The sequence below is a fragment of the Pseudomonas fluorescens genome, from assembly GCF_902498195.1.
Taxonomy (GTDB): domain Bacteria; phylum Pseudomonadota; class Gammaproteobacteria; order Pseudomonadales; family Pseudomonadaceae; genus Aquipseudomonas; species Aquipseudomonas fluorescens_BU.
In genome coordinates this window covers 57,672-114,724 of the sequence record NZ_CABVIY010000004.1, presented here as the reverse complement: position 1 = coordinate 114,724, position 57,053 = coordinate 57,672, and the positions used below count along the sequence as shown (strand labels likewise).

52 protein-coding genes (2 of these 52 cut by a window edge) are annotated in these 57,053 nt (G+C 60.2%); 21 read left to right on the top strand and 31 right to left on the bottom strand.

Translation table 11 applies throughout. The annotated features are described in order from the left end of the window. The 4 genes from F8N66_RS15525 to F8N66_RS15510 form a co-directional block, all read right to left on the bottom strand. On the bottom strand, positions 1-422 hold the beginning of the coding sequence (locus F8N66_RS15525; protein ID WP_150771028.1) for a DUF1254 domain-containing protein. The gene continues 985 nt to the left of window position 1, outside the view; only the first 422 of its 1,407 coding nucleotides appear in the window; its start codon is at positions 420-422; its stop codon lies off the left edge, out of view. Between the two features lie 145 nt (positions 423-567). After that, positions 568-2,139 carry a GGDEF domain-containing protein gene (locus tag F8N66_RS15520; protein ID WP_150771027.1) on the bottom strand — a complete coding sequence of 524 codons (1,572 nt, stop codon included), beginning with the start codon at positions 2,137-2,139 and terminating at the stop codon, positions 568-570. A 103-nt stretch (positions 2,140-2,242) separates the two neighbouring features. Then, positions 2,243-3,025, bottom strand: a complete 783-nt coding sequence (locus F8N66_RS15515; protein WP_150771026.1) for an aldolase — start codon at positions 3,023-3,025, stop codon at positions 2,243-2,245. Between the two features lie 18 nt (positions 3,026-3,043). Beyond that, positions 3,044-3,748 carry a haloacid dehalogenase type II gene (locus F8N66_RS15510; protein WP_150771025.1) on the bottom strand — a complete coding sequence of 235 codons (705 nt, stop codon included), beginning with the start codon at positions 3,746-3,748 and terminating at the stop codon, positions 3,044-3,046. 109 nt (positions 3,749-3,857) lie between these two features. Here F8N66_RS15510 and F8N66_RS15505 point away from each other — a divergent pair, with 109 nt between their 5' ends. After that, positions 3,858-4,700 (top strand): LysR substrate-binding domain-containing protein, encoded by an 843-nt coding sequence (locus F8N66_RS15505; RefSeq protein ID WP_150771024.1) that lies wholly within the window; start codon positions 3,858-3,860, stop codon positions 4,698-4,700. A 16-nt stretch (positions 4,701-4,716) separates the two neighbouring features. Here F8N66_RS15505 and F8N66_RS15500 read toward each other — a convergent pair whose 3' ends face one another. Then, a complete protein-coding gene (locus tag F8N66_RS15500; RefSeq protein WP_150771023.1) occupies positions 4,717-5,505 on the bottom strand; it encodes a lipopolysaccharide biosynthesis protein in 789 nt (262 codons plus the stop codon). 89 nt (positions 5,506-5,594) lie between these two features. Continuing rightward, positions 5,595-7,346, bottom strand: a complete 1,752-nt coding sequence (locus tag F8N66_RS15495) for a L,D-transpeptidase family protein (protein ID WP_150771022.1) — start codon at positions 7,344-7,346, stop codon at positions 5,595-5,597. Positions 7,347-7,429: 83 nt separating this feature from the next. On the opposite strand from F8N66_RS15495, the gene F8N66_RS15490 reads away from it, so the two are divergent. The 4 genes from F8N66_RS15490 to F8N66_RS15475 all read left to right on the top strand — a co-directional run bounded on the left by F8N66_RS15490 (position 7,430) and on the right by F8N66_RS15475 (position 11,697). Then, positions 7,430-8,134, top strand: coding sequence for a murein L,D-transpeptidase catalytic domain family protein (locus F8N66_RS15490; protein ID WP_150771021.1), 705 nt, complete (start codon positions 7,430-7,432; stop codon positions 8,132-8,134). Positions 8,135-8,237: 103 nt separating this feature from the next. Continuing rightward, positions 8,238-9,935 carry a copper resistance system multicopper oxidase gene (locus F8N66_RS15485; RefSeq protein ID WP_150771020.1) on the top strand — a complete coding sequence of 566 codons (1,698 nt, stop codon included), beginning with the start codon at positions 8,238-8,240 and terminating at the stop codon, positions 9,933-9,935. Positions 9,936-9,945: 10 nt separating this feature from the next. Further along, the gene (locus F8N66_RS15480; RefSeq protein WP_150771019.1) at positions 9,946-10,833 is read left to right on the top strand and encodes a copper resistance protein B; all 888 of its coding nucleotides are present in this window, start codon (positions 9,946-9,948) and stop codon (positions 10,831-10,833) included. A 72-nt stretch (positions 10,834-10,905) separates the two neighbouring features. Then, on the top strand, positions 10,906-11,697 hold the full coding sequence (locus F8N66_RS15475) for a transporter substrate-binding domain-containing protein (protein WP_150771018.1): 792 nt from the start codon (positions 10,906-10,908) through the stop codon (positions 11,695-11,697). Positions 11,698-11,771: 74 nt separating this feature from the next. Here the strand turns inward: F8N66_RS15475 and F8N66_RS15470 are convergent, their stop codons facing one another. Continuing rightward, a complete protein-coding gene (locus F8N66_RS15470) occupies positions 11,772-11,990 on the bottom strand; it encodes a hypothetical protein (protein WP_150771017.1) in 219 nt (72 codons plus the stop codon). 162 nt (positions 11,991-12,152) lie between these two features. Next, entirely contained in the window at positions 12,153-14,288 is a 2,136-nt protein-coding gene (locus tag F8N66_RS15465) for a DUF4214 domain-containing protein (RefSeq protein WP_412070740.1), read from the bottom strand. A gap of 365 nt (positions 14,289-14,653) precedes the next feature. On the opposite strand from F8N66_RS15465, the gene F8N66_RS15460 reads away from it, so the two are divergent. After that, positions 14,654-14,911, top strand: coding sequence for a DUF6429 family protein (locus F8N66_RS15460; RefSeq protein ID WP_150771015.1), 258 nt, complete (start codon positions 14,654-14,656; stop codon positions 14,909-14,911). Positions 14,912-14,974: 63 nt separating this feature from the next. On the opposite strand, the gene F8N66_RS15455 is transcribed toward F8N66_RS15460, so the two are convergent. After that, positions 14,975-15,325, bottom strand: coding sequence for a DUF6124 family protein (locus F8N66_RS15455; RefSeq protein ID WP_150771014.1), 351 nt, complete (start codon positions 15,323-15,325; stop codon positions 14,975-14,977). A 574-nt stretch (positions 15,326-15,899) separates the two neighbouring features. Here F8N66_RS15455 and dusA point away from each other — a divergent pair. Together dusA and tal are read left to right on the top strand one after the other, a co-directional pair. Next, complete coding sequence (gene dusA / locus F8N66_RS15450; protein WP_150771013.1) at positions 15,900-16,895, top strand: tRNA dihydrouridine(20/20a) synthase DusA; 996 nt, start codon at positions 15,900-15,902, stop codon at positions 16,893-16,895. 178 nt (positions 16,896-17,073) lie between these two features. After that, positions 17,074-18,000 carry a transaldolase gene (tal, locus tag F8N66_RS15445; protein WP_150771012.1) on the top strand — a complete coding sequence of 309 codons (927 nt, stop codon included), beginning with the start codon at positions 17,074-17,076 and terminating at the stop codon, positions 17,998-18,000. A 236-nt stretch (positions 18,001-18,236) separates the two neighbouring features. On the opposite strand, the gene rssC is transcribed toward tal, so the two are convergent. Then, complete coding sequence (gene rssC / locus F8N66_RS15440) at positions 18,237-18,719, bottom strand: anti-sigma factor antagonist RssC (protein WP_096512627.1); 483 nt, start codon at positions 18,717-18,719, stop codon at positions 18,237-18,239. Continuing rightward, positions 18,719-19,900, bottom strand: a complete 1,182-nt coding sequence (gene rssB / locus F8N66_RS15435; RefSeq protein WP_150771011.1) for a two-component system response regulator RssB — start codon at positions 19,898-19,900, stop codon at positions 18,719-18,721. The genes rssC and rssB overlap by 1 nt, the downstream gene beginning before the upstream one ends. 275 nt (positions 19,901-20,175) lie before the next feature. Between rssB and F8N66_RS15430 the strand changes: the two genes are divergently transcribed. Then, positions 20,176-20,475 carry a PilZ domain-containing protein gene (locus F8N66_RS15430; RefSeq protein WP_150771010.1) on the top strand — a complete coding sequence of 100 codons (300 nt, stop codon included), beginning with the start codon at positions 20,176-20,178 and terminating at the stop codon, positions 20,473-20,475. A 56-nt stretch (positions 20,476-20,531) separates the two neighbouring features. Here the strand turns inward: F8N66_RS15430 and F8N66_RS15425 are convergent, their stop codons facing one another. Then, entirely contained in the window at positions 20,532-21,221 is a 690-nt protein-coding gene (locus F8N66_RS15425) for a VacJ family lipoprotein (RefSeq protein WP_150771009.1), read from the bottom strand. Between the two features lie 201 nt (positions 21,222-21,422). Here F8N66_RS15425 and F8N66_RS15420 point away from each other — a divergent pair, with 201 nt between their 5' ends. Both F8N66_RS15420 and F8N66_RS15415 read left to right on the top strand, forming a co-directional pair. Further along, positions 21,423-22,043, top strand: a complete 621-nt coding sequence (locus tag F8N66_RS15420) for an HAD family phosphatase (RefSeq protein ID WP_150771008.1) — start codon at positions 21,423-21,425, stop codon at positions 22,041-22,043. A 124-nt stretch (positions 22,044-22,167) separates the two neighbouring features. After that, the gene (locus F8N66_RS15415; protein ID WP_150771007.1) at positions 22,168-22,431 is read left to right on the top strand and encodes a DUF4404 family protein; all 264 of its coding nucleotides are present in this window, start codon (positions 22,168-22,170) and stop codon (positions 22,429-22,431) included. Between the two features lie 118 nt (positions 22,432-22,549). Here the strand turns inward: F8N66_RS15415 and queF are convergent, their stop codons facing one another. Both queF and F8N66_RS15405 read right to left on the bottom strand, forming a co-directional pair. Then, the gene (gene queF, locus F8N66_RS15410; RefSeq protein ID WP_150771006.1) at positions 22,550-23,380 is read right to left on the bottom strand and encodes an NADPH-dependent 7-cyano-7-deazaguanine reductase QueF; all 831 of its coding nucleotides are present in this window, start codon (positions 23,378-23,380) and stop codon (positions 22,550-22,552) included. A gap of 61 nt (positions 23,381-23,441) precedes the next feature. After that, on the bottom strand, positions 23,442-23,978 hold the full coding sequence (locus F8N66_RS15405) for a plastocyanin/azurin family copper-binding protein (protein WP_150771005.1): 537 nt from the start codon (positions 23,976-23,978) through the stop codon (positions 23,442-23,444). 158 nt (positions 23,979-24,136) lie between these two features. Here F8N66_RS15405 and F8N66_RS15400 point away from each other — a divergent pair, with 158 nt between their 5' ends. Further along, positions 24,137-24,817, top strand: coding sequence for a heavy metal response regulator transcription factor (locus F8N66_RS15400; RefSeq protein WP_150771004.1), 681 nt, complete (start codon positions 24,137-24,139; stop codon positions 24,815-24,817). Next, on the top strand, positions 24,817-26,166 hold the full coding sequence (locus F8N66_RS15395) for a heavy metal sensor histidine kinase (RefSeq protein ID WP_150771003.1): 1,350 nt from the start codon (positions 24,817-24,819) through the stop codon (positions 26,164-26,166). The genes F8N66_RS15400 and F8N66_RS15395 overlap by 1 nt, the downstream gene beginning before the upstream one ends. 109 nt (positions 26,167-26,275) lie before the next feature. Here F8N66_RS15395 and F8N66_RS15390 read toward each other — a convergent pair whose 3' ends face one another. The 3 genes from F8N66_RS15390 to F8N66_RS15380 form a co-directional block, all read right to left on the bottom strand. Further along, on the bottom strand, positions 26,276-27,520 hold the full coding sequence (locus F8N66_RS15390) for a lipoprotein-releasing ABC transporter permease subunit (protein WP_150771002.1): 1,245 nt from the start codon (positions 27,518-27,520) through the stop codon (positions 26,276-26,278). A gap of 63 nt (positions 27,521-27,583) precedes the next feature. After that, positions 27,584-28,267 (bottom strand): lipoprotein-releasing ABC transporter ATP-binding protein LolD, encoded by a 684-nt coding sequence (gene lolD / locus F8N66_RS15385; protein ID WP_191623001.1) that lies wholly within the window; start codon positions 28,265-28,267, stop codon positions 27,584-27,586. Between the two features lie 7 nt (positions 28,268-28,274). Beyond that, positions 28,275-29,525, bottom strand: a complete 1,251-nt coding sequence (locus F8N66_RS15380) for a lipoprotein-releasing ABC transporter permease subunit (RefSeq protein ID WP_150771000.1) — start codon at positions 29,523-29,525, stop codon at positions 28,275-28,277. Positions 29,526-29,619: 94 nt separating this feature from the next. On the opposite strand from F8N66_RS15380, the gene F8N66_RS15375 reads away from it, so the two are divergent. Further along, positions 29,620-30,201 carry a PilZ domain-containing protein gene (locus F8N66_RS15375; RefSeq protein ID WP_150770999.1) on the top strand — a complete coding sequence of 194 codons (582 nt, stop codon included), beginning with the start codon at positions 29,620-29,622 and terminating at the stop codon, positions 30,199-30,201. Between the two features lie 14 nt (positions 30,202-30,215). Continuing rightward, complete coding sequence (locus tag F8N66_RS15370) at positions 30,216-30,938, top strand: glycerophosphodiester phosphodiesterase (RefSeq protein WP_150770998.1); 723 nt, start codon at positions 30,216-30,218, stop codon at positions 30,936-30,938. 42 nt (positions 30,939-30,980) lie between these two features. On the opposite strand, the gene sthA is transcribed toward F8N66_RS15370, so the two are convergent. From sthA to F8N66_RS15355, 3 genes are all read right to left on the bottom strand, one after another. Then, the gene (gene sthA, locus F8N66_RS15365) at positions 30,981-32,375 is read right to left on the bottom strand and encodes a Si-specific NAD(P)(+) transhydrogenase (protein WP_053161582.1); all 1,395 of its coding nucleotides are present in this window, start codon (positions 32,373-32,375) and stop codon (positions 30,981-30,983) included. 207 nt (positions 32,376-32,582) lie between these two features. Then, complete coding sequence (locus tag F8N66_RS15360) at positions 32,583-33,611, bottom strand: FAD:protein FMN transferase (protein ID WP_150770997.1); 1,029 nt, start codon at positions 33,609-33,611, stop codon at positions 32,583-32,585. Between the two features lie 161 nt (positions 33,612-33,772). Next, on the bottom strand, positions 33,773-35,236 hold the full coding sequence (locus tag F8N66_RS15355; RefSeq protein WP_150770996.1) for a glyceraldehyde-3-phosphate dehydrogenase: 1,464 nt from the start codon (positions 35,234-35,236) through the stop codon (positions 33,773-33,775). Positions 35,237-35,598: 362 nt separating this feature from the next. Between F8N66_RS15355 and mfd the strand changes: the two genes are divergently transcribed. The 3 genes from mfd to F8N66_RS15340 are packed head-to-tail and all read left to right on the top strand — an operon-like array spanning position 35,599 to position 42,328. After that, the gene (mfd, locus tag F8N66_RS15350; RefSeq protein WP_150770995.1) at positions 35,599-39,048 is read left to right on the top strand and encodes a transcription-repair coupling factor; all 3,450 of its coding nucleotides are present in this window, start codon (positions 35,599-35,601) and stop codon (positions 39,046-39,048) included. A gap of 10 nt (positions 39,049-39,058) precedes the next feature. Continuing rightward, positions 39,059-39,625, top strand: coding sequence for a CsiV family protein (locus tag F8N66_RS15345; RefSeq protein ID WP_150770994.1), 567 nt, complete (start codon positions 39,059-39,061; stop codon positions 39,623-39,625). A gap of 9 nt (positions 39,626-39,634) precedes the next feature. Next, complete coding sequence (locus F8N66_RS15340; protein WP_150770993.1) at positions 39,635-42,328, top strand: DEAD/DEAH box helicase; 2,694 nt, start codon at positions 39,635-39,637, stop codon at positions 42,326-42,328. 132 nt (positions 42,329-42,460) lie between these two features. Here F8N66_RS15340 and F8N66_RS15335 read toward each other — a convergent pair whose 3' ends face one another. The 3 genes from F8N66_RS15335 to F8N66_RS15325 all read right to left on the bottom strand — a co-directional run bounded on the left by F8N66_RS15335 (position 42,461) and on the right by F8N66_RS15325 (position 45,087). Further along, positions 42,461-43,198 carry an S-methyl-5'-thioinosine phosphorylase gene (locus F8N66_RS15335; protein ID WP_150770992.1) on the bottom strand — a complete coding sequence of 246 codons (738 nt, stop codon included), beginning with the start codon at positions 43,196-43,198 and terminating at the stop codon, positions 42,461-42,463. A 12-nt stretch (positions 43,199-43,210) separates the two neighbouring features. After that, on the bottom strand, positions 43,211-44,209 hold the full coding sequence (gene nagZ, locus F8N66_RS15330) for a beta-N-acetylhexosaminidase (RefSeq protein WP_191623021.1): 999 nt from the start codon (positions 44,207-44,209) through the stop codon (positions 43,211-43,213). 170 nt (positions 44,210-44,379) lie between these two features. Then, on the bottom strand, positions 44,380-45,087 hold the full coding sequence (locus tag F8N66_RS15325) for a TetR/AcrR family transcriptional regulator (protein ID WP_007974041.1): 708 nt from the start codon (positions 45,085-45,087) through the stop codon (positions 44,380-44,382). Between the two features lie 229 nt (positions 45,088-45,316). Here F8N66_RS15325 and lexA point away from each other — a divergent pair, with 229 nt between their 5' ends. After that, positions 45,317-45,925, top strand: a complete 609-nt coding sequence (gene lexA, locus F8N66_RS15320) for a transcriptional repressor LexA (protein WP_150770990.1) — start codon at positions 45,317-45,319, stop codon at positions 45,923-45,925. A gap of 10 nt (positions 45,926-45,935) precedes the next feature. Then, the gene (gene sulA / locus F8N66_RS15315) at positions 45,936-46,412 is read left to right on the top strand and encodes an SOS-induced cell division inhibitor SulA (RefSeq protein ID WP_150770989.1); all 477 of its coding nucleotides are present in this window, start codon (positions 45,936-45,938) and stop codon (positions 46,410-46,412) included. A gap of 91 nt (positions 46,413-46,503) precedes the next feature. Here the strand turns inward: sulA and F8N66_RS15310 are convergent, their stop codons facing one another. The 7 genes from F8N66_RS15310 to F8N66_RS15280 form a co-directional block, all read right to left on the bottom strand. Continuing rightward, on the bottom strand, positions 46,504-46,737 hold the full coding sequence (locus F8N66_RS15310; protein WP_150771590.1) for a hypothetical protein: 234 nt from the start codon (positions 46,735-46,737) through the stop codon (positions 46,504-46,506). 153 nt (positions 46,738-46,890) lie between these two features. Beyond that, positions 46,891-47,415, bottom strand: a complete 525-nt coding sequence (locus F8N66_RS15305; RefSeq protein ID WP_150770988.1) for a DUF6586 family protein — start codon at positions 47,413-47,415, stop codon at positions 46,891-46,893. A gap of 227 nt (positions 47,416-47,642) precedes the next feature. Beyond that, a complete protein-coding gene (gene topA / locus F8N66_RS15300) occupies positions 47,643-50,276 on the bottom strand; it encodes a type I DNA topoisomerase (protein WP_150770987.1) in 2,634 nt (877 codons plus the stop codon). Positions 50,277-50,390: 114 nt separating this feature from the next. Further along, on the bottom strand, positions 50,391-50,627 hold the full coding sequence (locus tag F8N66_RS15295; protein WP_150770986.1) for a DUF1653 domain-containing protein: 237 nt from the start codon (positions 50,625-50,627) through the stop codon (positions 50,391-50,393). Positions 50,628-50,726: 99 nt separating this feature from the next. After that, positions 50,727-51,902: an acetyl-CoA C-acyltransferase FadA gene (gene fadA / locus F8N66_RS15290; protein ID WP_150770985.1), complete on the bottom strand. Its 1,176-nt coding sequence runs from the start codon at positions 51,900-51,902 to the stop codon at positions 50,727-50,729. A gap of 29 nt (positions 51,903-51,931) precedes the next feature. Beyond that, complete coding sequence (gene fadB / locus F8N66_RS15285; protein ID WP_150770984.1) at positions 51,932-54,079, bottom strand: fatty acid oxidation complex subunit alpha FadB; 2,148 nt, start codon at positions 54,077-54,079, stop codon at positions 51,932-51,934. Between the two features lie 616 nt (positions 54,080-54,695). Then, positions 54,696-55,133 carry a hypothetical protein gene (locus F8N66_RS15280; protein ID WP_150770983.1) on the bottom strand — a complete coding sequence of 146 codons (438 nt, stop codon included), beginning with the start codon at positions 55,131-55,133 and terminating at the stop codon, positions 54,696-54,698. Positions 55,134-55,236: 103 nt separating this feature from the next. Here F8N66_RS15280 and F8N66_RS15275 point away from each other — a divergent pair, with 103 nt between their 5' ends. Then, complete coding sequence (locus tag F8N66_RS15275) at positions 55,237-55,677, top strand: universal stress protein (RefSeq protein WP_128607126.1); 441 nt, start codon at positions 55,237-55,239, stop codon at positions 55,675-55,677. Between the two features lie 192 nt (positions 55,678-55,869). Here F8N66_RS15275 and F8N66_RS15270 read toward each other — a convergent pair whose 3' ends face one another. After that, positions 55,870-57,053, bottom strand: the 3' portion of a protein-coding gene (locus tag F8N66_RS15270) for an ATP-binding cassette domain-containing protein (protein ID WP_150770982.1). Its footprint extends 736 nt past the window's final position; 1,184 of the gene's 1,920 nt are visible here — the last part of the coding sequence; its start codon lies off the right edge, out of view — the gene reads right to left on this strand; it ends in the stop codon at positions 55,870-55,872.

The window sequence follows — 57,053 nt, the reverse complement described above, 5'->3', positions numbered from 1 at the left end:
CGCCAGCCCGGCGAGGCGAACACGTCGCTCCACATGTCGAGCATCGGCAGCAGGTAGAAGCGCCCGGCGGTGTCCGGCGCCGCGATCACCAGCGGTTCCTTGGTCAAATCAAGCCAGGCGATGGAGTACAAGGTGTCGAAATTGGAACGCACCACCCCTTTGAAACTGGCGGGCGGATACTGCGGCACACTGACAAACATGTTCATCGGACCCTTGCCGAATTCCTTGCCCGGCTCGATGTTGGTGAACTGCTTGCGGGTGATGTCCATGGTCAACAGCGGGTAGAAATAAACGTAGGCGTCAACGCCAATGGCGTGGGCTTCTTCGGCGGTGACTTTCGATTGTGCGTGGCTGGCCAGAGGACACACAGCGCAGACAGCAACGGTAAGAGCAAAGGCTGACAATGCTTGGGTTATCAACATGTTGGCGATCGTCCGTACGTTGGGGAGATCTGTCGGATTCGACAGAGCTACCGCAACTCTAGACGATCATTGGATCCCGTCATGACAGGCGGACAGTCGGCGGATCGGGGGTGTTGCGCGGGTGAAACAACTCCCGGCCATGGCGTCAACGATCCGAGCGCATCAGGGCCTCGACACCGCCCTCCATCGACAACACGGCCGAGCGATTGCGCCCCGAATGCTTGGCCTGATACAGCGCCGCGTCGGCGCGCTGGATGAACACTTCCATGCTGTCGCGCCCCGTCGGCACAAACGAATAACAGCCCAGGCTCACGGTCACGAACCCCGTGGGCGATCCGCCGTGGCTGATGTTTTTGTCCATGACGCTGCGACGGATCTGTTCGGCAATGGTCATGGCGCCATGCAGGTCGGTGTCGGGCAGCAATACCGCAAACTCTTCACCGCCGTAGCGCACCGCCAGATCGGCCTTGCGATGACAGCAACCTCTCACCGCCCGCGCCACTTCGGCCAGGCAGTGATCGCCCACCACATGCCCATAGGTATCGTTGTAGCGCTTGAAGTAATCGATATCGAGCATGATCAGGCTCAGCGGACTGTGCTGGCGTGCGCCGCGCCCGAACTCGATGTCCAGCGCCCGTTCGAACAATCGCCGGTTGGCCAGGCCGGTCAGGCTGTCGTGGGTGGCGATCAGCTCCAGCGCCTGCTGGGCCTGGCGCAAGTCCGCCTCGACCCGCTCGCCGACGCGCACCTGGCGGATGAACACCCAACCAAACAGGGCAACGCCGAGCATGACCAGCGCGACGATGAGACTGGAACGAAATGCGGTGGCGTACCATCCCGCCAGAATCGAATCCCTGGACGAGGCCGCCGACACCACCAGCGGGTAGGCGTCCAGCTGCCGGTAGCCATACAGGCGGACAACGCCATCCATCACCGAGGTGAACATCGCGTTGCCCGAGGGCGCCTGGGGCAGCAGCTTCTGGAAGATTTCTCCCTCGGCCAATGACGTGCCGATCTGCGCCTCCACGAATGGCCGGCGCGCCAACAGCGTGCCATCGGTCAATCCGAGGAACATCGAGCCGTTGTCATCGATACTGAAGCTTTTGAAGAACTGGTCGAAGTACGACATCTTGATCCCGGCCAGCAACACGCCCTGGAAGAGTCCGTTCCGGTCGTTCACCCGCTTGGAAACCGGAATGATCCACTCGCCGTTTTCCCGACTGCGAATGGCCGGGCCGATGTGCGCCACGGACGAGACATTCTGCTGGTGAAACTTGAAGTATTCGCGATCCGCCACGCCGGGGCCCCGGGGCAGGTTCTCGAAGGAGGTCACGACCCACTGGCCTTTGCGGTCGAACAACAGGATGCCATGCAACTCGTCCAGGGCCTGCACGCGCTGGGCGAAGGTTCTCTGCAGTCGGGGCCTCAGGGGCGGGCCAAAACCGTCGACCTGAATCCAGTCCACCAGGCTGCTCAGTACCAAGTCGGCCTTCATGAAGGTGTCTTCAGCCTGCTGCGCCATCGCTCGCGTCAGGTTCGACGAAGCGACCTGGGCCTGGCTCAGGTCTTGACGACGCGATTGTTCCAGTTGCAGATAAAGCAGCGCGCACAGGCACAGGCACACCGTGGCAATAAACAGCACCGCGGCCTTGCGCAGCGGTATGCGTTTCAATGCGACGCCGGGGGTGAGATGCAGATCTTGAAAGCGAGTGGGCAAAAAAGCTCGTCCTTTAAGGGCAACGCATGGGCACCGACCCAAAAGCCCTTAGTTTTTGTGCGCGTAGTCTACGGGGTTCTCGGCGATAAATGGGAATCCCCTATCAAGTGGTTTTAACTGAACGCTGCAAACGCCGCATCGCGTTGTGCAGATGCGCCCGCGCACTCTCTGCATCACCCAGGCGCATCTGCTCATAGGCACGCTGGGCGACTTCATGGGGCACCGGCAGGAGTTCTCGCTGAGTCGCCATCGCCATCAACTGCACCTGGGCAGCCCGCTCCAGGTAATACAGATCGTCCCAGGCTTCGGCGATGCTGGGCCCGGCGACGATCACCCCGTGATTTTTCAGGAACAGGATGTCGGCGTTGCCCAACACGCTAGCAATGCGGTCGCCTTCGGACGCGTCCAGGGCCAGGCCGTTGTAGTGTTCGTCCACCGCCGTGCGCCCATAGAATTTCAGGGCCGTCTGGCCCAGCCACAACAGTGGCGGGCCTTGCAGCAGGCACAACGCGGTGGCGTGGGGCATGTGCGTGTGAAACGCGACTTTCACCCGTGGCAATTGCTTGTGCAGCCGCGCATGGATATAGAACGCCGTCGCCTCCGGCTGCCCTTGGCCGGCCACCACCTGGCCGTGGAAATCGCAGACCAGCAGGTTGTCAGAGGTGACTTCTTCGAAGGCGTAGCCGTAGGGGTTGACCAAAAACAGATCATCACGCCCCGGCACCATGGCCGAGAAATGATTGCAGATGCCCTCCTCCAGACCATGCCGGGCCGCCAGTTGAAAGCACGCCGCCAACTCGCTGCGAGCGGTGACGACGTCCGGGGCATCGAGGTCGAGGCCGGTGTACATCGAGGGACGGGAACTGCCTGCAAGGGTGTGTGCCATGGCGCTGACTCCGTGGATTTACCAGCCAAGGGATGTGAACAAGGGCACGACCTGATCCAGCGTGTTCAGGATCGCATCGGGTCGATAGTCGGGCAGCAATGGCCGGCCGGTACCACGGTCGATCCACACGCAACGAAAATGCATGTCACGGGCGGCGGTGTGGTCCAGCGTCGGGCTGGCGCAGATATGCACCACCTGCTCGCGGGTGACGCCGAGCTGTTCGTGAGCGTAGTCGAACAACCGTGGATCAGGCTTGTAGGCACCGGCCTGCTGGGCCGTGATGACCCGGTCAATGTGACCGCCCAGCTGCGCGACGTTGCCGGCGATGATGTCATCGTCGGTGTTGGACACGATGCACAGCTTGAACCCCATCGCTTTGAGTCGCGCCAGCGTCGCGATGACCTCGGGGAACGGCGGCATCCGTGGGATCGCCGCGGCCAGGCGCTGACTGTCTTGCGGCATGCTCGCCAGCCCCAGCTCCTCCAGGGCCAGGTGCAGGCCGAGCGTGCTCAATTGGCGGAACGAGCGATGCGGCGGGATCTGTTCCAGGCGATGTTCATGTCGGTCATACACTTCGATCAGGCGCTTGACGTCGACGGCGTGGTCACCCTTGTCGCGCAAAATGTCGATCACCACGGCGTTCAAACCTTCATCCCATTGAATCAGGGTGCCGTAGCAATCGAAGGTCAGCCATTCAGGGCGCGGTGTGTTTTGGAGTGTCATGGCAGCTTCCTCTGAGGGGTGGTCTTCAGATTAAGCGCCGGGCGTGATAGTGTGAAATTAAATCAATACGCCACAGTCAGTCGAAAAACAAATATCAAGGGCGCTCGCCATGCTGGATCTCGAACTGCTCAAAACCTTCATCTGCGTAGTGGACGAAGGCAGCTTCACCCGTGCCGCCGAGCGTGTGCACCGCACGCAATCCACCGTCAGCCAACAGGTGCGCAAGCTCGAAGAACTGGTCGGCCACACCCTGCTGCTGCGTGATCGCACCGGGCAAAACATCAGCCTCACCGAACACGGCGAACTGTTGATTCACTATGCGCGGCGCCTGTTGGCGCTGTCTTCGCAGGCGATCGAGGCGCTGGCCAGCGACGTCGACCTGGAGATCCTGCGGATCGGCGTGCCGGAAGACTTCGACGCGCGGCGCATGGCGCTGATCCTGGCCGGGTTCAACCGGCAACAACCCCAGGCACGCCTGGAAACCGTCAGCGGCATGAGCACCGACCTCAAGCAAAAACTCGCCAGCGGTGACATCGACATTGCGCTGGTCAAGCGCGAGCCGGACAGCGGCCCGTGCTGGGCTGCCTGGCCGGAAGCGCTGGTGTGGGTCAAAGGTGCGCAGGCCGATACGGCCAACGGCGTATTGCCGCTGGCACTGTTTCCCCAGGGCTGCCTCTATCGCCAACGGGCCATCCGCCTGCTGGACGTGGCGCAACGGCCCTGGCGGGTCGCGTTCGGCAGTCATAGCCTGACCGGGATTCAAGCCGCCGTGGCCTGCGGGCTGGGCATTTCGGTACTGCCCGCCTCGGCGGTGCTGCCCGAGCACAGCGTCTGCACCGACCTGCCGCCATTGCCGCCGACCGAGCTGGCACTGATCAGCCGCGACGGTGCGTTGAGCGGATTGCAACGAAAGTTGGTGGAGTTTTTACGGGTGGAATTGAGCCCGGCGTGATCGAGGCTGGCCGTCATCAGATCAGCCTGTCGAGTTCATCCAGCGTCACCCGCGGCACCAGCCTTGCAGGAATCTTTGAAATGGCGGAAAGGTTGTAGACCTGAAAATCCGGGTTCATGACGTGCTTTGCCAGGATCTCGAACGACGGCAGGATTCGCGTATTGAAATGCTCATCCAGCACACAGGGCGATACCCGAGAGCCTTGCTCTTCATAGAAGCGACTGACCGATTGGTCCAGGTCGACTCCCACCAGGAATACCTGGGTGAATCCCAAATGATAAGCCAGCTGCAACGCCACGTAGGCAACCGTGCGCGCCTCGAAGAAACCGCGCTTGAGGTTCTTGCTAAAGCCCATGGTTTTATTGCGGCCACTGCCGAGCTTGCGGTTTCTGACCAGCTCTTTGTCCGGCCACAACAGATCGCGCCAGGACAACTTGGGTGCCCGCGCCAGCAGATACAGTTCGCCTTCGGGCGGGACCGTCGTATGCCAGACGTGATGTTCCCAGAGTGCCACGCGCTCGCTCAGCAGCATGGCCTGTGTGAAAAGCTCGGGTTGCAGCTCGGAGAAGCCCTGGTCGGTACAGACATAAAAGAACGGTTTGACACCGGTCCCGATAAATTTCGAGATGGCACCGTTCATGGTAATCATCGGGATGCCTGCGTATTGGCGCAGGGGAAAATCCCGGGTCGAGGCACCCGAGGCAATGATGAACACCGGGCCTTTTTGCGTGTTGCGGCACTGATCAAGGTCGTGCACATGAAGCCGACCCGGGGTGAGTGATGATTGTGTGTCCGCAACATCCATCTTCAAATTCCCTGTCCATGTAGATCGATCATTTATGACCGATGGCTACTGCGATAGGTTTCACCTGAAAACTGCTTCGGCGCGCTCGACTACGGCTGGCTTTGCCCCGTCACCACCATCGTGTTTTCCGCCTGCGGCAGTTCCAGGGCAGGCAATTTCGAAGGCAAGTTCAACTGCTTCAGTACCGGCGTGTCGTAACCATAGACGTCGGGCTTGAACGTCACCCGTCCCTCTTTGCTCAAGTCGACCGTCCAGTACGCCAGCAACACCGGCACCCGGACCGGCAGCTTGATGTTTTCGGTCTTGCCATTGGCCAGCTGTTTTTGAATGCCCTCGCTGTTCCAGCGCGTGGGGTCGTTGAACAGCAACTCGACCAGTTGCAGCGGGTTTTCCACCCGGATGCACCCGGAACTGGTGGCACGCATGGACTTGGCAAACAGCTCGCGATGCGGCGTGTCGTGCAGGTAAATCGCGTAGTCGTTGGGGAAGCGAATCACCACCTGCCCCAGCGAGTTAGTCGGGCCGGCGTCCTGGCGCAGCGTGATGCCGCGCGCGTTGTACCAGTCGACGGTCGATGGATCGAGCACATTGCCCTCCCGGTCCAGGGCCCGTATCCGGTTGGCCGCCAGGTAATCCGGGTTCTGCTGAATCTTGGGCAGCATATCCTTGACCAGAATCGTCGGCGGCACGGTCCAGGTGGGGTTGAAGGTGACGTAGGTAATCTCTGACTGAAACACCGGCGTGCTGCGGAACGGCTTGCCGACCTGCACCCGGGAACGCCAGATCGGCTGACCGTCGCGGTACAGCGCCACTTTATAGCCGGCGATGTCGACGACGACGAAAGTGCCCTGAAGCTTGTACAGCAACCACCGTGCGCGCTCCATGTTTACCCGGACCTGATCGATCCGGGCCTCGACAGGCACATTCAACGCCGCCAGGGTCGCCGCCCCGGCCACGCCGTCTGAGCCCAGATACTGCTCGACCTGATACTTTTTCACCGCCGCGATGACTTTGTCGTCGTAGTCGTTTCGCTTGCCCTTTTGCGGTTCCAGGTAACCACCGGCGACCAGGCGCGCCCGCAACTGTGCGACCGCCACCCCGTCCATCCCCGGCTTGAGCGACTGCCCCTCGGCGATTTTTGGCCAACCGCCAGCGTCGCGAACCTGACGCAGCTGAGCCAGGGCGTCACGCATGTTGCGATACACCGCCTCTTGCGGCGGTGCCTGAGCGAAAGCGCGGGCCACGTCGTGATTATCAAGGGCGGCAAAGAAGCTGTTCACATCCTCCCGGGGATCAATCCCGACCGGGTCGAAGTTCCAGTGGAAATCCAGCCGCGACGGATCGACCTTGCCACGCCGCAATTGCAGCAGCGCGGTGATGTAGGTACGGGTCAGCGTGATATCAAACGCCGCCGCTTGGGCCGGCGTCGGCGCGGAGGCCTGCATTAACAGTTGCGCCTCGGCCAGTTCATCGCCGCGGAAGTCCGCAGGGGTCAAGCCATCGATGTCAGTCTCATTCAGGCTCTTGAGCAACTGGGTGACATCGCGTCCATTGGTCCAGGCCGCGCGGTAGTGGCGATGGGAATAGAAATCCAGGACCACCCGATTGATGTCCGCACGCTGATGCTTGCGTGACGTGAGCAGCGGCGGGAACGCCGATTGCAGGGGTTCGAGCACGGCCTGGATCCCTTGCCCGACCTCATCGCCGGGCGCCGCAGACGTCACGCTCGTTTCCGGAGATACCGGCACGATCGGCGACGTTTCACCCAACGCAGTGCCGCTGATCAGAAAGACCATAAAAAAAGCACGGCTTATGACGAATAACCTTGTTAATTGCACCATGGATAATCCTTAATCTCCCGCAAATCAAAAAGCTAGCGTTCCACTCGCTGCTAGACTCGACCTATTCCTGATGAGATTTACATATGGCGCTACATCGCTTTGGCTTTCTACTCACAGCGCTGCTGTTGACGTCGGCCTTCATCCCCACAGCCTACGCCGATTCGCTTGAAGTCGCGCTGGCCAAAGCCGCTCCCAATGCCAATGCCAAGGTCATCGCCCTGGCCGTACGTGCCACTCAATGCACCCGTGCCCAAGGCGCAGCCCCGGCACAGAGACTAGCAGTGATCGATTACTCCCTGCCTTCGACCGAACAACGGTTGTGGGTGTTCGATCTGAAAAAGCGCAAATTGCTGTTCCACGAGCTTGTCGCCCATGGCCGCAACAGTGGCGAAAACATGGCCACCCAATTCTCCAACCAGAACGAAAGCTTTGCCACCAGCCTGGGCCTGTTCCGCACCCAGGAAAGCTATCGCGGACAGAACGGCTACTCATTGCGCATGGAAGGCCTGGAACCGGGCTTCAACGATAACGCCTTTGATCGTGCAATCGTCATTCACGGCGCGCCGTACGTCAGTCCGGTGCTGGCTCGCGCCAATGGCCGCATTGGCAGAAGCCTGGGTTGCCCGGCGGTTCGGCCGGCAATTGCCCATCGGCTGATCGACTCGATGAAGGATGGACAGCTACTGTTTTCCTACTACCCGGATCAACGCTGGTTGAAGTCCTCTTCCTACATCAATTGTGGGAGCGGCACCGTGGCGTCGTCGGACAAGAGCACCAAGCGCCAGTAACCGCTGCCCCACCTGTCAACACTGTAATCCCCGCCTCAGCCTGTTGAAAGGCACAGCCCGTTAGCCTCGTCGACACGCACACCAGGCTGACGGGAAAAACGGCATGCACTCCAACACTTCAAGACGCACCTTCGTCAAAGGGCTGGCCGCGAGCGGTCTGCTGGGCGGCCTCGGGTTATGGCGCACGCCGGTCTGGGCGATCACCAGCCCCGGCGAACCGCAGGTGCTGGCCGGCAGCGATTTCGAGCTGTTCATCGGCGAAACCCCGGTCAATTTCACCGGCACCCCACGCACCGCCATGACCGTCAACGGTAGCCTGCCCGGCCCGCTCCTGCGCTGGCGTGAAGGCGACACGGTGACATTGCGGGTGAACAACCGACTCAAGGACAGCACCTCCATTCACTGGCACGGCATCCTGCTGCCCGCCGACATGGACGGCGTGCCGGGGCTGAGCTTCAAAGGCATCGATCCGGGCGGCACTTACGTCTATCAATTCAAGGTCCGGCAAAACGGCACCTACTGGTATCACAGCCATTCGGGCCTCCAGGAGCAATCCGGCGTCTACGGGCCGCTGGTGATCGACGCCAGGGAACCGGAACCTTTCGAGTACGACCGCGATTACGTGGTGATGCTGACCGACTGGACTGACGAAGACCCGGCCAGCCTGATGAAGACCCTGAAAAAACAGTCCGGTTACTACAACGACAACCAGCGCACCGTCGGTGATTTCATTGACGACGTCAGCGAAACAGGCTGGGGCGCGACAGTCGCCGATCGCAGGATGTGGGCCGGGATGAAGATGAGCCCCACGGACATCGCCGACGTCAGCGGCACCACCTACACCTTCCTGTTGAACGGCCAGGCGCCGCACGCCAACTGGACCGGCGTGTTCCGCCCCGGCGAAAAGCTGCGCCTGCGCTTCATCAACGGTTCGGCGATGACCTACTTCGACGTGCGAATTCCCGGCTTGAAAATGACCGTGGTCGCCGCGGATGGGCTGCACGTCAAACCGGTGAGCGTCGACGAATTCCGCATCGCGGTGGCGGAGACCTTCGATGTGATCGTCGAGCCGACACGCGAGGCCTACACCCTGTTCGCCCAATCGATGGACCGCACCGGCCATGCCCGTGGGACGCTGGCGGTGAGAGCCGGTTTGTCGGCACCGGTGCCAACCCTGGACCCGCGCCCCCTGGTCAGCATGGCCGACATGGGCATGGGCGCGATGGACCACGACAACATGGCCGGCATGGACCACGGCGCCATGGCCATGCCCGGCATGCAGTCCCATCCCGCGTCGGAAAACGACAATCCATTAGTGGACATGCAGGCCATGTCCACCTCACCCAAACTCGACGACCCCGGTCTTGGCCTGAGGCATAACGGGCGTCGGGTCCTGACCTACGCCGACCTGCGCAGCACCTTCGACGACCCCGATGGCCGCGAGCCCGGCCGCACCCTTGAACTGCACCTCACCGGGCACATGGAGAAGTTCGCCTGGTCGTTCAACGGGGTGAAATTCTCCGACGCCGAACCGCTGCGCCTCAAATACGGCGAGCGCGTCCGGGTGGTGCTGGTCAACGACACGATGATGACCCACCCCATCCACCTGCACGGCCTGTGGAGCGACCTCGAAGACGAGAACGGCGATTTCATGGTGCGCAAACACACCATCGACATGCCGCCCGGCTCGCGGCGCAGCTATCGGGTCACCGCCGATGCGCTCGGGCGCTGGGCCTATCACTGTCATCTCCTGTACCACATGGAAATGGGCATGTTCCGTGAAGTTCGCGTGGAAGAATGAGGCGCCTACCATGATCAGACTGACCCGCTACTTTGTGACCTTCCTCTGCCTCGGCCTGACGCCGCCCTCGGCGAACGCCGCCACCGATGGCATGCCGGGCATGGACCACAGCCAGATGACCGGCATGGACCACGGCGCCATGCACCCCATGAACCACGGCCAGATGCAGACCGCCGCACCGACCGAAAGCCGCACCCCCATCGTGCCGCTGACCGCTGCCGACCGCGCCGCCGTCTACACCAGTGCCGACGGCCATACCCTGCATGACAGCGCGCTCAACAGCTTCTTCCTCGCCGACAAGCTGGAATGGCAGGACGCCGATGACGTCAACACCCTGGCCTGGGATCTGTCGGGCTGGATCGGCGGCGACATCGATCGCCTGTGGCTGCGCTCCGAAGGCGAACGCAGCAACGGCAAGACGCACGACGCGGAAATCCAGGCGCTCTGGGGCCACGCACTTTCGCCCTGGTGGGACGTCGTCAGCGGCGTGCGCCAGGACTTCAAGCCCGGCGCCCCGCAAACCTGGGCCGCCCTCGGCGTGCAAGGTATGGCGCTGTACAACTTCGAAGTCGAGGCCACGGCGTTCATTGGCGAGGGCGGCCAGAGCGCCGCGCGGCTGGAGGGCGACTACGACATCCTGCTGACCAACCGGCTGATCTTGCAGCCGACCGCCGAGCTCAACTTCTATGGCAAAAACGATCCCGGACGCGGCATAGGTTCCGGCCTCTCCAACAGCGAAGCCGGCCTGCGCCTGCGTTATGAAATACGCCGGGAGTTCGCGCCGTACATAGGCGTTACCTGGAACCGCACTTACGGCAACACCGCCGACTTCGCCCGCGACGAAGGTGAAGACCGCAGCGAAACCCGTCTGGTGCTAGGCGTGCGGATGTGGTTCTGAACCTTTTTCAAACCCCTGGAGGTTTCACTACACTCCCCGTTCAAACCACCACACGACACAAGCCCGACAACAATGAAAAACAGCAAAAGCACAATGATGCTCAGCGGCCTGCTCGCCCTCTCCATCAGCGCCCAGGCAGAGCAAGCTCCTTCGCACCTGGACAGCGTCATTCAACAAGGCCAACTGCGCGTCTGCACCACGGGCGACTACAAGCCCTACACCTTCAAAGCCGAAGACGCCGAGTACTCCGGCATCGACATCGCCATGGCCCGTTCCCTGGCCGACAGCCTCGGCGTCAAGGTCGCATGGGTACCCACCACCTGGAAAACCCTGATGCCCGACATGCTCGCCGGCAAATGCGATATCGGCATGGGCGGCATCTCCGTCACCCTGGAACGCCAGAAAAAAGCCTTCTTCAGCACCACCCTCGACGTCGACGGCAAAATCCCCCTGGTGCGCTGCGAAGACCAGGCGAAATACCAGACCCTCGAGCAGATCAACCAGGCCACGGTGCGCCTGGTCGAGCCGGCCGGCGGCACCAACGAAGCCTTCGTCCACGCCTTCCTGCCCAAGGCGCAATTGAAGCTGCACGACAACGTCACCATCTTCCAGGAGCTGCTGGATAAGAACGCAGACGTGATGATCACCGATACTTCGGAAGCGCTGTACCAGCAGAAACTCAAACCGGGGCTGTGCGCGGTGAACCCGACGCAGTACATGCAATACGGGGAAAAGGCCTACCTGCTGCCGCGTGACGACATGACGTGGAAGTTGTACGTGGATCAGTGGCTACATCTGGCGAAGGTAACGGGGAATTATCAGAAGGTGCTGGGGCAGTGGATTGCGGTGCCTGAGGGCAAGTGATGGAGCATTGCTGCGAACACTAAAAAGGGGTGCCCACTTCAGGGGCGCCCCTTTTTCGTTGTTGTCGTTACTAATCAATCGTCGTGCAGCAGGCCGGAGCTGTATTCACCGAAGCTGTTGCCGAGCGCGCTGCCGTGGAAGTTCATCTTGCCGGAATTGCCGGTGGGCCCCGGGCCAAAACCGGCGGGCACTACGTTGTCTTCCGCGTAGCGGTTTGGAGTGCTCACCGAAGAACAGGCGCTCAACAGCACAGCACCGGCGATGAGGGCGACTTTGATGAGGTTTGAGGCCATATTTGTTGTCCTGTGGAGGCGCGGTGGGCGTATGCCTTCATCCTAGGCGGCTGGTCGGGCGGGGATTGTGAAACTTTGAGGGGGGACAGCGTTTGTTCAGGTTCGGCCGCATAAAAAAAGGGCGGCTGAATCAGCCGCCCCTTCACAACACCTGCTATGGAATCAAGCGAGATCCCAGATAACGTCCCAGATCTGGTTCGCCTTGACCCCCACCAGTTTCACCACGGCATCGGTATCGTTGACACCCGCGATACCGTCACCCTTGACCACGAAGGTGTCATTGCCATTGACGAAAGCAACCACCTGCTGCGATGTGCCGAGCGACGCTAGGATGTGCTCGACCGTGAGCGCGCCGGTGTTAGCGGTCGCGATGCCATTGGTGACAGTGAAGTCGCCAAAGGTGCCGGTCCCTTTGGTACCGACAAACGAGCTGAACTCCAGGCGATCAGTCCCCAACTGGAACCCCGTGATCACGTCGAACGCCGCTGCAGTGGAATCCGAGGCGCCACCGGCCACGAGGCTGGACTGCGCTGCAGCCAGTGACAGCAGTGCGTCGACCTTGATTACGTTGCTGTTGAGTTCCGTCGTTGTGCCATGAGCAGCAATATCGGCATTCAACGCGATCAAGGAGTCGTTCACGATTGTCATTTGGGCGTTGATGGCCAAAGCCGCAATTTCGGAACCATGGTCGCTGATTTGCTGGGTGGTCTCATAGCCCGACTGTGCCGTGGTTTTGAACGACGGGTGCAGCGCCGCTAGCGCTTCATACGCCGCAAACTGCGCGAGGGCCAGGTCGTTATCAGCCTTGTCGGCGTTCCATGCATTGTTCGCATTGGAGAACGCGATGAATGCAGCTTGCAACGCAAGAGCTTTATTTGGGGCCCCATCGTAATTGGCCTGCAATACAGAGCGATGTTCAATCAACTCTACCAACTGGCCCTTGCTGGCCTGCAAATCAGCCATCTGATCCAGAGCAGATTTGGATAGATCTGGCAGCACAGCGCCCGCCATATCAGCGTCACTCTGCTCTTTGCGGACATCGGCATACAGACCACTGTCCGGCAGGCCGATCTTGATCACATCGGTAACCTGGTGAGCCACGCCAAGATTGATCACGTCAGCCCCGGCACCCGCCTCGATGATGTTGCCCTTCGGCAGGCTGAACAGGAAATTGTTTTCCACGATTCCGCTGAATACGTTCAACGTCTGAACGCCGGCCGAACCGGTGATGTTGACAAACCCGTCCCCGGAAATGACATGGTTGGAGGCGTTGGCAGCCGACTGCGTGACGTTCGTGCCCGCGGCCAGAATCAACTCGGCGCCGGTTGGCAACTTCACATCGGTGACACTCGTACCCGCCAGCAAGGTGGCCTTCACCCCGCCACGCTCAGCCACGACATCAAGGCCATCGACGCTGAGCTTGATGCTGCCCGTCGCGGTCCCTGCAAACTCCAGTGCGCCATCCAGGCCTTGGCTGACAGTGAAGGTCGCAGCCGGACCACCCGTGCCTGGCGTTGCAACGACCACTGCCGTACCACCCAACGACTCCGGGTTATTCAGCGCGGAAGCGTCAGCCAGCGCTTTGGTGGAAATGTCGCTGATGCTGTTGAACAGGCTGGACAGACTGGAATTGGTGCCAAACGTATTGGCAATGGTCGCCAGGTAGGCCGCCAGCTTCTGTGCAGTTTCCGGCGTGGCGCTCTTGCTCAGCTCAGCCACCTTGTCCAGGGTCGACGAGAATTGATCGAGCAATTCCTGGGTCTGCCCGGAAGCGTTTTTAGGCACCAGCTTGAGCAGCGACATCGTCGAATTCAGGGTGTTGCTGTCGGCAGTGACCGGGGCCAGCACCTTGGCTGCGAGCGCCGTGTCGTTCAGACCGGTTTCGGCAAATGCCAAACCTGCCTGGGCCTTGTTCTGCACCAGCGCGGCATCCAGCAAACCCTGAGCAGACGTGTTGCCTTTGGCGCCATTGAGAATCGCCAACAGGAACTCATCGCGAGTCAGGGTGCCATCCTGCAACTCAGCCCCCCAGTACGCCAGACCGCCGGCATCGGCAGCACGCGCCAGCACGTTGTTGTAAATAGCGTTGATAAAATCGCCGTCCGACAATGTATCCGGATACTTGGAAGCAGTTTCAGACTGACTGTTGACCCAGTTGCGCGCGATGTCCAGCAACGAGCTCTTGCCGGACGCCAGCTCACCTTCCCAGTACGCCAGACCGGAAGCATCCGGGGCACGATTGAAAAGCGCGGTATACAACTCGGCAAGATTCGATTGGTTGCTCATGTCCCTCTCCATTTCCTTTTCTGTCTGGCTCAATGCGCTACCCAGCTCACTACCTGGATCTTCGCAGGCGCTTTCTCTAGCGCACGGGGCGGAAGAGTCTGCAATTTTCACGATTTTGCCAAGACAAATATTGCAAAATGCCATCATTGGGCTAGACGGGTGGAAAAGGGGGATGGTGGATGGTGGAAAGAGGACTGTGGATATTGGGAAGCTTCGTGACGCTGACGAAGAAGACGATGCGTGGCCAGGGCCATCAGGGACAGACTAATGAGCACGACAGAAGAGGTCGCAAACTGCACGGATATCTGGCTGGAAACGTTCAGCTTTCGGCTGGTGGGATATTATTGAGATAAGAGAATACGAGCGGAGCAACGATCATGGAGTACGAGGATAAACTGATTGAAGAAGCCGTTCTTGCCCTGCTGGCAACCTTCAGTTTTGATGATGGTCATGCATGGAAAGGGTTCGATTTCGAGACCATGAACCAATTGCATGAACATGGTTTCATCAGCAATCCTGTCAACAAAAACAAATCGATTTGGTTGACCGCTGAAGGGCTGGAGCATGGCCGGCAGATAGCCGACCGATTGTTTGGGGTTAGAACTCAAACGGGGCATGTACCCGACCAGGACTGAGGGGGACAGATTTATCTCTCCAGTAGTCCTTAGGTAGAAATAAATCCGTCCCCTCAAGAGCTCTCAGGCACTGACAGGCGGATCGATATTATCCAATGCCCGATTGACCAACAGCTCCCCAACGACCGCCAATTGCTGAATCGACAACGCCAGGCTGCGCGGCGAACCTTCAAGCTTGCAAGCCAAGTCAGTGGTGAGGACATTGAGCGACGCCAGGGTTTCGCAGGCGTGGCAAAGCAGCGTTTCAGTGTCGACATTGGGAACGATGGTAAAAACGTGACAGATGGGATCGGCGTGATTCGGATTACGTAGGCGTTTGCTGACAGCGCGATGACTCGCTTTGGAGAGTTCGTCGAGATCGACAGGATCAGCGGTGATTGGCATTTCAGGAGGGTCGGGAGTGATCTTCTTCATTGTCTTCGTTCCTAGAATTACTAAAGGAACTGCCAGCATCACTTCCACATGATGGGTGGCAGCTGTGCGCAGGTGTGGAAGACCGGGGATCTAGGAACCCGGCGCACCCGAAAGTGCCCCGCGCACAGCCGCCATAATTTAACAGCAGACATCAAAAAAGCGCCTGCTTAAATTCAGGTGGCGCCTGTGCGCCTAGATCTAGTGAAGGGCTTCCACACCCTTGTCGCTGTATTGCAGCGACGGGGGGAGGCTATCTAAGTAGGTAATGGTGTACAAGATGGGAGATTTCGACAGAAATAGCGGGAAACGTCCTACAACTGGATATCTCCGTAAACGAGGGGATGTTTGCACCTTCAAATGGTGGGTTGAAATGGTTTTCTCTAATTCCCATCCTGATAACTACAGGGAAAATGCGGGAAATGGAGATGAATCTAATTTCTCGCCATTTTCTGTCAATCCCCGCAATGCCCAAGATCAACTGCTCCAACAGCCGGCACTAGACTCCCTTCAGCCCCACAGACCCCATTCCTGTTAAACTCCCCCACCTCCCAGCCACACCAATCCCAGACCCCCAATGCCCGCACCCATCGCCACACCCGCCCCGCTCTCCCGCCGCTTTTCCGTCGCACCGATGATGGATTGGACTGACCGCCACTGCCGGTTCTTCCTACGCCTGCTATCCAAAAACGCCCTGCTCTACACCGAAATGGTCACCACCGGCGCCCTTCTCAATGGCGATCACGAACGTTTCCTGCGCCATAACGAAGCCGAGCACCCGCTCGCGTTGCAGTTGGGTGGCAGTGTTCCGCTGGATCTGGCGGCCTGCGCGCGTATGGCACAGGACCATGGTTACGACGAGGTGAACCTCAACGTCGGCTGCCCGAGTGATCGGGTGCAGAACAATATGATCGGTGCGTGCCTGATGGGGCATCCGCAGTTGGTGGCCGATTGTGTGAAGGCGATGCGTGATGCGGTGTCGATTCCGGTGACGGTGAAGCATCGTATCGGGATCAACGGGCGTGACAGTTATGAGCAGTTGTGCGATTTCGTCGGGACGGTTCGCGAGGCCGGGTGTACGAGTTTTACCGTGCATGCACGGATTGCGATTCTGGAGGGGTTGTCGCCGAAGGAGAACCGTGACATCCCGCCCCTGCGCTATGACGTGGCGGCGCGGTTGAAGGCGGATTTTCCGGAGCTGGAGATTATTCTCAATGGCGGTATCAAGTCGCTGGAGGCGTGCCACGAGCATTTGCAGACGTTCAACGGGGTGATGCTGGGCCGTGAGGCTTATCACAACCCTTATGTAATGGCGGAAGTGGATCAGCAGTTGTTCGGTAGCACGGCGCCGGTAATTACGCGGGCCGAGGCGCTGGCGCAGTTGCGGCCCTATATTGCCGCACACCTGGATGCGGGTGGCTCGATGCATCACATCACTCGGCATGTGCTGGGGCTGGGCACCGGGTTTCCGGGGGCGCGCAAGTTTCGGCAGTTGTTGTCGGTGGATATCCACAAGGCCAAGGAACCGTTGGCGTTACTGGATCAGGCGGCGGCGTTGCTCGAAGGGCGTTGATCGTCAGTCGTGTTGAACCTGTGGTCGGTTTTGACATCGTATTTATCGATACTGCGCCCTGCCTTTCAAACAGCCGTTTTCAGGTTGTTGCCGCGGGGACCGTCGATACACGAACGCACCCTTGAGTGGCTGTCAGCGCTCGGGTAATGTCATCAGACCCATAGGACAGAGCACGCCCATGACTTCCAAGCTGGAACAACTCAAACAAATGACCACCGTGGTTGCCGATACCGGCGACTTCGAAGCGATCGCTCGCGTGAAACCGGTGGACGCTACCACCAACCCTTCCCTGCTGTTGAAAGCGGCGGCCATTCCCGGTTATGCCGATTTGCTGAACGCTTGCGTCAGTGACTGCAAGGGCGATGTCGGCCTGGCCAGCGACCGTTTTGGCGTTGCGGTGGGGCAGGAAATCCTGAAGGTGATTCCCGGGCGTATCTCCACTGAAGTGGATGCGCGTTTGTCGTTCGATACCGACGCCGTTTTGAAGCGTGCGCATCGTCTGATCGAGCTGTACGAAAAGTCCGGGATTGGCCGTGACCGCGTGCTGATCAAGATCGCCTCCACCTGGGAAGGCATTCGCGCCGCCGAGATCCTGGAAAAGGAAGGCATCCAGACTAACCTGACCCTGCTGTTCTCCTTCGCCCAGGCAGCTGCCTGTGCCGACGCCGGGGTGTTCCTGATTTCGCCGTTCGTGGGCCGTATCTATGACTGGTACAAGAAAGCCACCGGCAACGAGTACACCGGCGCGGACGATCCGGGCGTGCAATCGGTGACGCGTATCTACAACTACTACAAGGCCAACGATTACAAAACCGTGGTGATGGGTGCCAGTTTCCGTAACCTGAGCCAGATCGAGCATCTGGCCGGTTGCGACCGCCTGACCATCAGTCCGGATTTGATCGACAAGCTGGCGGCGGACACCGGCAAGCTGGAACGCAAGCTGGCGCCGGGGCATGCCGGTGAAGCGCGGCTGAACCTCAATGAAGCGCAGTTCCGCTGGTTGTCCAACGAAGACGCCATGGCGACCGAGAAGCTGGCCGAGGGGATTCGTCAGTTTGCCCGGGACCAGGAGAAGCTTGAGGCGCTGTTGCAGGCCAAGCTGTGATCTGAAGGGTTGGTGTGCAAAAAGGGCGAACCCTGCTGGGTTCGCCCTTTTTTGTGTGCGATTGATAGCGGGTTGGTTTTGCGCTGATTTGTGTGGTGCCTGGAAGGACGCCTTCGCGGGCAAGCCCGCTCCCACAAAGGGCTTGCGATGCAGTCACATAGATAGAGAAAGCGGAGGACTTGTGGGAGCGAGCCTGCTCGCGAAGGGGCCAGTGCGGCCCACATCACATCAAGGAATCAATGCCGCTCCAGCGCATTCACCAGGTCATGAAACGCTTCCCGGTTGGAATCGTTCAGGCCCATGAGGATCTTGTGCGCTTCAAGCACCTTGATCCGCACCACTTCCTCGGACTGATCCTGGTCCGGCAAGTCGTCCAGGCATTCCGGGCACGCCACAGGCTGGTCAACGATGTTGAACACTTGTTCGAAGCCCATGGACTGCAACAGGCGGGTAATGTCTTCGTGGGTGGTGACGACAGTCGGCAGCAGGCCGACTTTTTGCCGCGACAGGATCGACAGCTTGGCCAGCAAGCCAAGGGTCGTGCTGTCGATGCTGCGGGTTTCGGTCAAATCGATCACGATCGCGTTGAAATTCATCGCGGTGAAGATTTTCTCAATAGTCGCATCCAACGCCGAACACAGGGTCAGGCGAACTTCACCGACGAACTTGAGGACGAACGTGCCGTCCTGCTCGGCGAACTGGATTCTACCGGTACTCATTAAAGATTCCTGCTCAACACCAACAGGGCGATATCATCCGGCATCTCCCCTAGCGTGGCCAATCCAAAAACCTGCCGCAGACCATCCAGGCTGCCGCCCGCTGCCTTGACCCGTTGGGGCAACGCAGCCTCTTTTTCTTTGAGTGTGGGTTCTGGCAAAAGGTCCAGAATGCCATCAGACATCAGCGTCAGGCTGAACGTCGGCGGCAGCTCCAGCACGTGGTCTTCGTAGGTGGCTTCGTTGAAGAGGCCCACCGGCAAGCCACGCCCTTCCAGATAACGAACACTGTCGGGTGTGTACAACACTGGCAACGGCAAATGACCGCCGATGCTATAGGTCAACAAACCTGTCTCCTCGTCGATGACTCCACCGACCATTGTGACGTGTTTACCCAGCTTACAACTGATCAGGCCCCGGTTGATATGACCAAGCACCTCTGAAGGCTTGAATTCTGGCAATGTGCCGCTGCGCTTGGACTCGAACAGCAACCGCGTGGTCATGAACTTCAGCAGTACGGTGACGAAGGCTGAAGAGGCGCCATGACCGGAAACGTCCGCCAGGTAGAACGCCACGCGGCGCTCGTCGACCCGGAAATAGTCGACGAAATCACCCGACAGGTACAGCGACGGGATGATCTGGTGGGCAAACTTGAATTCGTCGATGGTCCAGGGGCTGACCGGCAGCATGTTCATCTGCACCTGGCGACCGGCATTCTGGTCTTCCTGGAGCAGGTTCAGGCTGGCGGCCAGCTCGCGGTTGGCTTTTTCCAGCTTCTCGCGGTAACGCTGGTTTTCCAGCAGCAGGCGCGCACGATCCAGGGCCCGACGCACAGAGTGCTCGAGCACCGCCAGATCTTCGAGGGGCTTGATCAGGTAGTCCGCCGCGCCCAGGCGCAGCGCCTCGACCGCGTCGTTCATCACGCCGGCACCCGACACCACGATCACCGGTGTCTGCGGCGACAGCTGGGTAACCTGGCGAATGAGTTCGAGTCCACCCATCTGCGGCATGCGCAGATCGCAGATGACCAAGTCGGGCTTGTCTTGCTCGAATACCTGTAGACCCTGCTGGCCATTGCTGGCCTGCAAGACGCTGAAACCACTGTCTTCCAAATAGGCGGCGAGGCTCGCGCGCACTACTTCGTCATCATCGATAATCAGCAGCGTGGCACTGGTTTTTGGCATGTGGGCAAACGGCGCCAGAATTAGGTTGGCGTAGCGGCTCGGGTTTTGGCCCGGCTCACGCTACTGGATTCGCTTTCTAGCCTCTCTGTTGCACTGTTTTCGAGCGCTTGCCCTACACAGATGTCCATCAGAGGTGCCCTTCTAAGGCGCAGACGGTACTCCCATCCGCGAGGCGTTTCAAGCTCACGCCGATGGTCGCTTGACGTCTACACTGTTCAAATCACCGGGAGTTATAAGAACAGTCAAAACCGTAACCCAATGGAAGGATAAAGCCCATGAGCCAAACCCGTCGGGACTACAGCGAAAAGCGCGATTTCATCCGCATGCGGGTCGATGCCGATGTGTCGCTGATTCACGAAGGCGATGAGGTGCCAGCCGTCTGCATCGACCTTTCCAGCAGCGGCATGCAAGTGCAGGCGCCGCGTTTGTTCAAGGTGGGTGATCGGCTCAACGTACGCATCGAGTCCGATCACGCCGCGCTCAAGGGGCTCGAAGCCGACACCGAAGTGGTGTGGGTGAAGGAGCAGCACGACGGCGCTCAGAAACTTGGCCTTACAATCATGAAGATGAAGTAACCCGATCCAGACAAAAAAGGCAGCCCGAAGGCTGCCTTTTTCGTAACGGTCAGGATTCAAAAATCGTCTTCGACCTGGCCGTCCTTGACCTTGAATTCGCGGTTCTGCAGGTAGGCGTTACGAATGAAGGTGTATTTGTCGCCGGTGATCAACTTCTCGGATGACAGCAAATTCGCCCGGGTATCGACAATGTTCAGGCCGAAGATCGAATTGCGCACCGGCACGTCGTTGATGTAGCGGTATGGGCCGGTATAACTGTCGACGTACTTCGATGGCGCATCACGCAAGGTGCTTGGACCGAGCAGCGGCAGCATCACGTACGGACCGCTGCCCACGCCCCAGTAACCCAGGGTCTGGCCGAAGTCTTCGTCGTTGCGTTGCAGGCCCATCTGGGTGCCGACATCGAAGAAGCCCAAAAGGCCGAAGGTGGTGTTGAAGATGAGCCGTGCGGTGTCGACACCGGCTGCCGCGGGCTTGGCCTGCAGGATATTGTTGGCCAGGTTGGTCACGTCACCGACGTTGCGGAACATGTTGTGGATGCCGTCTTCGAGGAACTGCGGCGTGACGAACTGATAGCCCTGGGCCAGAGGCTTCAGCGCATAGGTGTCGACCACGTCGTTGAAATTGTAGATCGGACGGTTGATGCTTTCCCAAGGGTCGTCTTCCGATGCTGCCTGGGCAACAAACGGGACCAGCAACACGCTGGCACACACACAAAGCTGAGCGAGATGATTGCTCAAGCGCATAGAAAAACTCCTTGGACTTGTACCGTCGTCGAGCGCTGGGCTCGACGCAAAGACCGCTAGTATAAGACGCAAATGCCATTTTAGGCAGCATTGCACCCGAAGGCCGGCGCGTGATTGCTGCCAATTGTGAGGGATTCACATCCATGTCACGCAACTGTCACCGACGTTCCCTAGCCTTGAGGCTATTTCAGGGACGTTGACATGCCGCTCGCCGAAACCTCGCCTCAAACCGCGCCCAAACTGACCGCCGTGCTGTTCGGGCTCAGTGGTTGCCTGGTGGACTTCGGTGCGCGCACGCGCCTGTCTGGGGGCCATTCGGCCGAACACGCCGAAGCCACGCTTGGCGCGCTCGACAGTCTGCACAGCTTGCAGCGCCAGCAAATTCCCTGCGCCTGGCTCGATGAATTGCCCCCCGCCCTGAGCCACCCCCTTTCCCGTGCGCTGCCAGAATGGATCCAGCCATCGCAACAACTTGCAACAATCCAGCCATGGCCGGCACCGAATGCATGCTGGCACGCGTTGATGGCGCTGAACGTCGAACAACTCGACGGTTGCGTGTTGGTCAGTGGCGAACCGCGCTTGTTGCAATCGGGGCTCAATGCCGGCCTGTGGACGATCGGGCTGGCGTCCTGCGGCTCACTCTGCGGCCTCTCGCCCGTTCAATGGCACGCCTTGTCGCCACAGGAGCAGGACATCAAGCGCGGCAAGGCAACGGTGCAACTGTTTGGCCTGGGCGTGCATTCGGTGATCGATCACCTCGGCGAGCTCGACACCTGCCTGGCGGATATCAGCTTGCGCCGACTCAAGGGCGAAAAGCCCTGATCGCCGCCGCACACCTATGAAGCATGCAGGTTACGTGGGAGTGGATTAATCTAAAGGAAAGCCATAGATCTTTGGCGCTTCGCTGCGGTCTATGCCAGTGCCAATCGAGAAAAGGAAGAACGCCATGCCTGCCCGCGAACTGCAAGAACAGCTCAATGCCCTGCGCGAGCAATTGGAGCAGAATCCTCCGCTGTCCGAAGCCGAGCGCACAGACCTGCACGCGCTGATGCAACAGATCGAACTTGAGCTTGAGCTCGAAACCAAAACCAAGGACGTCAACCTGGCCGATAACGTCAACCTGGCCGTCGAACGCTTCGAACTCGAACACCCGACCCTCGCTGGCACCTTGCGCCAGATCGGCCAGGCGCTGCACAGCATGGGTATCTGAGCCTCTCCACCCTGTGTAGGAGCTGTCGAAGACTGCGATCTTTTGATCTTCCTTTAAAAAATCAAAAGATCGCAGCCTCGTTGCACTCGACAGCTCCTACAGCTCCTTCAGCAGGTCTTTATTGACGGACCAGGCGATGGTTCGGCAGCCGCACTTCTTCTGTACTGCGATACGGATTGATATCCAGCCCGCCACGGCGCACATAGCGTGCATACACCGTCAATTTCTCCGGCTTCAGCAAGCGCTGCAGATCGAGGAAGATGCGTTCCACGCACTGTTCATGGAAGTCCGAGTGCTGGCGGAAGCTGACGATGTATTCCAGCAGGCTGGCGTGATCCAGTGCCGCACCGCGATATTCCACCACCACGCTGCCCCAGTCCGGCTGGCTGGTCACCGGGCAATTGGATTTGAGCAAATGGCTGTGCACGCTCTCTTCGACAATGCGCGATTCGTCGCAACGCAACAGTTCCGGACGCGGATGCTCGTAGTTGCTGACGCGGATATCCAGTTCATCGATGCACGCACCCGGCAACGCCACGACGCCTTCGGCTTCTACCTCTTTCAGGCTGCGGACGCGCACGCCCACCGGCTTGCCGGCGGCGGCCGACAAGTCCTTGACCAGCGTCGTTTCAAGGCTCGCGGTGTCGGCAAACGGCGTCTGGTTCAAGGAGTTGAGGTACAGCTTGAACGACTTCGATTCGATGATGTTCGGCGAGTCCGCCGGGATGCTGAACTCGCCGATCGCTACCACGGGCTTGCCCGATGGCAACAGCCACGACAGTTCGAAGCAGTTCCAGAAGTCCACGCCCTTGTACGGCAGGGTTTCGGCCGTCAGGCCCAACTCGGCCCACTTGGCGGTACGCGGGATCGGGAACAGCAAGGACGGCGTGTAAGTGGCGATATATTCGCTGGATTTGCCCAGCGGCGAGTGTTCGGCTGCGGGATGCATGGCGGAAACCTGACTGAATAATCAGCGGATTCTATCAGCCTTTGCTCCCGCCTTTGAGTGCTTACTGACTGACTGTCAATTTGCCGACCATGCCGGCCTGGTAATGACCGGGAATATTGCAGGCAAACTCCAGGCTGGTGGCCTTGGTGAACGTCCAGGTCAATTCCGCGGTTTTGCCCGGCTCCACCAGCACGCTGTTGGGGTCATCGTGCTTCATACCATGCCCCATCGCGCCATGATCCATGCCGGCCATGGCACTGTGGTCCATCGCCTTCACGCCTGTAGGCGTAAGCATGCCGCTTTGCTGCATCCGCAGCATTTCCTGCTGGTGCCGGGCATGCATCGCCGCGTCACCTAGGTTGAATTCGTGCAGCAACTGGCCTTTGTTCACCAGCACGAAGCGCACGGTTTCCCCGGCCTTGATGTCGATGGCCTTGGGGGTGAACGACATGTCGCCCATCACCACCTCGACACTGCGGCTCGCCTTGTTCGCGGGCGCCGGTTGACCGAATTCATACGTCGGCGCCGGTGACGCCCACACGGGCGAACTCAAAGCCAGGACACAGGCAGCCAAGGCCACGGATTTGCGCAAAAACATCGTCGTACTCCAACAAAATAAGGTTCAGCCTGTGGAAAACTCTAAACTGCCACCGCTGCCCGCAACCTGACAGCCAGATTACAACTTTGTCAGGTTGGCCTGCACCGCCGCCGCCCACGGTATAAAGCTGTCGTTCCATCAAAAAGCCCGAGTCGCCCATGAAACTGCTGATCGTCGAAGACCAACCGAAAACCGGCCACTACCTGCGCCAGGGCCTCGCCGAAGCCGGTTTCAATACCGAGCTGGTGGCTGATGGCATCAGCGGCCAGCAATTGGCGCTGAGTGGCGAATACGCGCTATTGATCCTCGATGTGATGCTGCCCGGTCGCGATGGCTGGCAGATTCTGCAAGCGGTACGCAGCGCGGGCCTGGACACGCCGGTGCTGTTCCTGACCGCACGGGATGCCGTGGAAGATCGGGTTCACGGCCTCGAACTCGGTGCCGACGATTACCTGGTCAAGCCTTTCGCCTTTTCCGAACTGCTGGCCCGGGTGCGCAGCCTGTTGCGCCGTGGCAGTGTCGCGCCCCAGGAAACCTGCCTGCAACTGGCGGACCTGCGCCTTGACCTGATCCGCCGTCGAGTGGAGCGCAGCGGCCAGCGCATCGACCTCACGGCCAAGGAATTCGCCCTGCTGGAAATGCTCCTGCGCCGCCAGGGCGAGGTGCTGCCCAAGTCACTGATCGCATCGCAGGTCTGGGACATGAATTTCGACAGCGATACCAATGTCATCGAAGTCGCGATCCGCCGATTGCGACTGAAGATCGACGATGATTTCGCCAATAAACTGATCCACACCGTGCGCGGCATGGGTTATGTGCTTGAAGAGCGCCGCGCCTGATGCAGCGACTCTCCTTGGGCACTCGCCTGGCCTTGCTGTTTGCAGCGTGTACGGCGGTGGTGTCGTTGTTCGCCGGGGTACTGTTCAGTCGCGCCAGTGAAACGCACTTCATTGAACTCGATCAGCAGCTGCTGGATGCCAAGCTGATTGGCATGCGGCGGGCGCTGCACGATATTCAAGCGAGCGACAGCCAGGTCAGGCTGGCCGATGAACTGAGCCGGCAAGCCGATCTGTCCCTGCGCATCACCGGCAGCGATGGCCAGCGCTGGTATGACAGCGCAACGAACCTGCCGGACAAACTTCCGCAAGCACCCGGGCTGTCAACGATCAGCAACGACGGCACCGATTACCGCGTCCTCAATGCCCCCCTGTTGCCCGACACGCCTGGCTCACCGCAATTGACCCTGCTGCTGGACATCACGCATCACCAGCATTTTCTGCAACGCATGCAGCACTTGATCTGGCTGACGGTCGGCCTGTCCGCCCTGGCCACCGCGCTATTGGGCGCCTGGGCAGCCCGCAGCGGCTTGCGGCCGTTGCGACGCATCAGCGCTGTCGCCAAGGGTGTTTCGGCGCAATCGCTCAACGCACGCCTGCCCGAAGAAAACATGCCGCCGGAGCTGGCGGAAATGGCCCATCACTTCAACGCCATGCTCGGGCGCCTCGACGACTCCTTTCAACGGTTGTCGGCCTTCTCCGCCGACATTGCCCACGAACTGCGCACTCCGCTGTCCAACCTGCTGACCCACACCCAGGTCACCCTGACCCGCCCGCGCGCCCTCGAGGAGTATCGCGAAGCCCTGCACAGCAACCTCGAAGAGCTGCAATGGATGGCGCAACTGGTCAACGACATGCTTTACCTGGCGAAAGCCGGGCACGGTCTGTTGATGCCCAGGCGTGAACCGCTGGCGCTGGGGGAGGAAGCGGATGTGCTCCTGGAGTTTTTTGCACCGTTGGCCGAGGACGCGCGAGTGACGCTAAGTCGCGATGGGAATGCGCACATCGAAGGCGACCGCAGCATGCTGCGGCGGGCGCTTTCGAACTTGCTGGACAATGCGTTGCGATTCACCCCGGTCGATGGCGCGATTCTGATAAGGATCATTGATCAGGCCAAAGGGTTGACCCTGACGGTTGAAAACAGCGGCGACGGGATTGCCGAAGAGCTGCTGCCACGCCTGTTCGACCGCTTTTACCGGGCAGACCCGGCGCGTCATGAAGGCAGTAGCGAGCATGCGGGGCTGGGATTGGCGATTACACAGTCGATCATTCACGCCCATGGTGGGCAGATTCGTTGTGAATCGGAGAATGGGTGGACGCGGTTTGTGATCGAGTTGCCGAAGGGAGATTGAAGCCGGCAGGGCCGGCCTTTTCGCGAGCAAGCCCGCTCCCACACTGGATGTGTATTAACCGCAAATCCAGTGTGGGAGCGGGCTTGCTCGCGAAAGCGGTGTAACGTTTTTACGAATACCGCAACGCGTGCGCGGGCTCGATCTTCGCCGCACGCCAAGCCGGGTAGACGGTAGCCAGGAAGCTCAGCACAAACCCCGCCGAACAAATCAAGGCAACATCGCCACCCTGCAACTCGGACGGCAGGTTACTGACGAAATACACGTCGGAACTGAAGATGTGCTGGCCACTGACTCGCTCGATCCAACCCACCAACTCACTCACGTTCAGCGCCGCGATCACGCCCAGCACGCCACCAATCAAGGTGCCGACGATCCCGATCACCGTGCCCTGGACCATGAAGATCGCCATGATCTGCCGCGGTGTGGCGCCGATGGTGCGCAGGATCGCGATGTCGGCGCCCTTGTCGTTCACCACCATGATCAACGTCGCGATGATGTTGAACGCCGCAACGGCAACGATCATCAGCAACAGCAAGCCGATCATGGTTTTTTCCATCTTCATCGCGCTGAACAGGCTGCCCTGGGTGTGGGTCCAGTCGTCAGCCCGATAGGCCGTGCCCAGCCCGCTGGCGATGGTGCTCGACACCTGCGGCGCGGCGTACAGGTCCTTGACTGCCAGGCGCACGCTCTGCACCTGATTCGGTTCCCAGTGCTGCATCTGCGCGGCATCCGCGACGTGGATCAACGCCATCGAGCCGTCCAGTTCGGCGCCGACCTTGAACACGCCAACCACATTCAAGCGCTGCATGCGCGGCGTGATGCCGCCCGGCGCGTTGCTGACTTCAGGAACGATCAGGGTGATCTTGTCGCCGACATTCAGGCGAAAACGCCGCGCGGTGATTTCACCGATCACCACGCCAAACTCGCCCGGCTTCAAGGCATCCATCCGACCCTGGACGATGTGTTTGGCGACGATCGACACCTGGCCTTCCAGCGCCGGATCAACGCCGCTGACCTGGATCGGCTGCATCGTGCCCTTGTAGGACAGCATGCCTTCCATCTCGGTAAACGGCACCGCGGCCGTGACTTCCGGGTTTTTCATGGCGGCCGCCGCCACCGGCTGCCAGTCATCGATGGGATTGACGCCCACGATGGTCGCGTGCGGGACCATGCCGAGGATGCGCGAGCTCATTTCGCGCTGGAAGCCGTTCATCACGGACAACACCACGATCATCGCCAGCACGCCCAGGGCGAGACCGATCATCGAGGTCATCGAGATGAAGGAAACAAAGCGATTGCGGCGCTTGGCGCGGGTATAGCGCGTGCCGATAAAGATCGATAACGGTCTGAACATTCGCGGGGGCACCGTATAAAAATAAAAGACCCGACGCCTTTTCAGGCATCGGGTTTCGACCCGTCAGATGGGCGTCAGGCAACCTTCTTGAAGGTGCAGGACGCGGTCCATCTGGCGGGCCAGGTTCATGTCGTGGGTTACGACCAGGAACGCCGTGCGCATCGAAGTGCTGAGCTCCAGCATCAAGTCCTGGATACCTTCGGCGGTGTGGGAGTCGAGGTTGCCCGTGGGCTCGTCGAGCATCACCAGGCCCGGATTGTTCACCAGGGCACGGGCAATGGCCACGCGCTGGCGCTCACCACCGGACAACTCGGATGGCTTGTGCTCAAGGCGATGACCCAGCCCTACCCGTTCCAGCAATGCGGTGGCACGCTTGCGCGCTTCCGGGATCGCGGTCTTGCCGATCAGCAGCGGCATGCAGACGTTTTCCAGTGCGGTGAACTCGGGCAGCAAGTGGTGGAACTGATACACAAAGCCCAGGGCACGGTTACGCAGCAGGCCGCGATTCTTCTCGCTCAGCGCCGACAGCTCCTCGCCGTCGAGCCAGACGCTGCCCTTGGTCGGCGTATCGAGGCCGCCAAGCAGATTGAGCAAGGTACTTTTGCCCGAACCCGACTTGCCGATGATCGCCACGCGCTCACCCGGGTGCAGCTCCAGCTGTAAACCGGCCAGGACCTCCACCGACTCCGGGCCTTCCTCGTAGGATTTGCCCAGGTTGCGGCAGCTCAAGATTGCTTTTTCACTCATGCCCGACTCACTCATAACGTAGCGCCTCCGCAGGCTGGGTGCGCGCGGCACGCCAGGCTGGATACAAGGTGGCGAGGAAACTCAGGACCAACGCCGCGGAGCAGACCATCACCACGTCCTGGCTCTGCACCTGCGACGGCAGGTAATCGATGAAGTACACGTCGGCGTTGAGGAACTTGTGCCCGATCAGGCCTTCAAGCGCCGAGATCGCGGCACTGACGTTCAGCGCGGCGAAGATCCCGACCACCGCGCCGATGGCCGTTCCAACCACGCCGATGACCGTGCCCTGCACCATGAACGTGCGCATGATCGTGCCCGGCGTGGCGCCGAGGGTACGCAGGATCGCGATGTCGCTCTTCTTGTCGTTCACCACCATCACTAGCGTGGAAATGATGTTGAAGGCGGCGACGGCGACGATCAGCAGCAACAGCAGGCCGATCATGGCTTTTTCCATGCGGATCGCCTGGTACAGGTTGCCGTGGGTGCGGGTCCAGTCGCGGGCGTAGTAATGGTCTTCGCCAAGCTCGCGGGCGATGCTCCACGCGGTGCGCGGGGCCTGGAACAGGTCATCGAACTTCAGGCGGATGCCCTGGACCTGATCCGGTTTCCAGCGATGCAGCCGCGCCAGGTCCTGGAGATTGGTGATGCCCAGGTAACCGTCGATCTCGCCGGCGCCGACATGGAAGATGCCGACCACGGTGAAGCGCTTCATGCGCGGGAACATCCCGGCCGGGGTCACGGTGACTTCCGGCGCCACGAATGTCAGCTTGTCGCCGATCGCCGCGCCGAGCTTGGCTGCCGCCTTGTCGCCAATGACGATGCCGAACTCGCCGGGCTTGAGGTCATCGAGTTTGCCCTGCTGCATGAAGTTGTCGATGATCGAGACCTGGCGCTCCAGCGCCGGGTCGATGGCGTTGAGCAGGACCTTGGAGACCTTGCCGTTGTTGGTCAGCAACCCCTGCATCTGGGTGAACGGCGCCACGGCCGTGACCTGCGGGTTCTGCTTGACCTTGGTGGCCAGGCCTTGCCAATCGCTGATCGGCTCACCGGCCTCGATGGTCGCGTGGGGCACCATGCCCAGCACGCGGGTGCGCATCTCATGATCGAAGCCGTTCATCACCGACAGGACCACGATCATCACGACCACGCCAAGGGCGAGCCCGATCATCGACGTCAGGGAAATGAAAGACACAAAATGATTGCGACGCTTTGCACGGGTATAACGCGTGCCGATAAATACGAAGAGAGGTCTGAACATGTCGGGGCTTGTTCGGAGGGAAAAGGAACGTCCTTGTGGCGGGGGTTGATAACCAGCTTTACACTCAGACCACCGCCGCTACCATGGGTTCGCCATGTCGACATTAGATGAAGAAGATCGCCGCGAATACTACCGTATCGAGGACACGATCGCACTGGAAATTCGGCCCCTGTCCGCTCTCGAAGCCGCAGGCCAGGAAGTGTTGCAGGATGCTTCTCCACTCTTCAACCTGCTCAGTGAATTGCACCTGAGCGAATTCGAGTCGCAGCACCTGTTGCGCCAGATCAGCGAGCGAGACCGCAACCTCGCGGCGTTCCTCAAATCCCAGAACAAACGCATCGATCTGCTGAGCCAGGTGATCGCCATCACCGTGCTCGGGCAGATTGGCGAGCCGCAGCCAGTGATCATTTCCGAGGGTGGCATCGACTTCCAGCACCCGACCCCGATTGCCCCCGAGTCACGCCTGTCGATCAAGCTGGTGCTGATGCCGCAAGCCCTGGGCCTGCTGCTGCGTGCCCGCGTCACCCATTGCGACCGCAAGGGCGATGGCTATGACGTCGGCACCGAGTTCGAACACCCGACCGATGCCCAGCGCCAACTGCTGGCCCGCTACATCTTGCAAAAGCAGGCCCAGGAACGACGTCTGGCCCGCGAACTACTTGAATCCGGCAATTAATTTAAGGAAGAACCGTGACCCTCATCTACGGCCATCGCGGCGCCAAGGGCGAAGCACCGGAAAACACCCTGACCAGTTTTCAGGAATGTCTCAAGCACGGCGTGCGCCGTTGCGAACTGGACCTGCACCTGTCCAGGGATGGCGAGCTGATGGTCATCCACGACCCGACGCTCAAGCGCACCACCGACCGACGCGGCAAGGTGGTCGAGCACACCGCGGCGGATCTGGTGACCTACGATGCGCGCAAAGGTGGACCGGGCTGGATCAAGCCGTGCCCGATCCCGACGCTTGAAACCTTGTTCGAACAATGCGATTTCGAGCACTGGCAACTGGAAGTCAAAAGCGCTTCACGCACTCGCGCCGCGACCACCGTACTGGCCATCCGAGAAATGGCGCAACGCCATGGCCTGCTGGACAAGGTGACGATCACCTCCAGCTCGCGGGAAGTCTTGAAAGCCGCGCTGGACCTGGTGCCTGACGTCTCCCGCGGACTGGTGGCCGAATACGCCTGGCTCGACCCGTTGAAGGTCGCGGCCAGCTACGGCTGCGAGATTCTGGCGCTGAACTGGACCCTGTGTACGCCGGAACGCCTGCAGAAGGCGCAGCGCCAGGGGCTGCATGTGTCGGTGTGGACCGTCAACGAACCTGCGCTGATGCGCAGGCTCGCCGACTTCGGCGTTGACAGCCTGATTACAGACTTTCCCGGTTTGGCCACTGCCACGCTCGAGAATTGCTGAAATCGGTCTCCCCGGCCGGCTCAGGCCACCGGCCGGAGCCACTCAAAAAAGCCGGTTGAGGCCGTCGTAAGCGGCTACCCGATAGGCTTCGGCCATGGTCGGGTAGTTGAACGTGGTGTTGACGAAGTACTTCAGGGTGTTGAGTTCGCCCGGCTGGTTCATGATCGCCTGGCCGATGTGCACGATCTCCGACGCCTGGTAACCGAAGCAGTGAACGCCCAGCACTTCCAGGGTTTCGCGGTGGAACAGGATCTTCAGCATGCCTTGCGGCTCGCCGGCGATCTGCGCACGCGCCATGCTCTTGAAGAACGCCTTGCCCACTTCGTACGGCACCTTGGCCTGGGTCAGCTCCTGCTCGTTCTTGCCGATCGAGCTGATCTCGGGAATGGTGTAGATGCCGGTCGGTACGTCATTGACGAAACGCCAGCTGCCGTTGTCGACGATGCTGCCAGCGGCCGAACGGCCCTGGTCGTGGGCGGCACTGGCCAGGCTCGGCCAGCCGATCACGTCACCGGCACCGTAGATGTTCTGAATGCCGGTGCGGTAGTTCTCGTCGACTTCGATCTGGCCACGGCCGTTGACCTTCACGCCGATGTTTTCCAGGCCCAGCTGATCGGTGTTACCGGTCCGGCCGTTGCACCAGAGCAAGGCGTCGGCCTTGATCTTCTTGCCGGACTTGAGGTGCAGGATCACGCCGTTGTCCACGCCTTCGACGCGGTCATAGTCTTCGTTGTGGCGAACCGTGATGTTGTTGTTGCTGAAGTGGTAGCTCAGCGCCTGGGAAATTTCCGAGTCGAGGAAGCTCAGCAACTGGCCGCGGTTGTCCACCAGTTCGACGAGAACCCCCAGGCCGCTGAAGATCGAGGCGTATTCGCAACCGATCACGCCGGCGCCGTAAACGATGAGTTTACGCGGGGTGTGGCCGAGACTGAGGATGGTGTCGCTATCGTAGATACGCGGGTGATGGAAATCGATGTCGGCCGGACGATACGGACGCGAACCGGTGGCGATGATGATGTGCTTGGCCACCAGCTTCTCGACCACGCCGTTGGCGCATACCACTTCGATGGTTTGCTCGTCGGCGAAGCTGCCGGTGCCGAAGAACACGTCGACGCGATTGCGGGCGTAGTAGCCGGTACGCGAAGCGACTTGCTTGGAGATGACTTTCTCGGCGCTTTTCAACACGTCCGGGAACGAGAACCAGCGCGGCTCACCAATGGCCCGGAACATCGGGTTGGTGTTGAACTGCATGATCTGCCGGACCGAGTGACGCAGTGCCTTGGACGGGATGGTGCCCAGGTGGGTGCAGTTGCCGCCGACCTGGCGACGGCTGTCGACCATCGCCACCTTGCGCCCTGCTTTGGCGGCGTTCATTGCCGCGCCTTCTCCCGCCGGGCCGGAACCCAACACCACCACGTCGTAGTTGTAGACAGCCATGCGTACTCCTCAGAACAGGCCGTGGCGCCATCGGCACCTGCGGCTAAATCACGCCCATCTGTGGCGTGAAGGAACAATTTGGGGCCAGTGCAGAACCCGGACACAGTCTATAGAAGCGTCAACGCCGCGCACATTAACCCTTGGTCGCGTCGTAGGCTACTTTTGCCTGCGCTACAACGCCAGTTTTCAATGTTTGAATCGCCCAGATCACTCGGTTTTCCCGCCGCCGAGGCGTTCAAAAGCGTGACTGGTGCGTGTGACGAAACCTGTATCGGCACGAATCACAAAAAATGCGCCGATATCGTGCTTTTCTGCGAATTCCAAACCGCGGTCCGGTCCCAGGATCAGCAACAGGGTCGATAAGCCATCGGCCATCAACGCCGAAGGATGAATCACCGTGACGGAGGCCAGGGTGTGTGAGACCGGTACACCGGTTCGGGCATCGAAGGTGTGGGAATAGCGTCGCCCATCCTGCTCGAAGTAATTGCGGTAGTCGCCGGAGGTGGACAAGCCGTAACCGTCGACGATGACGATGCGCTCAGCCACTTGCTGGTCATCACGCGGTTCTTCCAGGGCAATGCGCCAGGATGAGCCGTCGGGTTTCTTCCCGGCCGCCTTGAGCTCCCCGGTGGCCTCGGCGAGGTAATCATGAATGCCCAGCGCTTCGAGCCTGGCGGCGATCTGATCGACCGCATAGCCGGCGGCGATGCTGTTGAAGTCGACTTCGACGGCGGCTTCCTTGCACAGCTGATCGCCCTTTATGTGCAGTTGACGATGCCCCACCCGCTGCCGCACCTCGGCCAGCGCTTGCGCGGTCGGGACTTTTTCTTCGCGGGCCTGCGGGCCGAAGCCCCAGAGATTGAGCAGCGGCTCCACCGTCAGGTCGTAGGAACCGTCACTTTGCACTGACAGCTGCTCGCCGACGCGAACCAATTGGAGGATCGACGCGGGCATTGCCTGACAACGGTTGGCGGGCAACTGGTTGAAGCGCTCGATATCGGAATCGCTGCGGTAGGTCGACATTTGCCGGTCGATGTCGGCCAGGATCTTTTCGGCTTCTACCTGGACGACTGCCGGCGCGGGAAGACCGGCGTGGCGGACGTACTTAACCGACCAGGTGCTGCCCATGGTCGGGCCGCCGAGGGTTTCCAGAGAGTCGCCGTTACCGCAGCCAGAGAGGATGCCAGCCAACACTACGATCCCGAACAGCCGCCAATTCAACGAATCCCCTCCCATGGAAAATATCTGACACAACGCCAAGTCCGGCCATTATGCGATAGAAATGTGGGAGCGGGCTTGCCCGCGAAGAGGGCGGGCCAGACAACACACCTGTGATTTCATCGCACAAACAAAAACGCCCCGACCAGGGTCGGGGCGTTTTCACAAGCAGCTAAGGCTTAGCGCGGGAACGCTGGCGGGTTTACACCGGCCATGTCTTCCATTACGCGTACCACCTGGCAGCTGTAACCGAATTCGTTGTCGTACCAGACGTACAGAACAACGCGGTTATCCTGGGTGATGGTTGCTTCAGCATCCACGACGCCAGCGTGACGCGAGCCAACGAAGTCGGTGGAAACCACTTCCTGGGAGCTCACATAGTCGATCTGCTTGTGCAGATCTGAGTGCATGGCCATCTGGCGCAGGTACTCGTTGATCTCTTCGCGAGTGGTGGCCTTTTCCAGGTTCAGGTTCAGGATGGCCATCGACACGTTCGGCGTAGGCACGCGAATCGCGTTACCGGTCAGCTTGCCCTTGAGCACTGGCAGTGCCTTGGCGGCTGCGGTGGCGGCACCGGTCTCGGTGATGACCATGTTCAGCGGCGCGGCGCGGCCACGACGGCTGCCCTTGTGGAAGTTGTCGATCAGGTTCTGGTCGTTGGTGAACGAGTGAACGGTTTCGACGTGGCCATTGACGATGCCGTACTTGTCGTTGACTGCCTTGAGCACCGGCACGATGGCGTTGGTGGTGCAGGAAGCCGCCGAGATGATCTTGTCGTCAGGGGTGATGTCGCCGTGGTTGATGCCGTGAACGATGTTCTTCAGCGCGCCCTTGCCAGGTGCGGTGAGGATCACGCGGGCAGCGCCCGGGCAGGCCAGGTGCTGGCCCAGGCCGTCGGCGTCACGCCACACACCGGTGTTGTCGACGATCAGCGCGTTTTCGATGCCGTACTGGGTGTAGTCGACTTCGGCCGGGCTCTTGGCGTAGATCACCTGGATCAGGTTGCCGTTGGCGGTGATGGTGTTGTTGGCTTCATCAATGGTGATGGTGCCATCGAACGGACCATGAACCGAGTCACGACGCAGCAGGCTGGCACGCTTGACCAGGTCGTTCTCGGCGCCCTTGCGCACGACGATGGCGCGCAGACGCAGGCCGTCGCCACCACCGGTTTTCTCGATCAGGATGCGCGCCAGCAGACGGCCGATACGACCGAAGCCGTACAGGACAACGTCGGTGCCTTTGCGGGCTGAAGCGTTCTGCTGGCCAACCACGTCGGCCATTTCTTCACGGACGAACTGCTCGGCAGTACGGCCATTGCCTTCGGCCTTGAACTTGGCCGCCAGCTTGCCCAGGTCTACCGAAGCGGCGCCCAGCTTGAGCTCGCTCATCGCCTTGAGCAGCGGGAATGTTTCGTGGACGGACAGCTCGCTTTCGTCGGACTGACGGTGACGAGCAAAGCGGTGAGCTTTGAGAATCGCAATGACTGAACGATTGATCAGGCTGCGGCCATAGATCGAGCTCACCACGTTGTTATTGCGGTAGAGCTGACCGATAAGCGGAATCATCGCTTCTGCGAGTGCTTCACGGTCGATCCATTCACCAAGACACTGGTCGGGCTTCTGAGTCACGGGAACCTTCCACATGTAGGGGCAGAAAAAAGGGGCTACATTATGCCGCCGAGTGCACCGTGTAGCAATGCGCGCTTGTCGCACCGTCCGTAACAATTTTCCGTTCAAAAAAATTACGCTCGGCTGAAGCCCAGTAAAACCGGGGCTTCCAGCCTCGTCAATTTTTTGGGGACAGCGCTGCCTTATCCGTAACCATCCGTAACACTGCTCCGTTTTACCACTACATATTCAGCGATTTTCGCTTAAAAACGGCCCGATTTTGTCTTTACCACTACATTTCGCCCCGCCCGCGTAATAGACACATCTGCAACTGACAGCCGGCACCCGAGACCGCTACAATTACCGACTTTGTCGCAACGCTTGGAGCTCAACCTTCCGTGCCCGTTCTGCGTCTACCGCATCTCCCTGCCGCGGCAGGTAAACAGCATTGGGGCAATCTGCCCGGTGCCGCCCTGAGCCTGGCCATCGCCGAGGCCGCCAGCGCTGCCAAGCGCTTTACCCTGCTGCTGACCGCCGACAGCCAAAGCGCCGAACGGCTGGAACAGGAGCTGGGTTTCTTCGCCCCGGATTTGCCCGTGCTGCATTTCCCCGACTGGGAAACCCTGCCCTACGATCTGTTCTCGCCGCACCAGGACATCATTTCCCAGCGCATCTCGGCTCTTTATAGATTGCCGGAACTGAGTCACGGCGTGCTGGTGGTGCCGATCACCACCGCCCTGCACCGCCTGGCGCCCACCAAATTCCTGCTCGGCAGCAGCCTGGTGCTGGACGTCGGCCAGAAGCTCGACGTCGAGCAGATGCGCACCCGGCTGGAAGCCACCGGCTATCGTTATGTCGATACCGTGTACGAGCATGGCGAATTCACCGTGCGCGGCTCGCTGATCGATCTGTTCCCGATGGGCAGCAAGTTGCCCTATCGCATCGACCTGTTCGACGACGAAATTGAAACCCTGCGCACCTTCGATCCGGAGAATCAGCGCTCCATCGACAAGGTCGACTCGGTCAAGCTGCTGCCGGCCAAGGAATTCCCGCTGGAGAAGGAAGCCGTGACCCGCTTCAAGGCGCGGTTTCGCGAGCGCTTCGATGTCGACTTCCGTCGCTGCCCGATCTTCCAGGATTTGAACAGCGGAATTACCCCCGCCGGCATCGAGTACTACCTGCCGCTGTTTTTCGAGGATACTTCGACGCTCTTCGATTACCTGCCCCAGGACACACAAGTGTTTTCCCTGCCAGGTATCGAGCAGGCTGCGGAAAACTTCTGGAACGATGTGCGCAATCGCTATGAAGAGCGTCGCGTCGATCCCTCCCGTCCTTTATTGCCGCCCGCCGAGTTGTTCCTGCCGGTGGAAGACTGCTTCGCGCGCCTGAAAAACTGGCCACGGGTGGTGGCGAGCCAGCAGGACGTGGAGACCGGAGCCGGCCGTGAACGCTTCCCGGCTCGGGAACTGCCGAACCTGGCCATCGAAGCCAAGGCCACCCAGCCGTTGGCGGCGCTGGCGGACTTCCTCGACCAGTTCCCCGGACGCGTGCTGTTTACCGCTGAGTCCGCGGGCCGTCGCGAAGTGCTGCTGGAACTGCTGGAACGCTTGAAGCTGCGACCGAAGACCGTCGACAGCTGGCCGGATTTCGTGGCCGGCAAGGAACGCCTGGCGATCACTATTGCGCCGCTGGATGAAGGCTTGCTGCTGGACGATCCGGCCCTGGCCCTGGTGGCCGAAAGCCCTTTGTTCGGTCAGCGCGTGATGCAACGCAGGCGCCGCGAGAAACGCGCCGATGCCAACAACGATGCGGTCATCAAGAACCTCACCGAGCTGCGCGAAGGCGCACCGGTGGTGCACATCGACCACGGGGTCGGTCGCTACCTGGGCCTGGCGACGCTGGAAATCGACAGCCAGGCCGCCGAATTCCTCGCCCTGGAGTACGCCGAGGGCGCCAAGCTCTACGTGCCGGTGGCCAACCTGCACTTGATCGCCCGCTACACCGGCAGCGACGATGCACTGGCCCCGCTGCACCGCCTCGGCTCCGAGACCTGGCAGAAAGCCAAGCGCAAGGCCGCCGAACAAGTGCGCGACGTGGCTGCGGAACTGCTCGACATCTATGCGCGCCGTGCCGCCCGCGAGGGCTATGCCTTTGCCGATCCGAAGGCCGATTACGCCACCTTCAGCGCCGGCTTCCCGTTCGAAGAAACTCCCGACCAGCAAACCACCATCGAAGCCGTGCGCGAAGACATGCTCGCGCCGAAGCCGATGGACCGCCTGGTGTGCGGCGATGTCGGCTTCGGCAAGACCGAAGTGGCGATGCGCGCGGCGTTCATTGCCGTGCATGGCGGTCGCCAGGTAGCGATCCTGGTGCCAACCACCCTGCTCGCCCAGCAACACTACAACAGCTTCCGCGACCGCTTCGCCGACTGGCCGGTGACCGTGGAAGTGATGAGCCGCTTCAAGTCGGCCAAGGAAGTGAACGCCGCGGTGGCCGACCTGGCGGAGGGCAAGATCGACATCGTCATCGGCACCCACAAACTGCTGCAGGACGATGTGAAAATCAAAAACCTCGGCCTGGTGATCATCGACGAAGAACACCGTTTCGGAGTCCGCCAGAAAGAACAGCTCAAGGCCCTGCGCAGCGAAGTCGACATCCTCACCCTGACCGCCACGCCCATCCCGCGCACGCTGAATATGGCGGTGTCAGGCATGCGCGACCTGTCGATCATCGCCACGCCGCCGGCCCGTCGCCTGTCCGTGCGGACTTTTGTCATGGAACAGAACAAGAGCACGGTCAAGGAAGCCCTGCTCCGCGAGCTGCTGCGCGGCGGTCAGGTCTACTACCTGCACAACGATGTGAAGACCATCGAGAAATGCGCCGCCGACCTCGCCGAGCTGGTCCCGGAAGCGCGGATCGGCATCGGCCACGGGCAGATGCGCGAACGCGAACTCGAACAGGTGATGAGCGATTTCTACCACAAGCGCTTCAACGTGCTGATCGCCTCGACCATCATCGAGACCGGCATTGACGTGCCGAGCGCCAACACCATCATCATCGAGCGTGCCGACAAGTTCGGCCTGGCGCAGCTGCACCAGTTGCGTGGCCGGGTCGGGCGCAGTCACCACCAGGCCTACGCGTACCTGCTGACGCCGCCGCGCCAGCAAATCACCCCGGATGCGGAAAAGCGCCTGGAAGCGATCGCCAATACCCAGGACCTCGGTGCAGGCTTCGTGCTCGCCACCAACGACCTGGAAATCCGTGGCGCCGGCGAACTGCTCGGCGACGGGCAAAGCGGGCAGATCCAGGCCGTCGGTTTCACGCTGTACATGGAAATGCTCGAGCGCGCGGTGAAGTCGATCCGCAAGGGCGAACAGCCGAACCTCGATCAACCGCTGGGCGGCGGTCCGGAAGTCAACCTGCGCGTACCGGCGCTGATTCCCGAAGACTATCTGCCGGACGTCCATGCTCGCCTGATCCTCTACAAGCGCATCGCTTCGGCCACCGACGAGGACGGCCTCAAGGATCTGCAAGTGGAGATGATCGACCGTTTCGGCCTGTTGCCGGAGCCGACCAAGAACCTGATGCGCATCACCGCCCTGAAATTGCAGGCCGAGCTGCTGGGCATCAAGAAAGTCGACGGCGGCCCGCAGGGCGGACGCATCGAGTTCGCGGCGCAAACCCCGGTCGACCCGCTGACCCTGATCAAACTGATCCAGAGCCAGCCCAAACGCTACAAATTCGAAGGTGCCACGATGTTCAAGTTCTTGGTCCCGATGGAGCGCCCGGAAGAGCGCTTTAATACTGTAGAGGCGCTGTTTGAGCGCCTCATCCCGAAAACTGCTTGAAGGACGCCGCATGCGCCTGTTTCGCTCACTGACCCTGTTGCTTACGCTGGTCGCCCCTTCGGTGTTTGCCGATGATCTGTATCAGATTGAAATGATTCTGGTGCGGCAAAATGCCGTGCCGGCGATCGTCAGCCGTGCCGCACCGGAAGACTGGGATGCCGGTGCCCAACGCATCAACCCCGACAGCCTGCGCACGCCGAGCCTCAATGGCGAAGTGGAAAAACTCACGGCCAGCAATGAATACGAGGTATTGCTCCACAAAGCCTGGCAACAGAACCTGGGCGAGGAAGCCACCAAAATCGCGATCAGTGACGGCAAGGAACAGTTCGGCCAGTTCCCGATCGAGGGCACCCTGAGCATGAAACTGGGGCGTTTCACCGACGTCGACGCCGACTTCTGGGTCAACCAGATCAACGCCGATGGCCTGGTCACCGCCAGTGAACGCCTGAAGACAGAAAGCCATACCAAGAACGGCCAACTGAACTTCCTCGACGCCGGCCACCTCGGCCTGCTGATCAAGATCACCTCCCTGACCGCCCCCGCACCCCGGCCAGTCCCCGAAGAAATTCCGGACTGATTGATCCTTATGTCCGCGACCCTGAGCAAACCCCTGGCACCTTCCTGGGTCAGCCGATTCAAGGAACAGAGCCTGGAGCGTGGCCGCCGCTACGCGCTGGAGAACCGCGTCAGGATCGTCGAAGCGGGTGACGCCACGATCGTCGCGGCTTGCGAAGGCTCTGGCGGCAACGTTTACCGTCAGACCATTCGCTTGCGGGAGTCAGCCAAAGGCACGCTGCTGATGATCGACGCCACGTGCTCCTGCCCGGTCCACAGCAACTGCAAACATTGCGCGGCCGTCTTGCTGCAGGTGCAGGAAACCCTCGACTACCCCGCTGCGGCCAAAGACGCCGAGCTTCTGGAAAAACTCCAGGCCGTGCTGGAAAACCGCAACCCGAAGGCGCCGCCGCAAGTGCTGGTGGACAACGTGCAACCGGTTCCACGCCTGTGGTTGGCGAGTATCGAATTCAGCGCCTTCGAACCGCGCAATGGCCGGATGCAGCGCTACATCCAGCATCGCGCGGCGCTGTCCTTCAGTTACCTGGACGAATACGTATCCGGACAGAAAAACAGCGACATCCTGATTCGCCAGGAAACCCAGACCCTGCGGATAAAACGCCACCCGGAAGTGGAACAGTCCTACCGGGAACAGCTGCGCATCCTCGGCTTCAAAATCGCCACCCGGCAAAGCAAGGCCTTGCCGGAAAGCGCCGGCGAACTGTTCGAGATGGTCAATGACAGCGCCTGGCTGACCTTCACCCTCAATGAACTGCCGAAGCTGCGCACCCAGGGCTGGGAGTTGCAAATCAACGAGGACTTCGGCTTCGACCTGACAGCAGTGGACGACTGGTACGCCACGGTCGAACAGGCACCGGAACGTGATTGGTTCGATCTGGAACTGGGGATCATCGTCAACGGCGAGCGCCTCAGCCTGCTGCCGATCCTGTTGAACCTGATGCGCTCGCACACCGAAATCCTCAACCCGGAGCGCCTGGCCCGACGTCGCGACGACGAGCTGATCCTGGTGAACATCCCCAACCGGCCGAATTCCGAATACGGCCCGTTGCAAGTCGCCCTGCCCTTCGGCCGCTTGAAGCCAGTGCTGGCGACCCTCGGCGAGTTCTACCTGCAAGAACCCGGCGAAACCACGCTGCGCTTGAGCAAGGCCGACGCCACGCGCCTGAACCCGCTGGAAGACCTGCCGTTGCTCTGGGAAGGCGGCGAACAGATCCGCACCTTTGCCCAACGCCTGCGCGACATCAAGGACTACACCGCCAGCGCGCCTGAAGGCTTGAACGCGATCTTGCGCCCCTATCAGCTCGAAGGCCTGAGCTGGATGCAGTCGCTGCGGCAACTGGAGGTGGGCGGAATTCTCGCGGACGACATGGGCCTGGGCAAAACCCTGCAGACCCTGGCGCATGTCCTGTGCGAAAAGAACGCCGGACGCCTGGATCGTCCGTGCATGGTGGTGATGCCCACCAGCTTGATCCCCAACTGGCTCGACGAGGCGGCGCACTTCACGCCGCAGCTCAAAGTCCTGGCCCTGTACGGCGCCAGCCGCAAAAAGCACTTCGAGCACATGGCCGATTACGACCTGATCCTGACCACCTACGCGTTGCTGCCCAAGGACGTCGAACGCCTGGCGGCGCAGCCCCTGCACGTGCTGGTACTGGATGAAGCGCAGTACATCAAGAACCCCAACAGCAAGGCCGCGCAGGCCGCTCGTGAGCTGAACGCCCGCCAGCGCCTGTGCCTGAGCGGCACGCCGCTGGAAAATCACCTGGGCGAGCTGTGGTCACTGTTTCACTTCCTGCTGCCGGGCTGGCTCGGTGATGTGAAAAGCTTCAACCGCGATTACCGCGTGCCGATTGAAAAGCGCACCAGCGAAGTCAGACTCCAGCACCTCAACGGTCGGATCAAACCCTTCCTGTTGCGCCGGACCAAGGAACAGGTGGCGACCGAGCTGCCACCGAAAACCGAAATCATTCATTGGGTCGAGCTTAACGAAGCCCAGCGCGATGTGTACGAAACCATGCGCCTGGCCATGGACAAGAAAGTCCGCGACGAAATCACCCGGAAGGGCGTCGCCCGCAGCCAGATCATCATCCTCGAGGCGCTGCTGAAACTGCGCCAGGTGTGCTGCGATTTGCGCCTGGTCAACGATGCCGCCCTGCCGGCGCGCGGCAGCACATCGGGCAAGCTCGACAGCCTGATGGAGATGCTTGAAGAGCTGTTTGAGGAAGGCCGGCGAATCCTGCTGTTCTCGCAGTTCACGTCGATGCTGTCGCTGATCGAGGACGAACTGAACAAACGCGGCGTGGCCTATGCATTACTGACCGGACAGACCCGCGACCGACGCACGCCAGTGAAGGACTTCCAGAGCGGCAAGCGCCAGATCTTTCTGATCAGCCTGAAGGCAGGTGGGGTCGGCCTGAACCTGACGGAAGCGGACACCGTGATTCATTACGACCCATGGTGGAACCCGGCCACGGAAAACCAGGCAACCGACCGCGCGTATCGCATCGGCCAGGAAAAACCGGTGTTCGTCTACAAGCTGATCGCGCGCGGGACGGTGGAAGAGAAGATTCAGCATCTGCAGAAAGAGAAGTCCGACCTCGCTGCCGGCGTACTGGATGGACGCCAGGCCGGAGACTGGAAGCTGCAGAGCGATGATATCGAGGCGCTGTTTGCGCCTTTGCCGGACAAGCTGGAGAAGCGTTGAGTACAGCGGCGCCTGACGGTCCCCTTTCGCGAGCAAGCCCGCTCCCACATTAGACCGTGTCCGTGCGGACAACCCGGTCAACTGTGGGAGCGGGCTTGCTCGCGAATGGGTCAACTCGGCCTGAAGCCTGGATCAGGCCTTCAGCACGCGCGCCAACGTCGACTTCACCTTGCCCATCCCGTCATGCAGCGCCTGCTCGATCTCGGCCATGGTAATCACCGCCGTCGACTTGCCCGCCGCCGGATTCACCACCAGCGCCAGGCAGGCGTAATCCAGTTCCAGCTCACGGGCCAGCGCCGCCTCCGGCATCCCGGTCATGCCGACGATGTCGCAGCCGTCACGTTCCAGGCGCGCGATTTCAGCAACGGTTTCCAGCCTCGGGCCTTGAGTACAGGCGTACACGCCATGACTGCTGTAGCCAACGCTTTCAGCCGCCAGTGCCGCGATCAGTTGCTGACGCAGCGCCTCGCTGTACGGGTAGCTGAAATCGATGTGCGTAACCTGCTCCAGGTCATCGGCAAAGTAGGTGTGCTGGCGACCGCTGGTGTAGTCGATCAGCTGATGCGGCACGCAAAAATGCCCGGTGCCCATCGCGGCGTGAATCCCACCCACGGCGTTGACCGCGAGAATCGCCTCGGCCCCGGCCTGCTTCAGCGCCCAGAGGTTGGCGCGGTAGTTCACCTGATGCGGCGGGAAGCGGTGCGGATGGCCGTGACGGGCGAGGAACAGCACTTCCTTGCCGGCATACTCGCCGATCTGCACGTCGGCCGAAGGCGCGCCGTAAGGGGTGTCGACCGCCAATGACTGACGAATGCTCAGGCCTTCGAGTTGAGTCAGGCCGGTACCACCGATAATCGCGTAAACCGTCATAGCGAACAGTCCTTAATCAATCAATTGAGCTTCTTTGAGCGCGCCGACGGCTGCCAGCCAGCGCGGATCCTGACGGTATTCAGTATTGGCGAACGACTGACCGCGCATCCGTGCGATCCGCGCCGACGGCTTGACCTTCAGGCGCTGGGCAGCGCTGAGGGCCAGTTCGGCCGCGGCGCGATCGTTACAGACCAGGCCCATGTCGCATCCGGCGCTCAGCGCGGCTTCGATGCGGCTGGCGGCATCGCCCACCACGTGAGCGCCTGCCATGGACAGGTCGTCACTGAAAATCACCCCGTCGAATTGCAACTCACCCCGCAGGATGTCCTGCAACCAGCGACGGGAGAAGCCGGCGGGCTGTGAATCCACTTGTGGATAGATCACGTGAGCCGGCATGACGGCCGCCAGTTGCTTGCTCAACCGGGCGAACGGCACCAGGTCGTTGGCGCGGATTTCGTCGAGGCTACGCTCGTCGTTCGGGATCGCCACATGGGAATCCGCCTCGGCCCAGCCGTGGCCGGGGAAATGCTTGCCGGTGGCCGCCATGCCGGCGTTGTTCATGCCGCGGATGAATGCGCCGGCCAACAGCGCGGCACGGGCAGGATCGCCTTCGAAAGAACGGGTGCCGACCACGGCACTGCGCTGGTAATCGAGGTCCAGCACCGGGGCGAAACTCAGGTCCAGGCCGACGGCCAGCACTTCGGTGGCCATGATCCAGCCACACTGCTCGGCCAGGTATTCGGCATTCGGGTTGTCGGCAATCGCACGCATGGCCGGCAATCGCACAAAACCCTGGCGCAAGCGTTGAACCCGGCCGCCTTCCTGATCCACCGCCAACAGCAGGTCGGGACGGATGGCACGGATGGCCGCACTCAACTCGCGGACCTGACGCGGGTGCTCGATGTTGCGGGCAAAAATGATCAGGCCACCCACTTCGGGCTGACGCAACAATTGGCGATCTTCAGCCGTCAGCCAGGTACCGGCGACGTCCACCATCAACGAGCCTTGCAGGCCAGCAGTCATAGAGATTCCTTGATAACGATGAATCCGGCCCGCACGGATTCGCCGCCGTGGGCTGTGCCCGGCAGGTCGGCGATATCAACGGGAAAAGGATTCAGAACGAGAGTCGGCATGGGCGGCTAGCTTAACGGATGTCAGCTGCCGCGCCCACCCGTGCGCGGTCAAACCTTGGCGGCAACCGGTGTCGATTTGCTACGCGGACGCAGCTGTGCGGTGGCCATGGCCGTGTCGGTGACGCCGGATTCGGCACGCATGCCGGCCGCGAGGAACGGCACCATCAGCCGCATGACTTGTTCGATGGAGGTATTCACCCCGAAATCGGTTTCGGCGATCGCACGCAGCGCCTTGATACCGGACATGCTGAACGCCGCCGCACCCAGCATGAAATGCACCCGCCAGAACAGTTCGATCGGCGGAATGCGCGGCGCCGCTTCGTTGACCAGCATCATGTAGCGGCGGAACACCTTGCCGTACATATCTTCCAGATACCGACGCAAATGTCCTTGGCTCTGACTGAAAGCCAGGCCGAGTAATCGCATGAAGATGGAAAGGTCGTTGCCGCTGCGCGGTTGTACCACCAGGGCCTGCTCGACCAGGATTTCCAGCAGTTCTTCCAGCGTGGGCTTGATTTCAGGCTTGGCCTGGCGCCGCTCAAGCTCTTTATCCAGGCTGATGCAGAAAGGCCCGAGAAAACGTGAGAAGACCGCCTGGATCAGCGCCTTTTTCGAGCCGAAGTGATAATTCACAGCCGCCAGGTTGACACCGGCCTTGCTGGTGATCAGACGCAACGAGGTTTCGGCGAAACCTTTTTCCGCGAACAATTGCTCGGCAGCATCGAGAATGCGTTCAACGGTTTCCGACTGGGCCATGGCTACTCCGCCTGACAAACACTTGTTTGAAACATACGTTTCAGCCTGTGCCTTGTCAAGTCTGGCAGTTCGTTTTGGGAATGGTCGGTCAGACATTTAACCATACAACCGCAAAGCTTCAATCAGGAGGCTTGTCGACCGTCCAGCGGCGGACAAAAAAACGGGCATTGCCAAGACCGTTTCACTGTATATAATCCCAGTCACTGTATAAAAAGACAGAGCGATCAATATGCTAAAGCTGACGCCACGCCAAGCCGAGATTCTGGCCTTCATCAAACGCTGCCTTGAAGACAACGGCTACCCGCCGACCCGCGCGGAAATCGCTCAGGAACTGGGTTTCAAATCGCCGAACGCGGCGGAAGAGCACCTCAAGGCGCTGGCCCGCAAGGGCGCGATCGAGATGACCCCGGGTGCGTCACGCGGTATCCGCATCCCTGGGTTCGAAGCCAAGGCCGACGATTCGACCCTGCCTATCATTGGCCGGGTAGCGGCCGGCGCGCCCATCCTTGCCCAGCAACACGTTGAAGAATCCTGCAACATCAATCCTTCGTTTTTCCATCCGCGCGCCGACTATCTGCTGCGTGTGCATGGCATGAGCATGAAAGACGTGGGTATTTTCGACGGCGACCTGCTGGCCGTCCACACCACCCGAGAAGCCCGTAATGGCCAGATCGTGGTGGCAAGGATCGGCGATGAAGTGACCGTCAAGCGCTTCAAGCGCGACGGCAGCAAGGTTTGGCTGCTAGCCGAAAACCCTGAATTCGCACCTATTGAAGTGAACCTTAAAGATCAGGATCTGGTGATCGAAGGCTTGAGTGTCGGCGTCATTCGCCGCTAAAGGAGGCTTTATGCAGTTCCCACACACATCACAGCAAGCCCAATTGCCATTGCTGTTCGAGGCATTCCTGGCGCAGCCGCTGGCGCCGGTCCTGAATGAAGTGGTCGAGTCGCCCTGGAGCGCCGAACCCGAAGTGTTCAGTGAGTTGTCTCTGCGTGGTGCAGCCGGGAACTGCCTGAACCTGCTGGCACCGATTCTCAGGGAGCTGAGCGAGGACCAGGATGCACGCTGGCTCACATTGATCGCCCCGCCCGCCAGCCTGACGCAGGTCTGGTTGAGAGATGCCGGCCTCAATCGCGAGCGCATCCTGCTGCTGCAACCACGCGGCGCCCAGAGCGCCCAGCAACTGACCTGCGAAGCCCTTCGCCTCGGCCGCAGCCACACCGTCGTCAGCTGGCTCAACCCGCTGAGCACAACCTCGCGCAAACAGCTGATCAGCGCCGCCCGCACCGGGGACGCACAAAGTCTGAATATTCGACTGGGTTAACGGCAGATACGGCGCAGGCTGCGCCGGCGCAAGGCTTCTCCAGGGATGAGAAGCCAATCTATGGAGGCATAAAAAAACAGACGGACGGGTATCAGTGAAGTACCCGAGCACCCTCATCCTTCTCGAATTCGCCCTCAACCATGCGTCCGGCCATCTGAACGCCGACGCTCAACATCGCTTTGGCGACTTCAACATGCTGGCCTTGCAGGAACGCCTTGGCGTCTTCGGAGAAATCCAAAGTCACCAGAGAACCCTCGTCCTCAGCCCTGCGCAGTTCGATTCGGCCGTCTGGTAACTCGACAATTTCTAAAAAAGACGTAGGCATAAAGGTTTGTTCTCCACGAAAGGCGGGGATTATATAGGCATCAACCAGGCTTCGCTCGGGATCTTGACCAGATGCCATTACGAAGCGAACTATCCGACAACTCTCTTCCCTGAACGGACAGCCTTGCAGGCTGCCCGCCATACGCTCAGTCCATTAGCACTCGTTCAAGCCTTCGCGAAAGCGAATCGCCAGGCTCTTGAGGTTCTGACGCCAGCTCTCCAGTTCCTCACGACTCAATTCCTGAGGCGCCTCTTCTTCATCCAGATTGACCGCCAGGATCAGCGGCTGCGTCACGTCGCCCTTGGGTTTATGCGGCGCCCGTGGCGGCTGAAACAGCGCAGCATGGGCCGCCAGCAACCTGGCCAGCCACGTTTCCGGGTTGTTGGCCAGCTCGACCATTTCGGCCATTTCAGGAATGGCAATGCTTTCCAGCACTTCGCGGGTCAGCAGCGATTCCGCCCGAGGGGCATTGGCCTGGGGCAAGCGATAGAAACCGGCGATTTCATGGCACAGTCCCAGCAAGGCACCGTACAGGTGGAACAAGGCGGATTCGCGGCCTGCCTGAATCAGCGCCAGGGAATTCATCGCCCGCGCCTCTTCAGCCCTGGCGAGCGCTTCCAGCGACAGGCCGGCGAAATAAATCTTCTGGTTGGTACGGGTATAGAGTTCGTGGGCCATGACGGCAGCCTCCACAACGAATGATGCTTCACGCAGGTCAGACAGTGTCGTGGATCAGCCAAGTCGACCGCAAGCCCAAAACAAAAAGGCCGCATGAAAACCCGGGGGTTTCCATGCGGCCTTTGTAGGAGCGAGCTTGCTCGCGATGGTCGCCAACGATAACGCGGGAATTCTGACACCCCGCGTTGTTCTCGGGTTCATCGCGAGCAAGCTCGCGCCTACAGTTTTTAAGCCTTGGCAGTCTTCGCCGGACGCTTGTCTTCAACAGTCCACTTGCCACCGTCGTAATACGCTTTCCACCCGGTCGGCTTGCCGTCGACTTCAGTCTGCACGTATTGCTCCTTGGTCTTGCGGCTGTAACGGATCACGGCAGGCAGGCCGTCCGGATCTTTCTTCGGTGCTTCACAAAGGAAGTGGTACTTCGGATCGATCTCATCCTTGTGCGGGATGATCTCCATCACCAGCGGGGCGCGGGTCTCACGGTTTTTCGGGAACTGGCTGGCCGCCAGGAACAGGCCGGAAGCACCGTCGCGCAGGATGTAGGTGTCGTTGACCTTTTCGCATTTCAGCTCAGGCATCTTCACCGGGTCCATCTTCGGCGGCGCCGCGTCACCACTCTTCAGCAGTTTGCGGGTGTTCTTGCAGGTCGCATTGGTGCAACCAAAGAACTTGCCGAACCGACCGGTCTTGAGTTGCATCTCGCTGCCACACTTGTCGCATTCCAGGCTCGGACCTTCATAGCCCTTTATGCGATAAACACCCTCTTCGATTTCATAGCCGTCGCAATCCGGGTTGTTACCGCAGATGTGCAGCTTGCGCTTCTCGTCGAGCAGGTAGGCGTCCATCGCCGTGCTGCAGATCGGGCAGCGATGCTTGCCACGCAGCACCAGCGACTCCGACTCACCCTCGTCGTCCGCGGCGATCTCGTCACCCGGCACCAGGTTGACCGTGGCCTTGCAGCGCTCTTTCGGCGGCAGGCTGTAGCCCGAGCAACCGAGGAATACGCCAGTCGATGCGGTACGAATCTGCATCGGACGGCCACAGGTCTGGCACGGGATATTGGTCATGACCGGCTGGTTGGCACGCATGCCGTTGTCCGGACTTTCGGCCACTTCGAGTTTCTTCTTGAAGTCGCCGTAGAACTCGTCGAGCACGTTTTTCCAGTCGCGTTCACCTTGGGCCACGTCATCGAGATGTTCTTCCATGCCGGCGGTGAAGCCGTAGTCCATGAGGTTGGAGAAACTCTCGGACAGGCGCTCGGTGACGATGTCTCCCATCTTTTCCGAGTAGAAACGACGGTTGTGCAGCGCCACGTAGCCGCGGTCCTGGATGGTCGAAATGATCGCCGCATAGGTCGAAGGACGACCGATGCCGCGCTTTTCCATTTCCTTGACCAGGCTGGCTTCCGAGTAGCGCGCCGGCGGCTTGGTGAAATGCTGGGTCGGATCAAGCTTGATCAGCTTCATCGCGTCGCCCTGGGCCATGTCCGGCAGGACATCGTCATCGCCCGGCTTGGCGATTTGCGGCATGACGCGGGTGTAACCGTCGAACTTGAGAATGCGACCCTTGGCACGCAGCTCGAAGTCGCCAGCACCCACGGTCACCGTGGTCGACAGGTATTGCGCCGGCAGCATCTGGCAAGCGAGGAATTGACGCCAGATCAGCTCGTAGAGACGCTCTGCGTCGCGCTCCATGCCCGACAGCTTGCTCGGCTCGGTGTTGGCGTCGGACGGACGAATCGCTTCGTGAGCCTCTTGTGCGCCTTCCTTGCTGCTGTAGACGTTCGGGGTTTCCGGCAGGTATTTCTTGCCGAACTCGCCTTCAATATAAGTACGCGCCATCGCCACGGCATCGGCCGAGAGGTTGGTGGAGTCGGTACGCATATAAGTGATGTAGCCGGCTTCGTACAAGCGCTGGGCCATCATCATGGTTTTCTTCACACCGAAGCCCAGGCGGTTGCTCGCGGCCTGCTGCAGGGTGGAGGTGATGAACGGTGCCGACGGCTTGCTGCTGGTCGGTTTGTCTTCACGCTTGACGATGCTGTAGCTGGAAGCCTTGAGCTTTTCCAGCGCGGCCATGGCCTGGGTTTCGTTCAGCGGCTTGAAGGCTTCGCCCTTCTCGCGAGCGACGTCGAAACGCACGGTGGCGCCCTTGGCGGTGCCAAGGTCGGCGTGAACTTCCCAGTACTCTTCCGGAATGAACGCGCGAATTTCACGCTCGCGCTCGACCACCAGCTTCACCGCAACGGACTGCACGCGACCGGCGGACAAGCCACGGGCGATCTTCGCCCACAGCAGCGGCGAAACCATGTAACCCACCACGCGGTCGAGGAACCGACGCGCCTGCTGGGCGTTGACACGGTCGATGTCCAGCTCGCCTGGCTTGGAGAAGGCTTCCTGGATCGCTTTCTTGGTGATTTCGTTGAACACCACGCGCTTGTAGCGGCTGTCATCACCACCGATGGCTTCGCGCAGGTGCCAGGCAATGGCTTCCCCCTCGCGATCCAAGTCGGTTGCGAGATAGATGGTGTCAGCATCCTTGGCGAGCCGGCGCAGCTCTTCGATGACTTTTTCCTTGCCTGGAAGGATCTCGTACTTGGCTTTCCAGCCATGATCGGGATCGACCCCCATGCGAGCGACCAGCTGCTTGCGCGCCTTTTCCTTCGGCGACAAGGCCGGCGCTTCGCCCGCAGCGGCCTTGCCGCGCTTGGCGGCTGGCTCTTTGCTGGCGCTAGCCGAACCGCTGGTGGGCAGGTCTCGGATATGGCCGATACTCGACTTCACCACGTATTGGTTACCCAGATACTTGTTGATGGTCTTGGCCTTAGCCGGGGATTCCACAATGACCAGCGATTTGCCCATGGATCAGAAAATTCCTGAATTCTAGAAGTGAAAGGCGGTTGGCGCCTGACGCGGCACCGCTATATATAGTGGCTACAAGGTGAGGTCAAGCGCAGGGTTTTGCGCGCACTCAGCTTATGGCTGGGTAAAAAGGCTTTCTTCGGCTTGCACCAAAGCAAAGCGTGGTACCTGTTCGCCGTCAACTTCGACCGACTCCAGGAACATGCTCAAGGGACGCACCCAAAAGCCGTAATCGCCATACAGGGCTTGGTAGAAGACCACTTCTTCCTCGGTTTCCGAATGCCGCGCGACACTGAATACGCGGTACTGCGGACCTTTGTAATGTTGGTAGAGCCCAGGAGGTATCGGCATGCTTTGGCCCTCACTCAAATTTTTTCTAAATAAAAACAAAAATAAATCCGGAAAAACAAAAACCGGGGCACTTGGCCCCGGCTTCCGTCGACGAAACGCTTAAACGCGTTCGAAGACGGTGGAGATGCCTTGGCCGAGACCAATGCACATGGTGGCCACCCCGAAGGTGCCGCCATTTTGCTTCATCACGTTCAGCAAAGTGCCGGAAATCCGTGCACCGGAGCAACCGAACGGGTGACCCAGGGCGATCGCGCCACCGTGCAGGTTAACCTTCTCGTTCATCTTGTCGAGCACTTTCAAATCTTTCAGCACCGGCAAGGCCTGTGCGGCGAAGGCTTCGTTGAGCTCGAAGAAGTCGATATCGTTGATGCCAAGGCCCGCGCGCTTCAGTGCTTTTTGTGTCGCCGGTACTGGACCATAGCCCATGATCGCCGGGTCCACACCTGCCACTGCCATCGAGCGAATCACCGCCAGGGGCTGGATGCCCAGGTCCTGTGCACGCTGCGCCGACATCACGATCATGCACGAAGCACCGTCGGTGATCTGCGACGAAGTACCCGCTGTCACGGTACCGCCCTTCGGGTTAAACGCTGGCTTCAACGCCGCCAGGCTTTCCAGGGTAGTTTCCGGACGAATGGTTTCGTCGTAGTCGAACAGTTTCAGGAAACCGTTCTCGTCATAGCCCTGCATCGGGATGATTTCGTCCTTGAACTTGCCTTCCACGGTCGCCTTGTGGGCGAGCTGGTGGGAACGCACGCCGAACGCGTCCTGCTGCTCGCGAGTGATGCTGTGCATCTTGCCCAACATTTCAGCGGTCAGGCCCATCATGCCCGAGGCTTTCGCCGCGTACAGGGACATGTGCGGGTTCGGATCGACACCGTGCATCATGCTCACGTGACCCATATGCTCGACGCCGCCAACGACGAATACGTCACCGTTGCCGGTCATGATCGCTTGCGCAGCCGTGTGCAGCGCGCTCATGGACGAGCCACACAGGCGGCTGACGGTCTGGCCGGCCGAGGTGTGCGGGATCTGGGTCATCAGCGACGCCATGCGGGCGATGTTCCAGCCCTGCTCCAGGGTCTGGTTCACACAGCCCCAGATCACGTCCTCGACTTCGCTCGGGTCGACCTTGACGTTGCGTTCCAGCAGTTTGCTGATCAGGTGTGCCGACATGTCTTCGGCGCGGGTGTTGCGGTGCATGCCGCCCTTGGAGCGGCCCATCGGCGTACGACCGAAGTCGACAATCACGACGTCTCTAGGATTCAAGCTCATACGTTCACTCTCACTCTAGTTGGGGGCGCTTAACCGAAGAAGCTCTGGCCGTTCTTGGCCATTTCGCGCAGCTTCGCGGTCGGGTGGTACAGCGCGCCCAAATCAGCGTACTGGTCAGCCAGGGCAACGAACTCTGCCACACCGATCGAGTCGATGTAACGCAGCGCGCCGCCACGGAATGGAGGGAAACCAATACCGTAGACCAGGCCCATGTCGGCTTCGGCAGCGGTTTCGACGATGCCGTCTTCCAGGCAACGCACGGTTTCCAGGCACAGCGGGATCATCATCCAGTTGATGATGTCTTCGTCCGTGACTTCGCGCTGTTCGAACACGATCGGCTTGAGCACTTCCAGCACCGACGGATCGGCGACTTTCTTCTGCTTGCCCTTCTTATCGGTCTCGTAGGCGTAGAAGCCCTTGCCGTTCTTCTGGCCCAGGCGCTTGGCTTCGTAGAGCACGTCAACGGCTGAACGGCGGTCGTCTTTCATGCGGTCCGGGAAGCCTTCAGCCATCACGTCACGACCGTGGTGGCCGGTGTCGATGCCGACCACGTCCATCAGGTACGCCGGGCCCATCGGCCAGCCGAATTTTTCCATGACCTTGTCGATACGGACGAAGTCCACACCGGCGCTGACCAGCTTGGCGAAACCGCCGAAGTACGGGAACAGCACGCGGTTGACCAGGAAGCCCGGGCAGTCGTTGACCACGATCGGGTTCTTGCCCATTTTCTTGGCGTAGGCAACGGTGGTGGCAACGGCCAGCTCGCTGGATTTCTCGCCACGGATCACTTCCACCAACGGCATCATGTGCACCGGGTTGAAGAAGTGCATGCCGACGAAGTTTTCCGGACGCTTGAGGGCCTTGGCCAGCAGGCTGATGGAAATGGTCGAGGTGTTCGACGCGAGGATGGTGTCCTCTTTGACCTGGTCTTCGACTTCAGCCAGAACGGCTTGCTTGACCTTAGGGTTCTCGACGACCGCTTCGACCACCAGGTCAACGTGACCGAAATCACCGTAGGACAGGGTCGGACGAATGCCATTGAGGACTTCGGCCATTTTCGCGGCGGTCATGCGGCCTTTATCAACGCGACCAACCAGCAGTTTGGCGGCCTCGGCCAGCCCCTGCTCGATACCGTGCTCGTTGATGTCCTTCATCAGAATCGGCGTGCCTTTGGAAGCCGACTGGTAAGCGATACCGCCACCCATGATGCCGGCGCCCAGTACGGCAGCCTGCTTCACGTCCTTGGCGATTTCGTCGTAGGCCTTGGCCTTTTTCTTCAGTTCCTGATCGTTCAGGAACAGGCCGATCAGGCTCTGCGCAGCAGAGGTCTTGGCCAGCTTCACGAAACCGGCGGCTTCGACTTCCAGTGCCTTGTCACGACCGAAATTCGCGGCTTTCTGGATGGTCTTGATCGCTTCTACCGGGGCCGGGTAGTTCGGACCCGCTTGACCGGCAACGAAACCTTTGGCGGTTTCGAAAGCCATCATTTGCTCAATCGCGTTCAGCTTCAGCTTTTCCAGCTTCGGCTGGCGCTTGGCCTTGTAGTCGAACTCGCCGGAAATGGCGCGCTGGATCAGTTCCAGGGCAGCTTCCTGCAGCTTCTCAGGCGCGACCACGGCGTCGACGGCGCCAACTTTCAGCGCGTCTTCAGGACGGTTTTCCTTGCCGGCGGCAATCCACTCGATAGCGTTGTCGGCACCGATCAGGCGCGGCAGGCGCACGGTACCGCCGAAGCCCGGGTAGATGCCCAGCTTGACTTCCGGCAGACCGATCTTGGCCTTGGTGGACATGACGCGGTAGTCCGCCGCCAGGCACATTTCCAGACCGCCACCCAGCGCGATGCCATTGATCGCGGCAACGGTCGGGACGTTGAGGTCTTCGAAATCGCTGAAAATCTTGTTGGCTTCGAGGTTGCCAGCAACAAGCTCTGCATCCGGCAGCTTGAAGTTGTCGACAAATTCGGTGATGTCGGCGCCGACGATGAACACGTCCTTGCCACTGCTGACGATCACACCCTTGATCGAAGCATCTGCCTTGATGGTGTCCACGGCCTGACGCAGTTCGTTCAGGGTTAGACGGTTGAACTTGTTGACGGACTCACCCTTGAGGTCGAACTTCAGTTCGACGATGCCACTTTCAAGAGCCTTAACCGTGATGGCTTTACCTTCGTAAATCATCAACTGATCTCCACGATATGGAAGCTGAACAGTACACGTTGGACGCAGGCGAATGGCTGGGCAGTGACGTCAATCGTCGATGCTACGCCTATCCACCCGACACACCCGCCAACGCGATAGTCGGGATTCTGTAGGAACGTTTTCAAAACAAACGCTCAATTCATACGCCCGTTTGATTTGGGTACGCCACCTTCACGGAATTTCCGACAATTGTCAATCGCCCAAAATACGGGTTGAAAGACGACTTTACGGTCATTTCTGTAAGACGAAGGCCTGCAACACGCGGCTGCATGAGTCAATATTCATAGGATCAATTATTAGAAAAGTCGCCCTAATTCCCCGCAGCCTGCGTTTAACAGGCTACGCTGGCGGAACTTCGAGGAAAATTTGAACGCTTTGGCGAATGCCCAGCGTAAGATCAGCCCACATTGAATTACCGGCCTGCCTGGCCAACTCCCGCCCGATGATGTTGTCGGGCTTTTTATTGCCTGCGATAAAACCCTGCAGGAGCGAGCCTGCTCGCGATGCTCGTCAACGATGACGCTTGAAGGCTGACACCCCACGGTGCTCTCAGGTTCATCGCGAGCGTGCTCGCTCCTACAGGAATACCGTATTTTCAGGCGAGGGCTTTAAGGGTGGCATCGATGTGCTGCAGCACCTCGGCTTCGCCCTTTTCGCCCCAATACAGCGCGATCATTTGCTTATCGGCCTCGACCTTGTAGACATTGTCCGGCAATTTTTCGAAATGATTGAGCAGCGCCCGATCCCCGCAGGTTTCCTGCCACTGATTCACCCACAGGCCCGGCGACTTTTGCCAGTAGCTCCAGCAGGCCGGTTGCGTGCCACGCCGTGGCCGATGGTACTGCGCGCACGGGTTCGGCGGCTCCTGGCCGAGCCAGTGCGGCCATTCCTGTGGCGCCAGCTGCATGGCCAGACCGATGCGCCGGGCCTCCATGCGCAGGGCCATGCGACCACTCTGGTGGCGGGACGGTCGCAACCATGCCAGGGGGCTAAGCACCACCAGCAGGATTGACACCACTATCCAGACCGTCATATCTGTACTCCCGATTTTGAATGAGCGCATTCGGCCACTTTGGAACCAATGCGCTTGAAACCAGCCATACTTACCAATATTGATTCCTCAGGAGGAGCACCTCATGCCCTACAACCATATTCTGGTCGCTGTAGATCTAACCGAAGAGTGCGACCCTGTAATCCACCGTGCTCGCGAGCTGTCCGTGAGCAATGGGGCGAAATTGTCCCTGGTGCATATCGTCGAGCCAATGGCCATGGCCTTTGGCGGTGACGTGCCGATGGACCTGTCACAACTGCAACAACAACAGTTCGATCAGGCCAAGGAGCGTCTCGACCGGCTGATCGTGAAATATCCGGAGCTCTCCCGGGAATACAGCCACCTGACCTACGGCCAGCCCCGCCAGGAGATTCACCACCTGGCCAAGGAGCAAGGGTGCGACATGATCGTGGTCGGCAGTCACGGGCGACATGGCCTGGCGCTGCTGCTGGGCTCGACCGCCAACGACGTGCTGCACGGCGCGCCTTGCGATGTGCTGGCGGTGCGCCTGCAAAGCAAAAACTGACAACACAAAACAATGTGGGAGCGGGCTTGCTCGCGAAGGCGGCATAACAGTCGACATCTTTACTGAATGCCATACCATTTTCGCGAGCAAGCCCGCTCCCACATTGGGTCGTAGTCGTCCCGCAGTTCGCATTGCATATGAAAAGCCCGGCGTTCACTTCTGAGCGCCGGGCTTTTTTTACAGCAAGCTCAATCAGGCATCCAGTTCGGCCCAACGCTCGACCATCACATCGAGTTCAGCCTGTAACTGGGACAGCTGAGCGATCACCGCCGCGGTTTCCGTCGCCGGACGCAGGTAGAAACCGGCATCCGCCATCTGCGCTTCAACGGCAGCAATCTGCTGTTCCATGGCTTCGATCTGCCCTGGCAAGGCTTCCAGCTCGCGCTGCAACTTGTAGCTGAGCTTTTTCTTCGCCACCGGCGCTTCAACGGCTGCCACGACCGGCGCAGGCTCGGCCTTGACCACCGCGGAATTCAGGTCGGCCTTGCCGGATTTGCTCTCGGTTACGCCCAGCAGGCGTGGGGAACCGCCCTGGCGCAGCCAGTCCTGATAACCGCCGACGTATTCACGAACCTTGCCTTCGCCTTCGAACACCAGGGTGCTGGTGACCACGTTGTCGAGGAATGCCCGGTCGTGGCTGACCATCAGCACCGTGCCGTTGAAGGTCAGCAAGACCTCTTCCAGCAGCTCGAGGGTTTCGACGTCGAGGTCGTTGGTCGGTTCGTCGAGGACCAGCAGGTTCGCCGGCTTGCTGAACAGCTTGGCCAGCAACAGCCGCGCTCGCTCACCACCAGACAGCGCCTTGACCGGTGTGCGGGCACGCTGCGGGCTGAACAGGAAGTCGCCGAGGTAGCTCAGTACGTGGCGGCTTTGGCCGTCGATGTCGATGAAATCGCGCCCTTCGGCGACGTTATCGATCACGGTTTTTTCCAGGTCCAGCTGATGGCGCAACTGGTCGAAGTAGGCGACGTCGATCTTCGTCCCCTCTTCCACCTTGCCGCTGGTGGGTTGCAAGCCACTGAGCATCAGTTTCAGCAGCGTGGTCTTGCCGGTACCGTTGGCGCCGAGCAGACCGATACGGTCACCGCGCTGCAGCACCATCGAGAAGTCCTTGATCAGGAACGGCCCGCCCGGGTGAGCAAAGCTCACATTCTCGAGCACCATCACCTGTTTGCCGGACTTGTCGGCGGTTTCCAGCTGAATGTTGGCCTTGCCGGTGCGTTCACGACGCTCGCTGCGCTCGACGCGCAGGGCCTTGAGTGCGCGAACGCGGCCTTCGTTACGGGTGCGTCGGGCCTTGATGCCCTGGCGAATCCACACTTCTTCCTGGGCCAGGCGCTTGTCGAACAGCGCGTTGGCAGTGGCTTCGGCAGCCA

Excerpts from the sequence above, each read along its gene's own strand:
- F8N66_RS15515 (WP_150771026.1), bottom strand. The coding sequence starts at position 3,025 with ATGGCACACACCCTTGCAGGCAGTTCCCGTCCCTCGATGTACACCGGC.
- F8N66_RS15510 (WP_150771025.1), bottom strand. The coding sequence starts at position 3,748 with ATGACACTCCAAAACACACCGCGCCCTGAATGGCTGACCTTCGATTGC.
- F8N66_RS15505 (WP_150771024.1), top strand. The coding sequence starts at position 3,858 with ATGCTGGATCTCGAACTGCTCAAAACCTTCATCTGCGTAGTGGACGAA.
- F8N66_RS15500 (WP_150771023.1), bottom strand. The coding sequence starts at position 5,505 with ATGGATGTTGCGGACACACAATCATCACTCACCCCGGGTCGGCTTCAT.
- F8N66_RS15495 (WP_150771022.1), bottom strand. The coding sequence starts at position 7,346 with ATGGTGCAATTAACAAGGTTATTCGTCATAAGCCGTGCTTTTTTTATG.
- F8N66_RS15490 (WP_150771021.1), top strand. The coding sequence starts at position 7,430 with ATGGCGCTACATCGCTTTGGCTTTCTACTCACAGCGCTGCTGTTGACG.
- F8N66_RS15485 (WP_150771020.1), top strand. The coding sequence starts at position 8,238 with ATGCACTCCAACACTTCAAGACGCACCTTCGTCAAAGGGCTGGCCGCG.
- F8N66_RS15480 (WP_150771019.1), top strand. The coding sequence starts at position 9,946 with ATGATCAGACTGACCCGCTACTTTGTGACCTTCCTCTGCCTCGGCCTG.
- F8N66_RS15475 (WP_150771018.1), top strand. The coding sequence starts at position 10,906 with ATGAAAAACAGCAAAAGCACAATGATGCTCAGCGGCCTGCTCGCCCTC.
- F8N66_RS15470 (WP_150771017.1), bottom strand. The coding sequence starts at position 11,990 with ATGGCCTCAAACCTCATCAAAGTCGCCCTCATCGCCGGTGCTGTGCTG.
- F8N66_RS15465 (WP_412070740.1), bottom strand. The coding sequence starts at position 14,288 with ATGGAGAGGGACATGAGCAACCAATCGAATCTTGCCGAGTTGTATACC.
- F8N66_RS15460 (WP_150771015.1), top strand. The coding sequence starts at position 14,654 with ATGGAGTACGAGGATAAACTGATTGAAGAAGCCGTTCTTGCCCTGCTG.
- F8N66_RS15455 (WP_150771014.1), bottom strand. The coding sequence starts at position 15,325 with ATGAAGAAGATCACTCCCGACCCTCCTGAAATGCCAATCACCGCTGAT.
- dusA (WP_150771013.1), top strand. The coding sequence starts at position 15,900 with ATGCCCGCACCCATCGCCACACCCGCCCCGCTCTCCCGCCGCTTTTCC.
- tal (WP_150771012.1), top strand. The coding sequence starts at position 17,074 with ATGACTTCCAAGCTGGAACAACTCAAACAAATGACCACCGTGGTTGCC.
- rssC (WP_096512627.1), bottom strand. The coding sequence starts at position 18,719 with ATGAGTACCGGTAGAATCCAGTTCGCCGAGCAGGACGGCACGTTCGTC.
- rssB (WP_150771011.1), bottom strand. The coding sequence starts at position 19,900 with ATGCCAAAAACCAGTGCCACGCTGCTGATTATCGATGATGACGAAGTA.
- F8N66_RS15430 (WP_150771010.1), top strand. The coding sequence starts at position 20,176 with ATGAGCCAAACCCGTCGGGACTACAGCGAAAAGCGCGATTTCATCCGC.
- F8N66_RS15425 (WP_150771009.1), bottom strand. The coding sequence starts at position 21,221 with ATGCGCTTGAGCAATCATCTCGCTCAGCTTTGTGTGTGTGCCAGCGTG.
- F8N66_RS15420 (WP_150771008.1), top strand. The coding sequence starts at position 21,423 with ATGCCGCTCGCCGAAACCTCGCCTCAAACCGCGCCCAAACTGACCGCC.
- F8N66_RS15415 (WP_150771007.1), top strand. The coding sequence starts at position 22,168 with ATGCCTGCCCGCGAACTGCAAGAACAGCTCAATGCCCTGCGCGAGCAA.
- queF (WP_150771006.1), bottom strand. The coding sequence starts at position 23,380 with ATGCATCCCGCAGCCGAACACTCGCCGCTGGGCAAATCCAGCGAATAT.
- F8N66_RS15405 (WP_150771005.1), bottom strand. The coding sequence starts at position 23,978 with ATGTTTTTGCGCAAATCCGTGGCCTTGGCTGCCTGTGTCCTGGCTTTG.
- F8N66_RS15400 (WP_150771004.1), top strand. The coding sequence starts at position 24,137 with ATGAAACTGCTGATCGTCGAAGACCAACCGAAAACCGGCCACTACCTG.
- F8N66_RS15395 (WP_150771003.1), top strand. The coding sequence starts at position 24,817 with ATGCAGCGACTCTCCTTGGGCACTCGCCTGGCCTTGCTGTTTGCAGCG.
- F8N66_RS15390 (WP_150771002.1), bottom strand. The coding sequence starts at position 27,520 with ATGTTCAGACCGTTATCGATCTTTATCGGCACGCGCTATACCCGCGCC.
- lolD (WP_191623001.1), bottom strand. The coding sequence starts at position 28,267 with ATGAGTGAAAAAGCAATCTTGAGCTGCCGCAACCTGGGCAAATCCTAC.
- F8N66_RS15380 (WP_150771000.1), bottom strand. The coding sequence starts at position 29,525 with ATGTTCAGACCTCTCTTCGTATTTATCGGCACGCGTTATACCCGTGCA.
- F8N66_RS15375 (WP_150770999.1), top strand. The coding sequence starts at position 29,620 with ATGTCGACATTAGATGAAGAAGATCGCCGCGAATACTACCGTATCGAG.
- sthA (WP_053161582.1), bottom strand. The coding sequence starts at position 32,375 with ATGGCTGTCTACAACTACGACGTGGTGGTGTTGGGTTCCGGCCCGGCG.
- F8N66_RS15360 (WP_150770997.1), bottom strand. The coding sequence starts at position 33,611 with ATGGGAGGGGATTCGTTGAATTGGCGGCTGTTCGGGATCGTAGTGTTG.
- F8N66_RS15355 (WP_150770996.1), bottom strand. The coding sequence starts at position 35,236 with ATGTGGAAGGTTCCCGTGACTCAGAAGCCCGACCAGTGTCTTGGTGAA.
- F8N66_RS15345 (WP_150770994.1), top strand. The coding sequence starts at position 39,059 with ATGCGCCTGTTTCGCTCACTGACCCTGTTGCTTACGCTGGTCGCCCCT.
- F8N66_RS15340 (WP_150770993.1), top strand. The coding sequence starts at position 39,635 with ATGTCCGCGACCCTGAGCAAACCCCTGGCACCTTCCTGGGTCAGCCGA.
- F8N66_RS15335 (WP_150770992.1), bottom strand. The coding sequence starts at position 43,198 with ATGACGGTTTACGCGATTATCGGTGGTACCGGCCTGACTCAACTCGAA.
- F8N66_RS15325 (WP_007974041.1), bottom strand. The coding sequence starts at position 45,087 with ATGGCCCAGTCGGAAACCGTTGAACGCATTCTCGATGCTGCCGAGCAA.
- lexA (WP_150770990.1), top strand. The coding sequence starts at position 45,317 with ATGCTAAAGCTGACGCCACGCCAAGCCGAGATTCTGGCCTTCATCAAA.
- sulA (WP_150770989.1), top strand. The coding sequence starts at position 45,936 with ATGCAGTTCCCACACACATCACAGCAAGCCCAATTGCCATTGCTGTTC.
- F8N66_RS15310 (WP_150771590.1), bottom strand. The coding sequence starts at position 46,737 with ATGCCTACGTCTTTTTTAGAAATTGTCGAGTTACCAGACGGCCGAATC.
- F8N66_RS15305 (WP_150770988.1), bottom strand. The coding sequence starts at position 47,415 with ATGGCCCACGAACTCTATACCCGTACCAACCAGAAGATTTATTTCGCC.
- topA (WP_150770987.1), bottom strand. The coding sequence starts at position 50,276 with ATGGGCAAATCGCTGGTCATTGTGGAATCCCCGGCTAAGGCCAAGACC.
- F8N66_RS15295 (WP_150770986.1), bottom strand. The coding sequence starts at position 50,627 with ATGCCGATACCTCCTGGGCTCTACCAACATTACAAAGGTCCGCAGTAC.
- fadA (WP_150770985.1), bottom strand. The coding sequence starts at position 51,902 with ATGAGCTTGAATCCTAGAGACGTCGTGATTGTCGACTTCGGTCGTACG.
- fadB (WP_150770984.1), bottom strand. The coding sequence starts at position 54,079 with ATGATTTACGAAGGTAAAGCCATCACGGTTAAGGCTCTTGAAAGTGGC.
- F8N66_RS15280 (WP_150770983.1), bottom strand. The coding sequence starts at position 55,133 with ATGACGGTCTGGATAGTGGTGTCAATCCTGCTGGTGGTGCTTAGCCCC.
- F8N66_RS15275 (WP_128607126.1), top strand. The coding sequence starts at position 55,237 with ATGCCCTACAACCATATTCTGGTCGCTGTAGATCTAACCGAAGAGTGC.